The sequence below is a fragment of the Rossellomorea orangium genome (assembly GCF_019334305.1).
GTDB lineage: Bacteria > Bacillota > Bacilli > Bacillales > Bacillaceae_B > Rossellomorea.
In genome coordinates this window covers 284,899-342,569 of record NZ_JAHWGH010000008.1, presented here as the reverse complement: position 1 = coordinate 342,569, position 57,671 = coordinate 284,899, and the positions used below count along the sequence as shown (strand labels likewise).

The 57,671-nt window shown below is 37.1% G+C and carries 56 protein-coding genes, 1 tRNA gene and 2 pseudogenes (1 of these 59 running past the window's edge); 15 read left to right on the top strand and 44 right to left on the bottom strand.

The features are described 5' to 3' along the window. Positions 1-29 precede the first annotated feature (29 nt). Together KYJ26_RS05255 and KYJ26_RS05250 are read right to left on the bottom strand one after the other, a co-directional pair. A complete protein-coding gene (locus tag KYJ26_RS05255) occupies positions 30-851 on the bottom strand; it encodes a Cof-type HAD-IIB family hydrolase (RefSeq protein ID WP_219166278.1) in 822 nt (273 codons plus the stop codon). A 122-nt stretch (positions 852-973) separates the two neighbouring features. Then, positions 974-1,924, bottom strand: coding sequence for a carbohydrate kinase family protein (locus KYJ26_RS05250; RefSeq protein WP_219166277.1), 951 nt, complete (start codon positions 1,922-1,924; stop codon positions 974-976). A 133-nt stretch (positions 1,925-2,057) separates the two neighbouring features. Between KYJ26_RS05250 and KYJ26_RS05245 the strand changes: the two genes are divergently transcribed. After that, on the top strand, positions 2,058-2,801 hold the full coding sequence (locus KYJ26_RS05245; RefSeq protein ID WP_219166276.1) for an SIS domain-containing protein: 744 nt from the start codon (positions 2,058-2,060) through the stop codon (positions 2,799-2,801). Positions 2,802-3,268: 467 nt separating this feature from the next. On the opposite strand, the gene KYJ26_RS05240 is transcribed toward KYJ26_RS05245, so the two are convergent. Together KYJ26_RS05240 and nagE are read right to left on the bottom strand one after the other, a co-directional pair. After that, positions 3,269-3,994 (bottom strand): GntR family transcriptional regulator, encoded by a 726-nt coding sequence (locus KYJ26_RS05240; RefSeq protein WP_219166275.1) that lies wholly within the window; start codon positions 3,992-3,994, stop codon positions 3,269-3,271. 124 nt (positions 3,995-4,118) lie between these two features. Continuing rightward, the gene (nagE, locus tag KYJ26_RS05235) at positions 4,119-5,498 is read right to left on the bottom strand and encodes an N-acetylglucosamine-specific PTS transporter subunit IIBC (RefSeq protein WP_219166274.1); all 1,380 of its coding nucleotides are present in this window, start codon (positions 5,496-5,498) and stop codon (positions 4,119-4,121) included. 220 nt (positions 5,499-5,718) lie between these two features. Between nagE and nagA the strand changes: the two genes are divergently transcribed. Together nagA and nagB are read left to right on the top strand one after the other, a co-directional pair. Further along, positions 5,719-6,927 (top strand): N-acetylglucosamine-6-phosphate deacetylase, encoded by a 1,209-nt coding sequence (gene nagA / locus KYJ26_RS05230; protein ID WP_308807544.1) that lies wholly within the window; start codon positions 5,719-5,721, stop codon positions 6,925-6,927. Then, positions 6,914-7,663 (top strand): glucosamine-6-phosphate deaminase, encoded by a 750-nt coding sequence (gene nagB / locus KYJ26_RS05225; protein WP_219166273.1) that lies wholly within the window; start codon positions 6,914-6,916, stop codon positions 7,661-7,663. Before nagA ends, nagB begins: the two co-directional genes overlap by 14 nt. Positions 7,664-7,733: 70 nt before the next feature. Here nagB and KYJ26_RS05220 read toward each other — a convergent pair whose 3' ends face one another. Next, positions 7,734-9,089 (bottom strand): arsenic transporter, encoded by a 1,356-nt coding sequence (locus KYJ26_RS05220; protein ID WP_219166272.1) that lies wholly within the window; start codon positions 9,087-9,089, stop codon positions 7,734-7,736. Between the two features lie 312 nt (positions 9,090-9,401). Here KYJ26_RS05220 and KYJ26_RS05215 point away from each other — a divergent pair. Next, positions 9,402-9,474, top strand: a tRNA-Ala gene (locus KYJ26_RS05215). A gap of 100 nt (positions 9,475-9,574) precedes the next feature. Here KYJ26_RS05215 and KYJ26_RS05210 read toward each other — a convergent pair. The 3 genes from KYJ26_RS05210 to KYJ26_RS05200 form a co-directional block, all read right to left on the bottom strand. Then, a complete protein-coding gene (locus tag KYJ26_RS05210) occupies positions 9,575-10,759 on the bottom strand; it encodes a tyrosine-type recombinase/integrase (protein ID WP_159362643.1) in 1,185 nt (394 codons plus the stop codon). 412 nt (positions 10,760-11,171) lie between these two features. Further along, positions 11,172-11,861, bottom strand: a complete 690-nt coding sequence (locus KYJ26_RS05205; protein WP_219166271.1) for a tyrosine-type recombinase/integrase — start codon at positions 11,859-11,861, stop codon at positions 11,172-11,174. Between the two features lie 50 nt (positions 11,862-11,911). Beyond that, positions 11,912-12,109 (bottom strand): helix-turn-helix domain-containing protein, encoded by a 198-nt coding sequence (locus KYJ26_RS05200; RefSeq protein WP_198257854.1) that lies wholly within the window; start codon positions 12,107-12,109, stop codon positions 11,912-11,914. Between the two features lie 299 nt (positions 12,110-12,408). Here KYJ26_RS05200 and KYJ26_RS05195 point away from each other — a divergent pair, with 299 nt between their 5' ends. Together KYJ26_RS05195 and KYJ26_RS05190 are read left to right on the top strand one after the other, a co-directional pair. Beyond that, a complete protein-coding gene (locus KYJ26_RS05195) occupies positions 12,409-12,633 on the top strand; it encodes a helix-turn-helix domain-containing protein (protein WP_159362646.1) in 225 nt (74 codons plus the stop codon). Positions 12,634-12,637: 4 nt separating this feature from the next. Beyond that, a complete protein-coding gene (locus KYJ26_RS05190; protein WP_159362647.1) occupies positions 12,638-13,006 on the top strand; it encodes a hypothetical protein in 369 nt (122 codons plus the stop codon). 535 nt (positions 13,007-13,541) lie between these two features. Here KYJ26_RS05190 and KYJ26_RS05185 read toward each other — a convergent pair. The 15 genes and pseudogenes from KYJ26_RS05185 to merR1 form a co-directional block, all read right to left on the bottom strand. Then, the gene (locus tag KYJ26_RS05185; RefSeq protein WP_219166270.1) at positions 13,542-14,510 is read right to left on the bottom strand and encodes a DUF5677 domain-containing protein; all 969 of its coding nucleotides are present in this window, start codon (positions 14,508-14,510) and stop codon (positions 13,542-13,544) included. 133 nt (positions 14,511-14,643) lie between these two features. After that, a complete protein-coding gene (locus KYJ26_RS05180; RefSeq protein ID WP_159362649.1) occupies positions 14,644-14,982 on the bottom strand; it encodes a hypothetical protein in 339 nt (112 codons plus the stop codon). 405 nt (positions 14,983-15,387) lie between these two features. Further along, positions 15,388-15,987 carry an SMI1/KNR4 family protein gene (locus tag KYJ26_RS05175; RefSeq protein WP_159362650.1) on the bottom strand — a complete coding sequence of 200 codons (600 nt, stop codon included), beginning with the start codon at positions 15,985-15,987 and terminating at the stop codon, positions 15,388-15,390. A 107-nt stretch (positions 15,988-16,094) separates the two neighbouring features. Continuing rightward, positions 16,095-16,367: pseudogene (locus KYJ26_RS05170) on the bottom strand (barstar family protein). A 68-nt stretch (positions 16,368-16,435) separates the two neighbouring features. Then, entirely contained in the window at positions 16,436-16,771 is a 336-nt protein-coding gene (locus tag KYJ26_RS05165) for a DUF7668 domain-containing protein (RefSeq protein WP_159362651.1), read from the bottom strand. 286 nt (positions 16,772-17,057) lie between these two features. After that, the gene (locus KYJ26_RS05160) at positions 17,058-17,921 is read right to left on the bottom strand and encodes a hypothetical protein (protein WP_219166269.1); all 864 of its coding nucleotides are present in this window, start codon (positions 17,919-17,921) and stop codon (positions 17,058-17,060) included. A 125-nt stretch (positions 17,922-18,046) separates the two neighbouring features. Continuing rightward, positions 18,047-18,544 carry a hypothetical protein gene (locus KYJ26_RS05155; RefSeq protein WP_159362654.1) on the bottom strand — a complete coding sequence of 166 codons (498 nt, stop codon included), beginning with the start codon at positions 18,542-18,544 and terminating at the stop codon, positions 18,047-18,049. A gap of 9 nt (positions 18,545-18,553) precedes the next feature. Then, positions 18,554-18,811 carry an ECs_2282 family putative zinc-binding protein gene (locus KYJ26_RS05150; RefSeq protein ID WP_201449566.1) on the bottom strand — a complete coding sequence of 86 codons (258 nt, stop codon included), beginning with the start codon at positions 18,809-18,811 and terminating at the stop codon, positions 18,554-18,556. 648 nt (positions 18,812-19,459) lie between these two features. Next, positions 19,460-19,785: pseudogene (locus tag KYJ26_RS05145) on the bottom strand (YnfA family protein). A gap of 328 nt (positions 19,786-20,113) precedes the next feature. Beyond that, positions 20,114-21,460 (bottom strand): dihydrolipoyl dehydrogenase family protein, encoded by a 1,347-nt coding sequence (locus tag KYJ26_RS05140; protein ID WP_201449567.1) that lies wholly within the window; start codon positions 21,458-21,460, stop codon positions 20,114-20,116. 127 nt (positions 21,461-21,587) lie between these two features. After that, positions 21,588-23,228, bottom strand: a complete 1,641-nt coding sequence (gene merA / locus KYJ26_RS05135) for a mercury(II) reductase (RefSeq protein ID WP_159362656.1) — start codon at positions 23,226-23,228, stop codon at positions 21,588-21,590. 15 nt (positions 23,229-23,243) lie between these two features. Then, complete coding sequence (gene merP / locus KYJ26_RS05130; protein ID WP_079533371.1) at positions 23,244-23,582, bottom strand: mercury resistance system substrate-binding protein MerP; 339 nt, start codon at positions 23,580-23,582, stop codon at positions 23,244-23,246. 15 nt (positions 23,583-23,597) lie between these two features. Next, the gene (gene merT / locus KYJ26_RS24335; protein WP_079533369.1) at positions 23,598-23,900 is read right to left on the bottom strand and encodes a mercuric transport protein MerT; all 303 of its coding nucleotides are present in this window, start codon (positions 23,898-23,900) and stop codon (positions 23,598-23,600) included. Next, positions 23,897-24,166 carry a hypothetical protein gene (locus tag KYJ26_RS05120; RefSeq protein WP_079533368.1) on the bottom strand — a complete coding sequence of 90 codons (270 nt, stop codon included), beginning with the start codon at positions 24,164-24,166 and terminating at the stop codon, positions 23,897-23,899. Before KYJ26_RS05120 ends, merT begins: the two co-directional genes overlap by 4 nt. Before the next feature lie 13 nt (positions 24,167-24,179). Then, on the bottom strand, positions 24,180-24,578 hold the full coding sequence (gene merR1, locus KYJ26_RS05115) for a mercury resistance transcriptional regulator MerR1 (RefSeq protein WP_079533366.1): 399 nt from the start codon (positions 24,576-24,578) through the stop codon (positions 24,180-24,182). Positions 24,579-25,191: 613 nt separating this feature from the next. On the opposite strand from merR1, the gene KYJ26_RS05110 reads away from it, so the two are divergent. Next, positions 25,192-26,217, top strand: a complete 1,026-nt coding sequence (locus tag KYJ26_RS05110) for a hypothetical protein (protein WP_219166268.1) — start codon at positions 25,192-25,194, stop codon at positions 26,215-26,217. 274 nt (positions 26,218-26,491) lie between these two features. Here the strand turns inward: KYJ26_RS05110 and KYJ26_RS05105 are convergent, their stop codons facing one another. The 5 genes from KYJ26_RS05105 to KYJ26_RS05085 all read right to left on the bottom strand — a co-directional run bounded on the left by KYJ26_RS05105 (position 26,492) and on the right by KYJ26_RS05085 (position 31,130). Then, positions 26,492-26,683 (bottom strand): hypothetical protein, encoded by a 192-nt coding sequence (locus KYJ26_RS05105; RefSeq protein ID WP_159362658.1) that lies wholly within the window; start codon positions 26,681-26,683, stop codon positions 26,492-26,494. A 384-nt stretch (positions 26,684-27,067) separates the two neighbouring features. Continuing rightward, the gene (locus KYJ26_RS05100) at positions 27,068-28,429 is read right to left on the bottom strand and encodes a UvrD-helicase domain-containing protein (protein ID WP_219166267.1); all 1,362 of its coding nucleotides are present in this window, start codon (positions 28,427-28,429) and stop codon (positions 27,068-27,070) included. Further along, the gene (locus tag KYJ26_RS05095; RefSeq protein WP_159362660.1) at positions 28,417-30,183 is read right to left on the bottom strand and encodes an ATP-dependent nuclease; all 1,767 of its coding nucleotides are present in this window, start codon (positions 30,181-30,183) and stop codon (positions 28,417-28,419) included. Before KYJ26_RS05095 ends, KYJ26_RS05100 begins: the two co-directional genes overlap by 13 nt. A 153-nt stretch (positions 30,184-30,336) precedes the next feature. Next, complete coding sequence (locus tag KYJ26_RS24330; protein WP_374939754.1) at positions 30,337-30,528, bottom strand: sigma factor-like helix-turn-helix DNA-binding protein; 192 nt, start codon at positions 30,526-30,528, stop codon at positions 30,337-30,339. A 272-nt stretch (positions 30,529-30,800) separates the two neighbouring features. Continuing rightward, on the bottom strand, positions 30,801-31,130 hold the full coding sequence (locus KYJ26_RS05085) for a HepT-like ribonuclease domain-containing protein (RefSeq protein ID WP_159362662.1): 330 nt from the start codon (positions 31,128-31,130) through the stop codon (positions 30,801-30,803). A gap of 612 nt (positions 31,131-31,742) precedes the next feature. Between KYJ26_RS05085 and KYJ26_RS05080 the strand changes: the two genes are divergently transcribed. Beyond that, positions 31,743-32,198 (top strand): hypothetical protein, encoded by a 456-nt coding sequence (locus KYJ26_RS05080; protein WP_219166265.1) that lies wholly within the window; start codon positions 31,743-31,745, stop codon positions 32,196-32,198. Between the two features lie 198 nt (positions 32,199-32,396). Here KYJ26_RS05080 and KYJ26_RS05075 read toward each other — a convergent pair whose 3' ends face one another. The 3 genes from KYJ26_RS05075 to KYJ26_RS05065 all read right to left on the bottom strand — a co-directional run bounded on the left by KYJ26_RS05075 (position 32,397) and on the right by KYJ26_RS05065 (position 35,332). Next, positions 32,397-32,585, bottom strand: coding sequence for a hypothetical protein (locus tag KYJ26_RS05075; protein ID WP_219166264.1), 189 nt, complete (start codon positions 32,583-32,585; stop codon positions 32,397-32,399). Positions 32,586-32,904: 319 nt separating this feature from the next. Next, positions 32,905-33,213: a helix-turn-helix domain-containing protein gene (locus tag KYJ26_RS05070; RefSeq protein WP_159362665.1), complete on the bottom strand. Its 309-nt coding sequence runs from the start codon at positions 33,211-33,213 to the stop codon at positions 32,905-32,907. 19 nt (positions 33,214-33,232) lie between these two features. After that, on the bottom strand, positions 33,233-35,332 hold the full coding sequence (locus KYJ26_RS05065) for a site-specific integrase (protein ID WP_219166263.1): 2,100 nt from the start codon (positions 35,330-35,332) through the stop codon (positions 33,233-33,235). Positions 35,333-35,723: 391 nt separating this feature from the next. On the opposite strand from KYJ26_RS05065, the gene KYJ26_RS05060 reads away from it, so the two are divergent. Next, a complete protein-coding gene (locus tag KYJ26_RS05060; RefSeq protein ID WP_198257855.1) occupies positions 35,724-37,010 on the top strand; it encodes a hypothetical protein in 1,287 nt (428 codons plus the stop codon). A gap of 137 nt (positions 37,011-37,147) precedes the next feature. Here KYJ26_RS05060 and KYJ26_RS05055 read toward each other — a convergent pair whose 3' ends face one another. The 5 genes from KYJ26_RS05055 to KYJ26_RS05035 all read right to left on the bottom strand — a co-directional run bounded on the left by KYJ26_RS05055 (position 37,148) and on the right by KYJ26_RS05035 (position 43,195). After that, positions 37,148-37,330: a hypothetical protein gene (locus KYJ26_RS05055; RefSeq protein ID WP_198257856.1), complete on the bottom strand. Its 183-nt coding sequence runs from the start codon at positions 37,328-37,330 to the stop codon at positions 37,148-37,150. Positions 37,331-38,214: 884 nt separating this feature from the next. After that, positions 38,215-39,693 carry a hypothetical protein gene (locus KYJ26_RS05050; RefSeq protein WP_198257857.1) on the bottom strand — a complete coding sequence of 493 codons (1,479 nt, stop codon included), beginning with the start codon at positions 39,691-39,693 and terminating at the stop codon, positions 38,215-38,217. An 856-nt stretch (positions 39,694-40,549) separates the two neighbouring features. Then, positions 40,550-42,079, bottom strand: coding sequence for a multicopper oxidase family protein (locus KYJ26_RS05045; RefSeq protein ID WP_198257858.1), 1,530 nt, complete (start codon positions 42,077-42,079; stop codon positions 40,550-40,552). 139 nt (positions 42,080-42,218) lie between these two features. Continuing rightward, positions 42,219-42,458, bottom strand: coding sequence for an SHOCT domain-containing protein (locus KYJ26_RS05040; RefSeq protein WP_198257859.1), 240 nt, complete (start codon positions 42,456-42,458; stop codon positions 42,219-42,221). A gap of 134 nt (positions 42,459-42,592) precedes the next feature. Continuing rightward, positions 42,593-43,195: a YdhK family protein gene (locus KYJ26_RS05035; protein ID WP_198257860.1), complete on the bottom strand. Its 603-nt coding sequence runs from the start codon at positions 43,193-43,195 to the stop codon at positions 42,593-42,595. A 165-nt stretch (positions 43,196-43,360) separates the two neighbouring features. Between KYJ26_RS05035 and KYJ26_RS05030 the strand changes: the two genes are divergently transcribed. From KYJ26_RS05030 to KYJ26_RS05015, 4 genes are all read left to right on the top strand, one after another. Continuing rightward, positions 43,361-44,734: a sensor histidine kinase gene (locus KYJ26_RS05030; protein ID WP_232353718.1), complete on the top strand. Its 1,374-nt coding sequence runs from the start codon at positions 43,361-43,363 to the stop codon at positions 44,732-44,734. Then, positions 44,734-45,420: a response regulator transcription factor gene (locus tag KYJ26_RS05025; protein WP_198257861.1), complete on the top strand. Its 687-nt coding sequence runs from the start codon at positions 44,734-44,736 to the stop codon at positions 45,418-45,420. The genes KYJ26_RS05030 and KYJ26_RS05025 overlap by 1 nt, the downstream gene beginning before the upstream one ends. Before the next feature lie 27 nt (positions 45,421-45,447). Further along, positions 45,448-46,365: a F510_1955 family glycosylhydrolase gene (locus KYJ26_RS05020; RefSeq protein WP_198257862.1), complete on the top strand. Its 918-nt coding sequence runs from the start codon at positions 45,448-45,450 to the stop codon at positions 46,363-46,365. 94 nt (positions 46,366-46,459) lie between these two features. Then, positions 46,460-47,125: an urease accessory protein UreH domain-containing protein gene (locus tag KYJ26_RS05015; RefSeq protein WP_307513623.1), complete on the top strand. Its 666-nt coding sequence runs from the start codon at positions 46,460-46,462 to the stop codon at positions 47,123-47,125. 180 nt (positions 47,126-47,305) lie between these two features. Here the strand turns inward: KYJ26_RS05015 and KYJ26_RS05010 are convergent, their stop codons facing one another. Both KYJ26_RS05010 and lgt read right to left on the bottom strand, forming a co-directional pair. Continuing rightward, positions 47,306-49,348 carry a heavy metal translocating P-type ATPase gene (locus tag KYJ26_RS05010; RefSeq protein WP_198257864.1) on the bottom strand — a complete coding sequence of 681 codons (2,043 nt, stop codon included), beginning with the start codon at positions 49,346-49,348 and terminating at the stop codon, positions 47,306-47,308. Positions 49,349-49,614: 266 nt separating this feature from the next. Continuing rightward, positions 49,615-50,439: a prolipoprotein diacylglyceryl transferase gene (gene lgt, locus KYJ26_RS05005; RefSeq protein ID WP_198257865.1), complete on the bottom strand. Its 825-nt coding sequence runs from the start codon at positions 50,437-50,439 to the stop codon at positions 49,615-49,617. 171 nt (positions 50,440-50,610) lie between these two features. Between lgt and KYJ26_RS05000 the strand changes: the two genes are divergently transcribed. Both KYJ26_RS05000 and KYJ26_RS04995 read left to right on the top strand, forming a co-directional pair. Then, on the top strand, positions 50,611-52,206 hold the full coding sequence (locus KYJ26_RS05000) for a multicopper oxidase family protein (protein ID WP_198257866.1): 1,596 nt from the start codon (positions 50,611-50,613) through the stop codon (positions 52,204-52,206). 106 nt (positions 52,207-52,312) lie between these two features. Continuing rightward, positions 52,313-52,561 carry a TVP38/TMEM64 family protein gene (locus tag KYJ26_RS04995; RefSeq protein WP_198257867.1) on the top strand — a complete coding sequence of 83 codons (249 nt, stop codon included), beginning with the start codon at positions 52,313-52,315 and terminating at the stop codon, positions 52,559-52,561. A gap of 235 nt (positions 52,562-52,796) precedes the next feature. Here the strand turns inward: KYJ26_RS04995 and KYJ26_RS04990 are convergent, their stop codons facing one another. From KYJ26_RS04990 to KYJ26_RS04965, 6 genes are all read right to left on the bottom strand, one after another. After that, positions 52,797-53,654 carry a hypothetical protein gene (locus tag KYJ26_RS04990; protein WP_198257868.1) on the bottom strand — a complete coding sequence of 286 codons (858 nt, stop codon included), beginning with the start codon at positions 53,652-53,654 and terminating at the stop codon, positions 52,797-52,799. Positions 53,655-53,666: 12 nt separating this feature from the next. After that, positions 53,667-56,090, bottom strand: coding sequence for a heavy metal translocating P-type ATPase (locus KYJ26_RS04985; RefSeq protein ID WP_198257869.1), 2,424 nt, complete (start codon positions 56,088-56,090; stop codon positions 53,667-53,669). 79 nt (positions 56,091-56,169) lie between these two features. After that, positions 56,170-56,379, bottom strand: coding sequence for a copper chaperone CopZ (gene copZ, locus KYJ26_RS04980; RefSeq protein WP_198257870.1), 210 nt, complete (start codon positions 56,377-56,379; stop codon positions 56,170-56,172). A 13-nt stretch (positions 56,380-56,392) separates the two neighbouring features. Beyond that, a complete protein-coding gene (locus KYJ26_RS04975) occupies positions 56,393-56,731 on the bottom strand; it encodes a metal-sensitive transcriptional regulator (RefSeq protein WP_159362683.1) in 339 nt (112 codons plus the stop codon). A 96-nt stretch (positions 56,732-56,827) separates the two neighbouring features. Further along, the gene (locus KYJ26_RS04970) at positions 56,828-57,445 is read right to left on the bottom strand and encodes a nitrite/sulfite reductase domain-containing protein (RefSeq protein ID WP_232353719.1); all 618 of its coding nucleotides are present in this window, start codon (positions 57,443-57,445) and stop codon (positions 56,828-56,830) included. A 21-nt stretch (positions 57,446-57,466) separates the two neighbouring features. Beyond that, a protein-coding gene (locus tag KYJ26_RS04965) for an ABC transporter ATP-binding protein (RefSeq protein ID WP_198257871.1) crosses the window boundary here: on the bottom strand, positions 57,467-57,671 show its 3' portion. The gene runs 800 nt beyond the window's last position; the window shows 205 of its 1,005 coding nt (coding positions 801-1,005); its start codon lies beyond the right edge, outside the window; the stop codon is at positions 57,467-57,469.

The following is a 57,671-nucleotide window of genomic DNA, read 5'->3' as shown; positions in this document are numbered from 1 at the left end:
CCTCAAGGACTCCGGTCAATGGCTAATCATCAAACTTTGGATAATTCATTCAGAACAAATTTTTCAACGACTTCCGCTACGCCATCTTCCATATTCGAAGATGAGACGTAGTCCGCCTTCTCTTTAATATCCTGCGGTGCATTTCCCATTGCGACCCCGAGACCGGCAAATTCAATCATCGACAGGTCGTTATAGCTGTCCCCAATGGCAATCACTTCTTCTGGATGAATCCCCATAGGCTTGATCAGGTAGTCCAGGCTTGCTCCTTTTGTCACACCAAGTTGAGTGAATTCAAGGAAGAACGGCTTCGATCGCATTACACTTAGCTCACCGTCAAGTTCGGTTTGAAGTTTTTTCTCCACATCGACCAAGCGATCCGCTTCTTTTAACATAAGAGCTTTAACGACCGGCCCTGTGATGGCTTCCTTGAAATCAGGAACGACCTTCACCGGCAGTCCTGTAAGTTCACTTTCTATAGAAGCAAATTGATTTGTTTCTTCTACTATAATGGCGTCTTCTGCATAAGTCAGAATACCTACATTTTCTCGTTTACTTAAATCATATAAGCGGTGAACCGTCTCAGTTGAAAGTGTCCGGCTGTATTTCTCTTCGTTTGTCTTGCAATCTATGATTTTCGATCCATTAAAGGAAAGGATATAGCTTCCGTATTGATTCAGTTTTAATTCTTCCGCTACCCACCGCATTCCATAAGTAGGACGGCCAGATGCCAGGACCACCTTCACCCCTGCTTCCTGGGCTTGAAACAAAGCATCCTTTGTTCGCTCTGAAATCGTTTGGTCATCTCTCAATAATGTATCATCTAAATCCAGTACTATCATTTTATAGGTCATGATGAAAAATCCTTTCATGAAATCCGTTTTATATTATCTTACTATAACATCTATTGAATCGTTTGAAAAAAGAAATAGGCTGCCCCATGCGGCAGCCTATTTCTGGTTTGCATATGTATCGTCTATTTTTCTAAATGACTCTTTACTTCCTCCAGAGAAGGTAACGCCGTCATGGCTCCTTTGGTTGAGGCTGCAAGCGCTCCGGATACGGCAGCAAACCGGGCCATGCGTGCGGCTTCTTCTAATGAAATTGATTCAATATTCCCTTTGTAGTCATTGATGGAATAAAGAATACCGGATACAAATGCATCCCCGGCACCCGTCGTATCAACGGCTTGTACTTTCATGGCAGGTACATACTGACGCGCCCCCCCTACGTACACATAGCTTCCTTCTGACCCCATCGTGATGATCATTAAAGGAATATTGTAAGCATTGCTTAGATTCGACACCCCTGCTTCAATCTCTTTTTCACCAGTAATGAATTGGAGTTCATCATCAGAGATTTTCAAAACATCTACTTCATTCAGCATGTTTTTAATCGTTTCCAGAGCATACTTCTCTGAATCCCATAATCCCAATCGGATATTTGGATCATAGGATATGATTAAACCATTCTCTTTCGCTACTTTCACTGCATGTTGTGTCGCTTCCTTTGCGGGTGAGCTGATCAAGGAGATGGAACCGAAGTGCAGGATTTTATGGGTGATGAGATCCCCTTCGTCAATATCATCAACTTCGAGGAAGCGGTCGGCACTCGGATCGATATAAAAGTCAAAGCTTCGTTCTCCCTCTTTTCCATTCGTTACAAATACCACACCGGTACGTACATCTGAAGTCATGAGGAGTTGATTCGGTCTTACTCCATAAACGGTAAGGGTCTCCTTCAGGTATTCTCCTAATAAATCCTTACCTACTTTCCCTAAAAATGTGGATCTTGCACCCAATCGAGCCAGCCCGACAGCCACATTGGCAGGCGCTCCACCTGGACTTTTTTGATAGGTTGCACTCTGTTCATCCAATGGGATAAAGTCTATCAGGGCTTCTCCAAGTGAGATTATTCCTTGTTTCATATTCATTTCCTCCCTGTTACATATTGATTTACTTCTAACTATAGCAAATCCTTACCAGTCAGGCAGGTATAAGGTGTGAAAATGTTCATGATCAGTATGTTATGCTGAAAGAAAACAGGAAAGCGGGAAAATCATGATTTCTACTTACTTTGAAAAAATACAGGAAAAGCTGCAGATTGTACAAACAGAGGAAGCTGATAAATTAGCCATACTCGCCCAAAAAATTTCTTCTTGCATTCAACACGACGGCATTATCCATCTCTTCGGGTGCGGTCACTCACACATCCTATCTGAAGAAGTTTTCTACAGAGCAGGTGGACTCGTTCCAATCAACCCCATTCTGATAGAGCCACTTATGCTTCATGAAGGAGCCGTACGATCTTCTCAGTTAGAAAAATCCAGGGAATACGCGGGTACATTCGTGGAAAGACAGGACATTCAGACCCACGATGTAGTAATCGTCATCTCTACTTCAGGGAAGAATCCGGTTCCCCTCGATGTTGCTCTTCATGCGAAGCAAAAAGGTGCTTATGTTGTATCCATCAGTTCGTTTGACTACGTTGAAAATGAAACATCCAGACATGAGAGCGGAAAATTTTTGAGTCAAGTAACAGATCTGGCCATTAATAACCACTCTGTTGTAGGAGATGCTATTCTGAATGATGAACGGGTGGCAGTTCCATTCTCCCCTTCATCGACCGTCGTCGGAGCTGCGATTTTGAATAGTGTCATGGCCGGCGCCATCGGAAACATGGCGGAAGAAGGATTTGAGCCCCCGATCTTCAAGAGCGGAAATGTAAACGGTGCAGAGGATCATAACGAACGGTTGATTGAAAAGTACCGCAGGAGAATTCCTCTGTTAACCAAAGGACTATAAAGAGGCATTTTGTATTGATTGTTCTAATCTGGTCTGCACTTATCGCTTGGAAGATCAAATCAGGTTAAGCATCAGAGCTATAAATAGCCGGAAAAATTCCGTTTCATTAGTATTTAATAGTTAAAAAAGCTGAAATAGACGGATATTTTCCGCCTATTGATCCCAATGCATACAGTACAGGGTGATTTTTCTTTGCATAAGCGGAAAATCTCCGCTTATAAACCTTTAAACAACTTTCATTTTGAATATAACCGGAAACTCTCCGCTTATTTCACTATTGCTGATACTGCTATTACGGAGATACTCTTTATTAAAAGATTACGATGAAATAAGGGTTTTGTATTCCTACTAAAGAAACTCCCCAATATACTTAGGGGAGTTCTACTTTTTATATATCCAAAATGAACAATCACTTCGACACAATAAAAAGAACAGGAGCCCTTTCATTGAAGGCTCCTGCTCTTTTTTCACAGTCTGTCCAAATTGATTTTAAACTTATATTTATCTGCACGATAAACGGATCGCACTAATTCAAAAGGTGTACCGTCTTCGAGGAATGAGTCCCGTTGAATGAAAAGGACTGGTTCCCCGCTCTTTACCTTCAGATGCTTCGTATCGGCATCCGACACAGTCGCCGCTTCCACTGATTGGGTGGCGTGGCTGATGTGAAGATTCAGTTCGCTTTCGATGTAATGATACAGTGATTTTCCCAGTACTTCCTGATTCAAGCCAGGAAGGAGCCTCACCGGTATATAACTCGTTTCCAGAGCCATCGGTTCCCCATTGGCAAGGCGGATACGCTTCATTGTATACACAAGTTCATCTTCCTCTAATGAAAGAAGTTCCCGGATATCATCTTCGGCGGGAGAAATCTCGAAGTGCAATAATTTATTCCCAGGTTCAAGCCCCCGACTCTTCATATCTTCACTGAAGCTTGTCAATCCTTGCAGGCTTTGTTCAATCTTCCGATGGGAGACGAATGTACCCCTACCTTTTTCTCTATATAAAACATTTTTATTTACAAGATTGGTAATTGCCTGTCTCACGGTCATCCTGCTGATTTTAAACGATTCAGCAAGCTCTCTCTCAGACGGCAGAGCATCACCTGGCTTAAGCTCTTCAGACTGTATTAATTGTTTAAGATGTTCTTCTAACTGATAATACAAAGGAAGAGGAGAATTTTTATTAACCACGAACTGTTCTCCTTTCGATATAACGGATGTATGTTCTATTTTATTATATTCACACTGTTTATAACAGGCAATTATCCGATGTCTATAGAAAAAGTCCGACGGGGTTTCACCCGGCTCTCTTCATTTAGTGTAATTTCCTCATCTCGTCTGCGACAAATTCTACATCCGTTCCGACGATGACCTGAAGGTTTTTGTCATTCACCTTCATCACACCTTTTGCTCCGTGAGCCTTTAATGCCTTTTCATCTACCAGCGTGACATCATTGATCTGCAAGCGTAAACGTGTGGCACAGTTATCGATTGCTGCCAGGTTTTCTTTGCCGCCAAGATCTTGGAGAAAATGGGAAGCCATTGTTTCGTATTTACTATTTCCTCTTGAATGATCTGAGACAACCTCTTCTGCATCATCTTCACGACCAGGAGTCTTCAAATCGAACTTTCTGATTAAGAACGTGAACAATAGGAAGTAGATGATTCCGTATAGAATCCCGACTCCTAATAATAGCCAAGGTTTTTGACCGATACTGAAATTGAGGATGAAGTCAAAGGCACCTGCTGAGAAACCGAAGCCATGATGAATGCCAAGAACGTAGGTAATGACCATGGAACTCGCCGTCAGGACCGCATGAATTCCGTAAAGGACAGGTGATAAGAACATGAAGCTGAATTCAATCGGCTCAGTGATCCCTGTTAAGAAGGAAGTGACGGCGAGTCCGATTAACATACCCGCTACGTTGGCACGCATATGTTTTTTTGCTGTCACGATCATGGCAAGACAAGCTGCAGGAAGACCGAACATCATGATTGGGAAGAATCCCGTCTGAAACGTTCCTGCTGTTGGATCTCCTGCAAAGAATCGAGGAATATCCCCCTTCACAACTTCCCCTGCCGCATCTTTGAATGTCCCGAATTCAAACCAAACAAGTGTATTCAATACATGGTGCAATCCAACCGGAATGAGAAGGCGGTTCAATAGTCCAAACACACCGACTCCCGTCGCCCCGGCCCCGATGATCCATTCACCGATGGAATTGATCCCGCTCTGAATCGGCGGCCAGACAACCCCGAATATACCTGCGAGGATAACCATGGACGCAGCCGTCACGATCGGAACGAAGCGTCTTCCTCCAAAGAAGCCGAGCCAAGACGGAAGTTTAATATCATTGAAGCGGTTATATAGTAACCCCGCAACGACACCTGAAATGATCCCGCCGAATATCGCCATATTGGCATCAGGGTCCAGAGCCTTCAATCCACCCGTTAACACGAGATAACCGATGGCACCAGCTAACCCGGCTGTACCATTTCCATCTTTCGAAAACCCGATGGCCACCCCGATGGCAAAGATTAAAGCTAAATTTTTAAATATGGCATCTCCTGCTTCAGACATGAACGCGATTCCCAGTAGATCATCCTGACCCAGGCGCAGCAATAAGGCAGCTGCCGGAAGGACCGCGATGGGAAGCATGAGTGATTTACCGATTCGTTGTAAAAAACCTAACATACTATTCTCTCCTTTAGTTTCAATTGAAAGCGCTTAGGCAGAATCATATCATTAATAAGGAATAGATGTCTATACCAATTTTATGAATAAAGTCTCTCTTTCATAAGTATATTATCGCAAATCACGTTAAATAATATGTATGCAGAACTCAAACTGGTATAGACATCTATACTTTCTGGTGGTATTGTAGAAGTGTAATGTACTCGAAGGAGTGATATCAGTGACCTTAAATATAGAAAACCTGCTTATTCTAGGCGGAATCATCTATGCAGAAGATGACGTATATGAAAACGGATTTATCAAAATAGAAAATGGACTGATCACCGAAATCGGTGACCTCTCCCAATTAACACATTCAGATAAGTATAGAGAGATAAATCTGCCCCATGGTTATAGTGTTATCCCTGGAATGATAGATATACACATTCACGGAGTAAATGGCGCGGACACAATGGATGCATCACAGGAAGCCCTTGATACCATGACAAAGACCCTCCCGAAAGAAGGAACCACGAGCTTTCTCGCTACGACCATGACCGAAGAATCCGGTGCAATCGAAAAAGCATTGAAGGCTACTTCGGACTATATGTCTTCGAGGCAAACAGAAGGTCAGGCAGAAATCCTCGGTATCCATTTAGAGGGTCCTTTCATCAATCCTGACAAAGCGGGGGCACAGCCTCTCAACCGTATCCAAAAGCCTAGTATCGATACATTTAAACATTGGCAGGCCATATCTCAAGACCAAATTAAGTTAGTCACTCTGGCTCCTGAGCTGGATGATGAATATGAATTGATCCATTACTTAAAGGAACATGGGATTATTTCTTCAGTCGGCCACTCCAGCGCTACCTTTGATGAAGTAGGGGAAGCCATCAATGCCGGGTTGTCCCATGTGACCCACTTGTTTAATCAAATGTCCGGTTTACACCATCGTGAGCCCGGCATTGTCGGAGCCTCCTTCTTACGAAAGGAATTAATGGTGGAATTGATTTCAGACGGCATCCACGTCCGACCGGAAGTGATCCAGCTCGCATTCAATGTAATTTCAGAGGAACGCTTAATCCTGATCACCGATTCTATGAGAGCAAAATGCTTGAAGAACGGCCAGTATGATCTCGGTGGCCAGATGGTGACGGTCAAGGACGGAAAGGCATTATTGGATGAAGACACATTGGCAGGAAGCGTCCTGAAAATGAAAGATGCCTTTACAAACATTCAAGAATTCACAACGGGCGATATGAGGAGTGCCATTAAAATGACCTCAGAAAATCCAGCCAGGCAATTACAGGTCTATGACCGTAAAGGAAGCCTTGCTCCCCTTAAAGATGCAGACATCGTGATACTGGACGAAAACAAAGATGTGTATTCAACGCTCTGCAAAGGGAAAACAGCCTATCTTCGAGAGGATGACATTCATGAAACTAATTGAAGTAAAAGACTACCAGGAAATGAGTCGTGTCGCGGCAGACTATCTGTTATCCAAAGTTAAAAAAAGCAATAAAATCACACTGGGATTAGCCACAGGTGGCACACCACAAGGTCTTTATCAAGATTTGATCAATGACCATCAGGAAAATAAGACGTCCTATCAGCATGTGTCTTCCTTTAATCTGGACGAATACATCGGATTGTCCGGCAACCACCCCAACAGCTATTGTCACTATATGAAGGAGAACCTGTTTAATCATATTGACATCCCATTAGAAAACACGCATATTCCTTCAGGTAAAGCCGCCGACCTTGACCGGGAATGCCAAGCATATGATGAAAAGATTCATTCCGAGGGAGGAATAGACCTTCAGGTGCTCGGAATCGGAAGCAATGGACATATCGGATTTAATGAGCCCGGCACTTCTTTTGATTCCCCCACTCATATTGTTGAACTTACACCATCCACGCGTGAGGCCAATGCCCGGTATTTCGATTCCATCGAAGAGGTGCCGACACATGCCATTACGATGGGTATCGCATCCATTTTGAAAAGCAAAGAAATCCTTCTTCTCGCCTCTGGTCATTCTAAGCAGGATGCTATGAAAAAGTTAGTGGAAGGGACCATTTCAGAGGACTTTCCCGCTTCTGTCTTGAACCGGCATTCGAATGTGACAGTCATTGCCGATGAAGAAGCGTTGGCTTTGGTGAAGAATCATAAATTACTGACTAGATGAAAGGGTTAGAATGTGGAATATAGTAAAATGCAAAAGCGGAGAACAATCTAATGTTCTCCGCTTTTTTTCATCATGCGAACACCATTTGTACCCAATAGAATAACAGGAATAGAGAAACGACCGTTGCAGCAGGGATGACAATCAAGGATACACTCAAGTAATCCTTCCAGCTGACTTTAATATGGTTTTGTCTGAGGATATGCATCCAAATAAGTGATGCCAGGGTGCCGATCGGTAATAGCAGGGAACCGATATCACTGCCGATGACATTAGCAAGATAAATCGTCTTGAGCGTAATGGGATCCAGACCCATTTCCGTCAAGGTAATCGTCCCGACCATAAGTGCAGGGTGGTTATTAAAGATATTCGAAAGAATCGAAACCAATCCCCCCATAGTGAAGCTCGCCTGCATAAGTCCCTGGTTGACGATCGGTTCGCAAAGCGTAACCAGCAAATCCGTCAGCCCCGCATTATGCAATCCATAAATGATGACGTACATGGAAAACGCAAAGATCAGAATATGCCAAGGTGTTTTTTTCAATATATCCAACGGGTTCGTCCCTAAATGGTACCATCTCCATATCAGGAGTACGATTGATCCAAGTACCGCTACCAATTCAATCGGGATCGCAAAGAAGGAAGCGACGAAAAGGAGACAGCGCATGATGAAGACAAACAGTAACACTTTCAGCATGAAGGCTGTCCGCTTTTTCTTCGTTTCGACAGAAATCGTTCCTTTCAACGGATGGAAATTCTTCGTAAAAAAGTGCTCTTCCACATCATAAGTGGACCTTGGTAATGTCTTCGGTAACTTATTCTTTAATACGATGAACATTAGCAATGACATGAATACCAATCCCAAGGTTGCAGGTACAAACATCATGGCAGTATGCATGTAGAGACTCATATGAACAATCTCCAATGCAATCAAGTTCACAATATTACTTACTCCGATCGGAGCACTCGAAGCGGTGGCAATCAGTGCGCCACTCAATAGATACGGAATCATTTCATGGGGTTTTAATCGAAGATTTTTAAGAAGTAAAATCAAGATAGGGGTTGTAATGAGAATACTGCCATCGTTGTTGAATAACAGGGTCATGGTGAAACATAGCAATTGAATGTACCAATACAAACGATATCCTGAGTATTTAGACAACTTCACCATCCTGGCAGCCACCCAATGAAAAAAACCGAAGCTTTCTAAAATGACTGCCATGACAATGGTGGCTATGATGGTAATGGACGCGCCCCCTATTTTATCAATGATATCTGCAACATCAGATAGGGATACAGTCCCCATAAATAAGATGATCAAAGCCCCTATGGATGCCGGCCAGGCTTCATTCATCCCACCGGGTCTCAGAAAAATCACTACCATCGTCATCACGAATACAAAAATCGTCATTCCTATCGTGAAAGACATATATTTTCTCCTTTCTAAGTAATTACACAGTTTAATCTGCATGTCCCATTCCTTATATGTATATTCACCCCTATAAAAGTGGACTGGTTTTTCACCTAAATCTAGCAAAATGTATGTTTGTCACTCTAGTATATTTGCCGGTCCGTGACAGGTGCGGAAGAAGCAGATCTCTTCAATCTATTAATGAAACGTTCAGGGGCGGTAAGGATCCACACCTGTCAAAGAAGTTTTTTAAACTAAACAACGAATATTTCAAAAAAAGGATTGACGGATGGCATGAACATTTCATATAATAAATCTTGACCGATTCACGGGGCATTAGCTCAGCTGGGAGAGCGTTTGGCTGGCAGCCAAAAGGTCAGCGGTTCGATCCCGCTATGCTCCATACACCTGAAACCCTTGATATTCAAGGGTTTTTTTATATTCCCTCAATTTTCTCTTTTTCCCTTGTATATCCCTTCACCTTCACAAGTCCACATTTGTTTTCAGACATTCCTTTGATTTTTATGTTTCTCCATTTCTTTCTCCAAGCCCCGAACAGCCTCATGGTCCGCATTCGGCCAAAGATGGCCATAATATCGGAATGTGGTTTCTATATCTTCATGACCTAATCTTTCCTGCACCAACTTGGGTTGTGCTCCGCTTCGAATGAGCAAGCTAGAGTGCGTGTGTCTTAGTTCGTGAAACGTAATCCTCCTCACGTTCGCCTTTTTCATCAGATTATATAGTTGCCTGCGCACATTAGATGGATTTTGGAATCCGCCATCCATTTTTGGAAATACCAGGGCAAGTTCATGGTGATAATCTTTACCGATTCGCTGTTTCATCATATCTTGCTTTTCTTTGTGCACCTTCAGTTTTTCTACCAGGTACGTGGGTAAGGACAACGTTCGGTAACTCTTTGGAGCTTTCGGTAGAAGCTCCGGCTCTCCATTTTCATCATAGGAAACACTTCTTGTTACAGTGACTCTTTTCCCATCCAAATCTACATTGAACCAAGGAAGGGCAAAGACCTCCCCCTGCCTTAACCCAGTCGCAAGGGTAAAGTCATACATTACATCTTTCCCCTCTTTTTCAGCTACTGCTAAGAATTGATCGACCTCTGCATAACTCCAAGGGTGGGCTATGCGGATGGGATCTTTTGGCTTATTCTTAATGGCTTTGATCGGGTGTTCCGTTAAGACCCCATTTTCGATTGTAGCTTGAAAGAAACTCGATAGGAATTTGTGAATGCTGCTGATCGTTTTTTGAGCATATCCATCTCGTTTCAGTTTGGCATAAAACTCCTTGATGTCTTGAGTTGTAACGTCTGAAAGGTATTTACCCCCGAAGAATGGACAGATGTGCTTCTCCATAAAGTAACGGCCTGCTTTGAATGTTGTGGGTCTGACTTTTTGGAAGTACTCGACTTCTAACCATTTAGTCGCATATTCGAAGAATAAGATTTCCTCCACCTCTACATCATTTTTGCTGGAAGTCCCGTTTTGATTCATTTCACCTTGATAACTTCTATTTAACGTTACTTGTGATCTAAACTCTTCTGCTTCTTTACTTGACTTGAAAGTCTTTTGAAGTTGTTTCCTATTTCCTGTCACAGGATCAGGCGCACCGTCATACCTTACCACCCAACGTTTTTTATTTCCTTTTCCTTTCGTCTTTACACTAGCCATAAGCTTAACTTACCTCCTATTTTAGGTAAGCACGTGGTCATCAACAGTATGAACACATGCCACCAAATATATAATGCAATGCCCTTTATCAAACCAGAGGTGAAAATTCTAATTACCTGCAATATTTAAAAATAAAAAAGGCAAATAGATTGATAAAACAATCCATTTGCCAGTTCTTCTGTGCAAATTATTCCTATTAATATTTACAGTAGTCACTTACCCGACCTAGAATGGTTATTTCATTTATTGATGATATTCATTCTTCTGAACCTGCGATTTACCTATACGTCTCAATAGCTTGTTTGAATTATGACATACAGCTGGAATTACTCTTTTACTCAAAACTCTATCTTTAGCTATATACAATATCACTGCCTAGGTTATGTATAGAGTAAGAAGTGTTTCAAAGTTTTTAACGCCCTAATCTTTCTTGTATGAACTGAGGATGTGCTCCACTTTGAACCAGCCTGCTCTCGTGTATATTACGCAATTCATGGAAATTGATTTGCCATAAGTTTGCCTTCTCTATCAGCCTATATAATTGAAATCGAATACTTGAAGGGTTACGTAATCCCCCATCCATTCTGGGAAATACAAGGTCAAGCCCATGTCGATAATCTTCCCTCAGTCGTTGCTTAATTTCATTTTGTTCCTCTTTATGCTTCTTCATTTTCTCGACCAGGGATGGAGGTAGGGATATCGTACGATGGTGACTCCTGGATGTACTAAGATCAGCCCCTCCATTTAAAAAGAAGGAAACGCTTCTTGATACTGTAACGGTCCCCTGTTTTAAATCCACATTGAACCAAGGTAGGGCTAAAACCTCCTCCAGTCTTAATCCTGTGGAAAGCGTAAAGTCATATAATAGACCTTTTCCTTCTTTATCAGCTACTGCTAGGAATTGACTTACTTCTTTTAAACTCCAAGGTCGTTTATTACTTAACTGTTGGTTTTGCATCCGCTGCTTGGGTTTACTTTGAATAATTAAGTATTCTCTTTTACCTTCCTTTCCCCTCTTATCCGATACTGGAGTATGTTTTCTGACATACCTAGCTTTCAAACATTTCTTGTTTATATTTCCTTCATGATTATTATTTTTCATAGCTCAACTTCCCCCCTGTTTTAAATAAAATTCAAACGCACAATTGTTGGTTAAGAATTGTTTGATTTTTCTTCTAACCAATTGAAAAATTCATTGCGAAGAGCTCTCATATTTCGTCCTAAGATGTTAATCAAAGGAAAATCTTTCTCTCGCATTAGTTTATACGCAGTAGGTTCTGAAACACCAAGTATTTCAGCAATATGACTTGCTTTAAGAACAATTGGATAACTCTCAATCGACTTTCCCAATGTCTCCCCTCCTTATATTGAAATTGATTATTACTATATGTCGTGATTAAAGTAATTCTATTCCCTCATAACTATCTTTCCTCCTAACAAAAAAAGGACAAACGTATTGTGTAAAATCCACAATACATTCGTCCAGTCCTTCTGTACAAAATGCATTAATTCTTATCTCATTAATATTTATTTCTTATTTTAATTATAAGTTTTTTGATAGAGTGAAGGCAAACAGAGGGGATAATTTTTTTTCAGTTTGAATAGTTGTTGTTCAATATGTGTAATATGTGTGATAAGGAGTTGATTGTATGGAAATTGAATTATCACAATTATTTGAAGTTCCTGATGATGTCGTTCTCCATATTGAAGATATATCTGACCTAACTGGTATGCACCCAGAATCAGTTCGCCGCTGGTGCCGAGATGGAAAGATGGCTTCATATTGTTTTGGAAACAAGTATATTGTAACCGGGCATGACTTTAAAGTATTTATGAAAGCTGCTCGTGTAAAACCTAAGTGGGCGCGGGAGTGACTATATGGGCAAACATTATGTTGTATTATCATTCTTTAAAACACGAAAAATTGATTATGTCTTTAATGCAGACGAGATGACAATTGTTTTTCCATGTCCCCATTGCTGGGAAAACACAACCATGGATGCAGTGACGAGTGAATGGAACTGTCTTCAATGTAAAAAAGATGGAAACATCTTTGACTTAATACATATCACAAAACTTGAACCCATCTCCACAAAGGTAGATACCTTTGACCCGGTAAAAGAACGAGCTCAAATTAATAAAAAATTTGAGCTAATTTTAGGAAACCCACCTAAAGAAAAATTACATACATTGCTTATTGAGATCCAACATAAAGTAAATGCAGTTCTTGATTTTTATATAAAATAATATTAATACATTACTAGATGTTCTAATTATTGTGAAGTGCAAAATTTAAATTTTGTACAGAATGTGGTCATAAAAATAGAATCTCACCAGAATAAACGCGGTAGCCCTCCTTTTTAAAAATTTGTTGCTTAGTATATGTCTACTTCGCAATATAAATGTTACTTCGCAATTTGGCCTAATTACTGGAGATAATTTAGTACTTATAATCAATGTTATAAAACCTTTGCAATAATCTTCCCATAACGCCCCCGTTTAGCTTAATAAGGTTTTATTTATTCTCTCTTCCTTTTATCAACCTAAGAAGTTATCTACAAATAAGGGAGGAGTTTAAAATACGAGATCCGTTAATCCCGAGGCAAGTAATACCAAGGCAGTCAAGAGGTGCTTTTGTACTATAAATAAGTGGAAAAGAGCAAAGGATTTCTCCCTCGCTCAAAGCTAGGTGTAGGTGTTACTGTGTGATGATATTTTATAAATAAGTTAATAACAAAGTAAATTGTATTTTAACCAATAATTTACTAAAGAAAGTAATTTTTTATTTTGGCTTTATTTCACTTCTTATTTGATCTGATGTTTTATTACACATGTCATTAAACTTCATTATTACCTTCATAGCGATGATATCGTCTATATTAGGATTAATTGATAATAATGCGGTTGATATCTGGGCTAACGAAATACCTGTTAATTGAATCGGTAAAGCATTCCCGTAAAAAGAGCTTCCAAAAAGATAAAACGACTTCTGATCTACTTTTTCTTGCAAAGAAAGGCTCTCATACATTCCCATAGGGCTAGTGTGAACTTGAGTGTTAGCCTGACTATAGTAAATATTTAAGTTATTTAATTCTGCTTCTGTTTCCAAATCAGAGAAGAATATTTTCTTTTTTCTAGGAAATAATGGGTGAGCCCACATATTAGCCTCTTTAAAATTATCTCCGTATTTCTTTAATATTTTTTCTCTAGTGTCAGTTAAATCTTTAAAATAACCCTTTTCTACTTTTTCAGCAGAAAGTTTTCTTGCAAACTTCCATTCTTCTATTAGTGAATAATCCATAAATCTTCCTATTAACTCCAAAGTGAAAGTGGTGTCTTTAATATTTTTCTTTAAGAGTGAAAAAATCACTACATTTTCATGCAAACTTCTCCATCTTGCCAACGCACCGTCCGGATAACCATTTTCAACTAGTGAAAATATTTCTTTGCTGATTAAAACAGCTCTAGATTGCAATTTTAGCAATACCGAATATATTTCCAGTTCTTTTAGATCAAATTCATCTTCATTGAATCTATCCAGTAAATCAGTAGATATTTCAGTAGATATGACAATGATTCCATGTAAGAGAGACAGTGCTTGATACCATTTAGATTCTAAAAGCTCACAATACTCTCGCTGCTCTTTCTTATTTTCTGAATATAAATTATCTAAATTAGATATCATCGATTTAAAAATTGACCCGGATGACTTTTCTGTAGATTCTTCAATAATTGAAGGTAATTCATCCATGAGTTTATTAATCTTCTCTGTGGGATTATCCATTTCAGGAAATTCTTTTAGTTTATTTGAAATGAGTTGATTAAAGGAATCTTGAATAATTTTAATAGTTACATCCTCCTATCCAGGTAAATCCATTCTTATATCACCTGTTTATGTTTCTCTGAACAGGTTCTCCTCTTTCAACTTGTTTAAATGCTGTTCTAATTTGTGACATCAACTCAAAATAAAAACCTGTTCCCATTAACTGACTTTGTTTTTCTTCTTGTTCCCTCTCACTAAGAAAGACGTATAATCTATCTAACCTCTCTTTGTAAGATGAAGCCCCATCTAACTTGGCTATAAAATCCAATGTCCTTTGGGCTGGTTCTTTCATTCCACCTGCTCCTGAATATTTTCTTCTTGCACTCGGAGTCATCCAATGCTTAGACCATTTGAGAATTAGCTTTAAAGTAGATTTATATTCTTCCTCTTTATTTATCATGGAGATACCTCCCAACTTCAAATTGTCAAAATACAATTATATTTTACCATATTCATCCAAAAAAAGAGGACATAGAGTTTACTTCTAAGTATTTCACTTCAGAGGTACACAACGTATAAATTCAATAGTCTCAAGCATACGAATTCGCACCATTATTCGTATGCTGTTTTTTATTGATATTACAGCATACCTTTTGCTTTTGAGTGCCTTTACGTATCTAACCCTTCGCGCACGTTTCCGCAACACTGAAATATATATTGTAGTTTATAAAAATGGCACAAAAAACATAACGAATTTTGTCCATTATGGTTATAATTCTTACAAAAGGGTTTCAAATTTGTAGCAAATTTACTGATTGAAAAACGGATTTTCTTCAATTAACGCCCCCTTTTGTTTAAGAATGATTTATTCTTCATCTTTTAATAATTTTAAAAGATCCTCACTTATTTCTATACTTTCTATTTCATAATCATCAAATTCTTGTTCATAAACCTCTTCATTTATTAGCCCTTTAATAAAACTTTCAAAATTGTTCGCTAGGAAAGTAATCTTATAATCGTTTTCCTGATCTATAAAAACAACCGATGGCTCTCCATTAGGACCACACTCTCTATAATCAAGAAAAACCATATGATGACCAGCAGATGGACAGTCACAAATTGCAACTCCTATATCTGGATACTCCCACTCTTCAATCCAAAATCTACTACCGAAATTGCCTCCAAGTGAAGAACTTTTTTCGTATCCAACCCCATAAATCCCTGTTATAGCAATATGATCATTTGCCCAACTTGTAGGAGTATTTGTAGGAAAGCAATTATTTATTGGGGTTCCTCCATTGTGCTTTTTCATTAGCCAAATATAAGATTCAGGGAGTTTATACCCTAGATCATTTTCTATTTTATTAATGACTTCATTTGTAGGCGGTTTTGAAATATACTCTTTCTTTGCATATTCACTATCATCCCAGAATATATCAACATTAAAATTTTCAAAATAACTCACTTTTAAATCCCCCTATTCTATAAAACGCTTATTAAAAATTATTGCTCATATTTTTCAAAGAATTCAGCACTTGCTGCCTGTAATTCCTTGCTCAACTTTCGCACCCGTTAGCGAAACAAGAATTCCCTTTTCTCGTCAGTATATTCTCCATTAAAATCAGTAAGACATTCTAATAAAGCATTGGCATCAGAAGGTAATTTTTCTTCTAGATTAGACCAGCCAATAAATTGTATTCTCATTGGTAGCTCAATAAGACCTGTTATTGCATCCCAAAAAGCATTCCAGTTCTCACCATAGAAATCAGGAAATTCAAGGGATTCTTTTAATAATAAATGTCATCCTTTTGATGTTTTAATACTAGATACATCAATTGTTAACATCGTTTGTTCGCCACTCAAATTAAACACCTCAATTAAAGTAATGCCCCCATTAGCGCAATAAGCAGGAACTATAAAACGTGTAGATTTTCGATTTTAAAAGACAATACATTATTATATGAGTCTATAACGGCTTCACAAGATAGTGTTAAATCGCTTTGTTGATTATCAACCCAGAGGTCAAATTCGATAGCATATCCTGAACCCTCATCGTACTTATAATAATATACGGTCTCATAAGCAAATTCAGGTGGAACCGTTAATGAACCCCAGTAATTCAACTCTTCTTTAATGTCCTCGATTGTAAGTTCATCTATTAATTTTGGGTGAATTTTCTTGAAATCACCATTTACAAAATCTAAAACAGTCTCCCTTAGCAATAACTTTAATTTGTCTTTTATGTCCATAGTTTCACCACATTCTTACAGGCTTTCAATTAAAGTTCTTTGTTTCTGCATTAACTTTCTTCTTCAAGTATTCTGCTCAGTTAATCCAATAATTGAAAAAGATCAATAGCCAGATCAATTAGTTATTCTTCGGTTCTTGCCCTCTTTAACAGGAGATTGATTTTCCCAAAATATATTCCTAGAAAAAACAAATCCGTTGGAACATTGTATTTAATTGTAAGTTTCTGTATTAGTCGCGGGCTGAGAACAACTTTAACTAAGTCTGAAAAACAATTCGTAACTGTTTTCAAAGATCAAATGACATTTGTTCCTCTGGATTTTTATTTAGTCTTCCTCTTTTCAATAAATCGTCCCCTCTAATACCCTTTTCATATCTTCTTTTAATTGTTGAGTAAGGTAATTCTGCTTCTTTTGCCCAAACACTCAATGGCTTTTTTTCACCATTAATTTCAATATGTTTGTACTGTGATCCTATTGGAGACAACAAGTGTTCTTCCTTGCAGCCGGTATAAATTCTTCTTTGCAGAGTTTTATATGGGAGTCCACTTATCTCAGCCCATTCTGCGATAGTCTTCGTTTCGCCTTTAATAGTTATAAAATGATTATTTCTTTTGTTTCTTTGTTGCTGCACGTCTGTACTCCATTTGCAGTTTTTAGGTTCATAGTTTCCATCTACATTTATACGATCAATAGACAAATCATCTTTATAACCGTTTTCCATCGCCCACATTGCAAAAGCCTCAAATTCCATCCATTCGTCACATACCGAAACTCCTCTCCCACCATATCTATCATAATAATTTAAATCCTGATTTACACACCTTTGCTTCATTAGCGTCCAAATCCTATATAATCTCGACCATCTCATGCCATGAGTTTTACTTGTTTCTTTCTTTTCAAGAAATACACAGTTTTCTGGGTAAAAACCGTCATCCTTGTCTTTCCTAACTAATTCCAAACCTTCTTTATAACCATTTTGTTTAGCCCATTTCACAAAGGTTACAGGATCTTCTTTCCATTCACTGCATATCCATAAATCCTTCCCTTTATATCGGGTATCTACATTACTCCCATAGCACTTTAACCTCATTGTTTTCCAAAGTTTATATATTTTCGTTCTACTTAATCCATGTTTTTTTAAAAATAACATTTTACCCCTCATTTATGTCTTAAATTTAAAAATGAGTCAAAAATAAACTTGATGACTTCTACAAGTCGTTGGGTTACTTTTAACCTTGTTTTATTTGGTTTAAGTCCCATGCATTTTTACTAATACTAGATTGTTACAATTTGATCTTTTGAATAGTTATTCCCTTGCTTATCGGTCCAAATTGTAGTTACTTTAAATTTTCTGAAAGTCCCGCTATGAACAATAACGTGTTCTTCAAAGCTTTTTCCAGGTTCTAGAAACTCATAAGGTACCTTTTCTTTTAATACTATAGCTTTCGAGTCTTCCTGAGTTTCAAAGTCAACATTGTAGGCGGTAACTTTGCCAGAATTCCACAACTTCATTCTGTACTTACCTCTAGAGATGTTCATAATCCTTGCTTCAATCATTGCTTTTGTTGACTCTTCACGCTCTTTTTCTTTGTCTTCCAATTCAAATCTCTTAAGCTTTTCCTCTAACTCGTTTAGCCTAACTTGAACCTTTTTTGTTTTTCTTGAATCCCAGTAAGAGAGTAAAGATAAAAAGAGTGCAATTGTTGGGAATCCATATTTAACTAGATCAATGAACACCTCTTTAAATTCCAACCATAATTTTACGTAATCCATAATTTCCTCCTATTTAAACACCTTCTTAAAATCTTTCATAAGTTGCTTAATAACGTCGTCTTGTAAGTCCATTAAGTTTGCATCAATTATGTAATTATTTTCTTCAATAATTTGCATTTTAGATTTAACAACCTCACAGTCAGTACATTTAAAGAAAATGTTATCAGTATCCTCCTTTTTATCATCACTGTTATTGTCAATTAAGGAGAATTGATCATTTCCACAAACACTACATTTCAAACTTATATTCATTTCTATATCCTTCACAATTTTAGCCCCTTAAAAATTAGTTTACTTCTACCAATTATTTCAAATTACTCCACTTTAGGCAATGTCGATGTTCAATTAAATGGCCCTTTAACGGAAGAATAAGAATCTTAGCTTACTGACCTTTAGAATATCTTCTGTTTTGTCGTTAATGGGGATTTTATGAGTAACTTATAACATAATGAAAAATGCCAAGATCCCTTTTATAACAAGGATCCTTGTCATTTTTCAGACGGAATAACATATATGACATTATATTTGTATTACATAGCAACTGTTTACTCACCTACTAGTCCATCACCATCTCGATCATCCATATACTTATAAAGCCAATGTTATATTTAGGTTATAGGACTTTAACGCTTGTTATTAAAAGAACTACACATATTAGACATATCTAAAATGTCAGGTCTTATTTTGATCTCATCTTCCACTAACGCCCTTTAACGGAAGAACATTTTATTTTCCCTCGATGTAATTGCACTTAAAGCTATTTTTTGTAGATTATCATATATGGGGTACCGCCAACATTTCGGAAATTTCGTACGCTAAGCGAATCTCAATCTAAAATAGTCAATTTCCTGTACGCTAAGGAACCGACTTTATTAGGTTGACTCTTCAAATAAAGCGCCACTTGAAGAAGTTTTTTTATTGACGTGGTGCAAACAACATTACTGATACCCCAGCCAAGCAAATACCAGCACCAACCCTACCATATAAATCAGGTGTTTTTTATCAATGCCCCATCTCCACAGTACAGAAAGAACAATAAATACTCCTCCATAGGCAGCATAAACTCTACCGAACGATGGGAATGATTGAAAAGTAGCAATGACTCCGTATAAAACTAAGGCTACTCCCCCAAAGATCCACAAATAAAGTGGCTTACCTTCTCTGAGACATAACCAAATTAGATAACCACCACCAATTTCAGCTAATCCTGCAACAATGAATAATACAATTGTATAAATCATAAAGCACTCCTTGAACAATCTAATCAATATAGCAATTATTAACGTATCCTTTTTGAACTATGATAATTATTTCAAGCATAGAGTGGTTAACAACAGTTTGGAGGGATAGTATTGAGCGAGGATTTTATATATACAAATCAAATACTTGAAAGTCGAGGTACCGTCGGGTAAATACAGACGTTAAGGATTTTGAAAGATAAAAAAGCTTAATTCCTCATTATTTTTAGTGAGAAATTAAGCTTTTGATTTTCACCAATCGCGCCCTTTTCTGAATAAGCGTGTGCAAGAGATAATGGAAAAATCGTGCTGAAAAAACATCTAATAAAAGTTACAACATATGTGCGATGTCCGAAGCTACTGTTGGATAGGCAAATATCATTTGTTTCATTTCTTTGGTTGAAATTCCAAAACGAATGGCTGTTGCAAAATGATTAATAAGTTCATCGGCTTCATTACTAATCAAATGAGCACCGACAATTTGATCATGATCTTCGTCAATCAGCACTTTAAACGCAGCAAAGTCCTCATTTGTCCGTTTATATGTAAACCAGTCGGAGATGTTTTTCTGCTTTACTTTAATATTCCGACCAGAGTTTTGGGCTTCCTCCTCGCTCATACCTACCGATGCTATTTTAGGTACGGTGAATACAGCAGATGGAATCACGGGATATTCAATTTTTTTGCTGTTCCCTTTCAATAAATTAGATGCTACGACATGAGAATCTGCACTGGCTACAGGTGTGAGGGGCAAGCCATCCGTTGCTGCAGCATCCCCGGCTGCATAGACTTTCGGGTTACTTACACTTTGCAAATACTCATTAACATGGACACCATGTTTTTTCCTTTTTATATTCCCTTTTTCAAGATCCATATCTAAGGCAGGGACCCTTCCTGCACCATGAATAACAATGTCTGCTTCAAACCGAGTTATATCCTCTTTTTTTCGAGCGTACACATGAAACTTTCCTTGTTCTTTTTCAATGGATTCAACGGAATGTTGAAGATGTACCTGTATGCCAATCTCTTTCGACTTTTCTAAAAGGATATCTACAAGATCTATATCAAAATTCTCCAAAGGTCTTTGACCTCTATGGATAATATGAACTTCTGATCCAGCACGTGCCGCGATATGAGCAAATTCAAACGAAATATACCCCCCACCAACAAAGACGATTCTTTGTGGTAATTCATCCAACTCTAAAAATTCATCACTATAAGTAAGATGTTCTTCTCCTTCTATAGGCAAAGGAGTAGGTTTCGCACCACTTGCGATTAAGAAATAACTCCCCTCGAGCACTTCTTTATTCACTTCAAGTTTGTCCTCACTCACGAAAGATGCATTGCCATGATACGTATCGATTCCCTGTTTATTCAATGCTTGCTCTTTTTTTTCCGGGATATGATCTGTAAAGGTTCTTTTAAAGCTCATAAGATCTTTCCAGTTTATGGAGAATCCAGACGGTACCCCATTATTAACCATCCGTTTGTTCCAATCAATTAGTTCGGCAGCACCGTGCAAAACTTTCTTTGGGTCACATCCACGTAGTGCACACGTGCCCCCAAACGGCCTGTCATCGACCATAGCTACGCTCCAACCGGCTTTATTACATTTTGCTGCTGCAATTGAACCCGCAGAACCTGTACCAATAACAATAAGATCGTATTTCTTAATCATTATTATCCTCCTCACAGAATATTGATTCTATAATACGTTTGCCTTATTTCTATCAAATGAAACCCCGTACCTTATCCAGGGTTAGAAAAATCCACCGTCTTGCCTAAACGGTGGATTAATTGTGTTGTTATCCCGCACAACAAGATAATTTTGAAACATCTTTATCAAACGTCAGGGAAGCTAATTTCAATCCCTCTGCCATGGTTAAATATGGAGCTAGGGTTTCACGGAGATCTTCCACAGTTAACCCAAATTTAACAGCCAATGTTGCCCCATAAATCACATCTCCTGCATTTTCTGCCACCACATGAGCTCCTAGTATTTTCAACGTTTTTGAATCTGCAACCAATTTAAACACACCAGTCGTCTCTCTATTTACGAGTGCACGGGGCACTGCATCTAACGGCAATACGGAGGTTTTCACTTCATACCCTTTTTCTTTTGCCTGCTTTTCAGTCAAACCAACCGTCGCAATTGATGGAGTCGTAAACGTAACCCCTGGAACCAATTCTAAATTAAGCCTTTTGTTCAGTCCACCAATCGCATTTCCAGCTGCAACTCCGCCTTGATAGGCTGCCACATATACAAATTGAGGTCCAAGCGTGACATCTCCTGCAGCATAGATGCAAGCATTTGTAGTTTTCGAATAGTCATCAATTATGATTTCACCACGCGAACCTGTTTCAACGCCTGCAGCAGGTAAATTTAAACTTACCGTATTAGGTGTTCTTCCTGTGGCAATCAGCAATTGTTCTGATTCAATGATTCTCTTCTTGCCATTGACTTCAATATGAACTTTTTTTATGTCTCCATCTTGTTCGATTCGTTTATAGGTTGCTCCTTTCACAAGATTTATTCCTTGTTCAACTAGAGCTTTTTCCACTACTTCTGAAATCTCCGAATCATAATCTTTTAAAAGACGTTCACTTCTTTGCATTAACGTAACTTCTGAACCTAAATTATGAAAAAGTTGCCCTAGTTCCATACCGACATAACCAGAGCCAATGACTGTAAGACGTTTTGGCACTTTCTTTAATTCAAGTAATGTGGTGCTTGTTAAATAATCTACTGTATCTATTCCAGGAATGGCAGGTAAAGACGGTGAAGCACCTGTTGCTATTAAAAATCGTTTCGCTGATAGCTCCGTTCCATTCACTTCAACCGTTTTTTCATTTACAAATTTTGCTTCCCCTTTGATTAATTCAAAACCGTAGTCATCAATTAAATCTACATATTTCCTGTTTCTAAGATCCGTTACCAATTCATTTTTTTGCTTGATCAATGGTGCCAAATCCACCTCACCAGCTGACGTATGCAATCCTACAAACGGATTGTTTTTGGCTAAATGATTGATTTCACCAGCTCTCAACAAGGTTTTTGAGGGAACGCAACCAATGTTCACGCAGGTCCCACCAACTGTTTCACGTTCAATAATAGCCACCTTTGCCCCATATTTTACAGCTTCAATGGCTGATGAAAAGGCAGCCCCACCGGAACCGATGATAATGTAGTCATAATCGCCTTCTTCGCCTAGCTTTACAGGCTCATGCAGTTGTACTTCTTTTGCTTCACCTGGCTCGTATTTGGCTTCGGCAATCGCATTTTTCGCTGTTTCCACCTTAACGTCACTTGGAAGTTCAAATATAGCTTCTCCGCGACGAAAATCGACCTCAATCTCTTTTGCCCCCATTTTTTGAAGGGCGACAGCTACATGTTCTTCACAACCCGTACATGTCATTCCTTGAACGTTTACTTGAAACTTTTTCATGTAAAATTCCTCCTTCTACTCGACTCCAAGGCCAAATTCCGATACAGACATCTTTATTGTCTGTAAATCCGTTTTCTTATCATCAAAGGCAACCGTTACTTCGCCTTTACTTCCACTGACTTTAATGGTTGTTTTGCCAACACCATCTACTTGTTTCAAAACATCTTTAACAACTGAAGGCGGACAACAATTCATACCCAAAACCGTGAATGTCCCTGTTTTAGTTGTTTCAATGGTAGCTTTTACATGCTCCTTAGCATCTATAGTATTTTGTGTTTCTTTTTCGTTATTACACGCACTAACCACGAACAAAAGCGATAATAGCATCATAATCTTGATTAAGTGTACTCTCATATAAGCACCTCATTTTTATAATCCACCTTCAACTAGAAATAAAAAAAGAAACATACAAAAAACGAAAAATGTCGTGAGCCATAAGCCGATGATAGAATTTTTTCTTTTTCTCTTTCCTCCATAAACCATGTAAAAGGAGTAAGCAAGAAGGATAATCGTAACGATGCTAAACAATAATCGATATTTAAATGAGTAGAAGGCTAATGCTCCGGCAAAACCGGTTAAACCCAGGGGTATAAAAATCAACGGACCCAGGCAGCATCCAGCCATAACAAAAGCAGAAAATATAGTAGTTAACTGAGACACTTTTTCCTTCATGATTTAAACCTTTCCATGCTGCAGCAATCATGAGTTGTTGTTTCTTTCTTTGTTTCTCTTTTTGTTTCTGGATCAAGTTTTCTCCAGCCCTTGAAAAGGGCGAATAAAAATAAAAGACCCATCACGATGAAAATAACATCTTTAAATTCCGTAAAGTATGAGCCTAGTGCTGTACCTGCAACCAAAGGAAGCAGTAAAAACAAATGGCACGGACATGTGATTAGTGCGAAAAGAAACCAACCTGAACTTTTTAGTGTGTTTTTCATCCTGTTGCACCTCTTATTTCCTCATCAGTGTTTCAATAATGGGGCATTCATAAATATCTTTATTTTCGGGACATCTTTCTTTTAGATCCACTAGCATTTGTTCAATTCTTTGAAGATCTTCAATTTTACGCTGGATGTCCTCTATCTTAAGAACAGTGAAATCATACATATCACGACACTTCGCTTCATCGCGATCGACAACCCCTAGCAATTTATCAATTTCATTTAAGGTAAATCCCAGTTCCTGCATCCGTTTTATAAAATTCAATCGATCAACTGTTTTCTTCGAATACATTCGGTATCCGTTTTCGGTACGATTAGGCTCTGGAATTAAGCCTAAACGCTCGTAATATCGAATGGTCTCCTTGTTAACGCCGCACTTTTCAGCCAGTTCTCCAATTCGAAATTGCATTTATCTCACCTCATACAAAGTATAAACCCTGTACTATAGTACAGGGTCAAGGGAAGTATTATATACTATATTATCGATTTACTATTTTAAACTGCCATTTTCAAAAAGCTTTATTCAACAATATGGCCCTTTAATTGAACATCCGTTTAGAATTCAACAATAATAGAACGGAAGCCATAAAAACTTCCACTAGACACTATATTTTTCCAACTACCGAATGTACCCGATTAATAATCCTGTATTATCAACTCGCTTGATATAAAAGACTTTGATAACACTATTTTTGTAATAATACGAAGAATAATCTGTATTCTGATCAAAGAGAGGTCTTATTCCATAAGTAGAATAATCGTGTATCCTAATTTATTACTATTAACTTTGCTATGAGAGCTTGCTGCTATAGTTCAACTTCACCACAAATGAGTGTTTTTGCTCCTACTTTACAGCCATAGCATAGCAATCCCAAGGAATTTAATAAAAGGTCTCGTTGGCTTTAAATTTCTTTCAAAAAGGAATTGTTTATTAATATTTAGGAAAAAATATAAAAAGCCTCTTTGAAAATCTTTTTACGTGTAAAAATACTAATCAATCATATAGGGAAGGGGGAGGGGAAATGTTAAGTTTGCATGATAAAAAGACAATAGAACCCAGAAAGTTCTTTAGTAATGAAACAAAAGATTTCACTCCGTGGCTAGTTCAATATGACAAAATAAGAGAATTAAGTGACGTGATAAAGTTAGATATAGAAGTAATAGGAAAAGAGGTGAACGCCAAAAACCGAAAAAGAGTAGATGTCCTAGGCAGAACAAAAGTTTCAAGGGAAAATGTAGTTATTGAAAATCAATTAACTGTAAGTGACAACGATCACTTCTCAAGGTTATTACAATACGGGGTAAGTTTCAATGCAAAGTATCATATATGGATAGCTCCGGAGTTCAAAGAGGAACACCAGGATACTATAAGAGACTTAAATGAAAAATGTGCAGGTAGAAGCTACTATTACTTAGTGCAATTTATACCGCAACTATTAAAAACAGGAGAATGTGTGTACGAATTTAGGTTAGTGGTTGGTCCTGAAAAAGTAGAGGTGGGTTTAAAAGAAAATAACGTTATTAGCACTGCCAGCAGTAAGCCCTCCTTAAGTGAAAGCTTTAGAAAAGAGCAAGTAGCTAAAAGTTCAAATCTTTATCTGCCAGTAAAAGATACGTTTGATAAAAACCTAATACACTTCGCAAACATAAGGCTTTCAGACATTATAGAGCTTTCGGATTCTAAATTATGGAAGGAGTGGGAGCCCAAACCAGATTTTAATTACAATGGATACATGCATGATTTCATAGTGCGACATCAAATTAACCATCTAGATAATGGTAAAATCCTAACACTTAGAGAAGTTCAATATATCTTTAGATTCGATGATTTTTTTGAGTTGAGAAAACATGTGAACTACAGAGTCTTAAAGCCTCATATATTAGATGGAAAATTAAAGGCGACAAAAGGCAATGATCGTAAATGGCTAGTGAAAAGAGAAGATCTAATCGAATATATTTATGAAAATTATATAGCTTTTGTGCCAAAAACATCAAAACTTGTTGTTAAGTACACAGATACGTCTCAATGTGATATGCCGCCTTCTTAAACAGTCGGGCAAAAGTATGCTAGTTTGAACACTCAGATCACACATAAAGGAACTTAGATCGGCTTATAGATATGACAACTGCCTCAACTTTAAATGCCATTTACTTGATGCTACTAAATTAAACAGCTTCTATTAGTATCAACTTTATAGTCTGCACAGGTAAAGAGCTCCAAGTGTTTTCATTTTGTAATAGTTCTACCTAAGACATTACAGCTATCAAATTGGTTAAACCTACCCAATGTACTATAACTCCATAGTAAGCAGTGGATGTTTTTTATTTAGCATGCTCTATTTTCTTTTGATTAAGAAAGAAAACTTTGGCTAACTCATTGGTGTCAAGGTAATATTTTTTCATAATACATAATGCATTTATCTCCCCATCAACCCCTTTTCTGCTATTTTCATTTATTTCTGGTCCTCTACCACTTTTACCTATTTGGTTTCTAATTATATTTCTGTAGTTCATTTTAATGTCACCCCTATTTAAGTAATTAACAAGACTATTTATAGTTAATTGTACTTACTTTTAAAACTATTAAAGTCCTTTCTTTCTACATTATAAATTCTTATTATCGTGTTACCATCTAGCTAAAGTAAATATTTTCACAAAGTAATTTTAACGGGACTTTTGCACAATATGAGTCAAATACGAAAAAACAATCACTTTCAAAGTGATCGCGTTTAAATATAATTCATAACAAGTATATTTATACTGTTTAGCAATTCTCCTGTTGTCTTTTTCTTGTATAACCAACTTAATACCCAATTGAAAGCGAGATAACCATTGTACCAATTTCACTTTAGCAACGATCTCAACAACCTCAGTTTCTTAACAGTTAAAGTACCAAATTTAGGTCTTTAACTCTGCTATACCTAACTTATTAAGTTGTTCATGAATGTATTTATGGCCATACTTTTTTTCCACCTCGGTTGTAAGCAACATAGTTAAGTCACGTTTAGAACGAGTAAGTGCTACATATAAATAGTTCCTCATTTTATTGTAATCATCTACTTCTTTAAATAAATAAGGAGCAAGTTGAGTGGAAATTATAAACAAACAATTATAGCCTTCTAATCCTTTAATAGCATCAATGGAACCTACTAATATACCTGGTTCACTTGATAATGCACTATGATATGCATTTACAGCAGAACCAATCTTACCTTTGTCATATTTATCTAGACTTAATGTAAGTTCTTTTTCAAGTCCAGAAAAGATTTTATAAGTAGGAATTCCTCGTTTGATAGAGTTAACAGTCTTTTTTTTAAGCACATAAACAACTTGATTTAAATTATTCTGTTTTACAGAAGATGCCTTACGAGCTATTACAGTTAATTCGTATGATAATTGCTTCTCTGTTTTTGTTACATCTTCTCTATGAGTCTTAAAGCGGGCATTCCTCTGGTAAATATATGCTAAATCGTACTTTGCACATTTAATATCTTCTTGAATTGTGGAGTTTGATTCCAATAAGTATCGTAATGTTCCCTCTTCTTTTGTTGAAGTCTGATGCTCTGCCTTTGATATGAAGCTATTTGAAAAATCTACGTGTAAACTAGGGCAGCGGTGGTTCTCTGACTTATAGTCAACCGATAAATCACCTGCAATAATATCTCGAAAAGCTCCTCTATTTCTAAGGTCTTGTTTAGGGTCACCTATCAAATTAACGTTGATATTATAATTCGCAAGCATTGTTAATACCTCTAAAAAATCTTTATCCATATCTTGTGCTTCGTCCACATATATGGAATCTAAGTATCTAGACAACATTTTCAAGGCATTATTACGCCTGTGTTTTATCTTCGCAGTATCCTTGTTTTTACCACAAAGAAGATGTTTGGCTGTCTTCGTTACATCTTCTACGTGTAATATATGTTCCCTTCTTAACTCCTTTTTCTTAATTGCTTTAAAGGCCGGTTTAGGATGAAGGGGTATCTGCGAAGCAGATTTATAAAGATCCCCATAAACTAAGTGATTAAAAGGATAAATTACTTCTTTTAACAAAAAAGAATGTATAGTTTCAATTTTTAATTGTTTAGGAATGCGTCCTTCGTTTTCTATAACTTTTTCTTTTATTCTATCTCTTGCAGCGTTTGTATAAGTGATAACGTATATTATTTTATTATCAGTAATCTCTTTAAGTCTTGATATTACGAGTTCAGCCATTGAGGTTGTTTTACCGGCTCCAGCTCCAGCCACTACAATATACATGTTTTTTCTCCCGTAATTAAAAAGTGAATGACCTCTCTAATGTGGTTGGGCATTACCACATCTTTTAATTCTTCAGTTCCTATGTCTCGACAAAAGTGTAACATTGTATCCGTCTTAGCTCCCCTCCACTTATCTGAAAGGTTTTCTTTAGTATCAATACCTTCCCAGCCATGCTTGGTAGAAAAGTATGTTTTCAGCTTTTCAAAATTAGTACTAGTGTTAACAAATTCAGGTTCCAGGGTATACTCTTGTGTAGTTGTTACATAAATATTCGGATAATGATTATAAGCCTCATGATCTTCTTGAGCCTTCCTTTGATTGTCAAAATCTCTAATTATGCCTATTTTATGGCTTGTATTTTGATTCACTTTAAGCCATATATCAAGCATATCTCTAAAGCCCTTATGTAAAGAGATTACTTCAATATCATTCAATTGTTCATTTTGTGTACTTAGGTAAGATTTGATAAGCATTTCCTCGGTTGGACCTTCTACTAAGATGCAATTCCTTGAGTATAGAAACTTTAGAAAGTCTAAGTTAGGTTTTTTGGCTAAGTAATCCAATTGGTCACCTTCAAGTTCTTTCTTTAGAGCATAAGTGCTTCCTTCAGCTAATATTGCTACATTCTTTAAATCGAGCTTATCAAGAAACTCCGCGCTATGTGTTGAAATAAAAAGTTGTAGTTGGTTGTTCCTATTCATCGTCGAATTTATAAAACTAGCTAAAAGGTGTTCATTGCTTACACTTAAATGAGCTTCAGGTTCTTCTATTGTTAATATGTTTAAAGCTACATCACTTTCTATGCTTAACGAATTCAACATGACGAATAAGTAGATTAGGTTTCTATATCCTAAACCTTGTGAATTTAAGGATTCATCACCATAGCCTAAACGCACATTGTTTAGTAAAGAGTTCATTGTAGGAACATTAGGTAGCAAAGTAATCTTTCCAAAAAAATCTTTAGCATTTTCTAAGTCCGATGATTCCTGCCAATTAAATACCTCTTCTAAGCTACTAATGTTTTTTAAGTCATTGAAGAATGTTTCATATGATTGTTCCACTTTCTTTTTATCATCTGTATTCATCTTATTATGCAAGAGAGATACTAGTGATTTAGAGCCTAACTGAGAAGATTTATTTGAAAAATCATCTCTTTCAGCAGCTAGTGCATTATATTTGAAGTAAGCCAGGTCTGTATAGGAAACCTTTTCATTGGTCGAGGGTATGATTGTTTGGTACTTATAAAACTCGATTGGAAGTAAATTCATCTTTAAATCATCTATCGAATCAACATCTTGTAATATGTCTGAGATGTGGCGAAGTAAATCTTGAGGGTCCTCAACCTTATATTCATACCTTATAGTGAATAAGGGTGTGTCATTATCTAAATTAGTAGTCCAATTTCTAACATAATATTCTTCTGCCACTTTTTGGGGAGTAAGTGTTACTTCAACATTTACAAAAGGTATATGGTCAATAAATTGATCTATGTCGCATGTACTATTTTTAATTTTTTCTAAGTTTCCTTCTATGAAAGAATAATATTCTTGCTTAGCGGCACTATTAATGTCTTGCCATCCGAGATTTTTATTAACCGCTCCTATTTCTTGATTCATAAAAGGAAGTGTTATTGCTCTAAGTAGATTACTCTTACCGCAATTATTATCTCCAATAAAAACTACAATTTTATTTGTATCTAGGTCAACTGCTCTTAAGTTTCGGTAATTATTGACCTTAATATTTGATATCTTCAAATTAAAGCTCCTTTACCTTGTTAATAGTTAAATGCTATCTTTAATTTCAATTAAAGAATAGCAGTCTATTGGTTGCTCCTCTCCTCTGGAACCGCAAATCATGCCACACACCTAAAATAATCAGTACTTATAATCGATGTTATAAGAACTACCTCAATTCACGAAGAAATTAACCTTGTATAATTGACGTAGGAAATCCACCAATTTCCTTTCACTCTTGTAAACTAATTGTCTTACCCTTTCAGGAGTAACCTCAATGATCTCCGCGACTTCCCTTAGTTTTAAGGGTTTTCCTTTTACACCATAAACAGAATCTAATACTATCTGTTCTCTCTCGGTTAACATACTTTTATGATTTAGATAAACACTTATAAACCTCTTATACTCTTCTGATTCTTTGTTATGTAGGATATTATAGTATCTTTTCCTTAATCCGATTTTTCTGATTTTTTCATATATATAAAATGAAGAATTTCTTCTTTGGTTACTTCTAACACAGCAATACTCCCCCAAAAAAACCTGATAATACATACTTCGACATTATGTTTAAAAATACCTACTCGACATGTAAAAAAGTGGATAATTAGTTCCCTAATCACCCACTTTTTTAGATTAGCCTATTTACTTTTTATTTCAGCACATTTGGCTCTTAGTGTAATTGTATCTACTGTTGCTATTTCCCATATTTCTGATAAATCTAGATTGTCGTATTCATTTATTAGAGTATAACGAAAGCCGATTATCTTTTCCCAAGGAATATGGGGATTATCTTCCTTCTCTTTAATAGGAATGTTTTTTGCTGTTTCTCCAATTAGTTCTAGATTCCAAATTACTGCATCAATAATTAACCTCGACTTTTTGAACTCTTCAATCGACAGTCCTTGTATATATGTCTCTATGCTGTCTGCAGCATTAATAATCTTGTCAATAAAATGAAATTGGCGCATTAGGATAAATTCACTTCCTTTAGTTTTTTTGACTAGAAATAAAACTAGATATAAAACGATTCCTCAGTCACTATCTTGGTAGATTAAAGCCTCGACATACTTATTTTGATAGGTGCTTTATTAGTTGCGATTTACTTATTATAATAAAACAAATAAGACTAGATGTAATTAGATGGATGAAGTTAGTACTGCTGTAAATGGTTCGTAGTTATTTATAAAGGGCAAGATTATGATGAATAAAACAAGCGTTATCAGAACCGAATAAGAAAAAATGCTTCTAAAATAAAGAAATACTTTCATATTGCGTTACAAAGATAAGAAACACGGAAGAGTACTTAAAAACGAATAATAAAATATTAGTGAGGAGATTTTCTAGAAGTATGTTCCCCTTTAATCTCAAAAATAATGGCTGTAGCAAGGTTATGCTATTTGTACCACAAAGCAAATTAAAATGTGCGTTCTCAGGAGCTTAGGGATTAATACTCATCCAACATTAATACTCAATTAAGTGTGCATGGAAGGGTATGAAAAAGCCTTGCTTATAGGTATTGAGAAATTTTTTGAAATGCTGTTACGAAGAAACCGGGAATGTCTGCAACGGAGAATTTCTATTTGTTTGAGGTTCATATTGAAGTGTTAAAAAAATTATTTCCAATAGCAGGAGGTGATAAAATGTGTAGCGATGAATTCAAGAAAAAAGTGGAAGAATTAGTAGTCAAATTAGAAGATGGTGTTGAAAATCCAGCCCTTTTTCAAATTGTGGAACAGATTGTGCTTAGTGATTCAGAATTAGCAAATTTCTTTAAATCAAAGGAGATTATTATGGAAAAGTTAACATTGAAATTAGAACCTCAAGCAATTACATATGATGACATGGAGTCGTATTTGCCACCAAAATGGGAAATGCCGCGAGAGGGTAAGATGCTATACACAGATGAAGAATTACAACGAGCTTTAATATTGATCATGTATAACCTGGGAATCCATAAAAGTTTAGAAGTCATCCCTGACGATTTGATAAAAGTCTATCTACGTAAAAAAACAAAATTCACCGAAAGTAAGGACTGATTTAGCTTTGACAGTTGGGGAAATTAATCAAAAGATACTGGAATAAATACTATTGATTATAAAGACACTTTAAAAATATGGAAATCATCTGGGATGGATAAAAAATAGAGTCCAATTGAAATATCTTTATAAATCTTTTACTTTGGTATCTTTGTTTATAAACTTCCAGTAGAACGTCTCAATTGAGTTTTTATGCCACTACTCAGTAAGGAGAGCATTTACATTAAGTTTCCCAAGTTGTTCTCTCTTTGATTTCATTTCAAAGTAGTCGTCTATATGACTTTTAATTTCCATTAATAATTCATCCCTATCTAAATCTAACAGACGGTCATATTCCTCTTTAAATGGATGCGATTCACTAATTGATGGCCTATTTTCCCACTTCATTACAAGCACTCCGTTCTGAATAGTATACTGGAGGAACTTTAAAATAATCCCATAAAACTCTTCCCTTCCAGGATTGGAAATATACTTAGTTTTTTAAAGCTATCTACTTTATCTTTATTAAAAAGATATTTTTATGAACGGCATATTCACACGTTCCTTAACGTAATTTAATTAACGCCCCCTTAGCTTAATAAAGAAAAAGAAAGATTTAACAACTAGTTTACATATATGTCTTGACAATAAAAAACGTACTGTTAGGTTCGTTGGGAAACCCAGTACGTTTTCCATTCTGCACCTCTATAGTAGACATCTTATTACATTATTTATAGTTTTGTATCAACTCTTTCCTTGTCCAATAATACAAGAAATTCTTTAAGTCACTTCCTACCACATGATAAGGTGCACGACCAGTTGTAGTTTTCAGTTTCCAAGAACGGCACCATCTTCGAACCGTTTCCTCTGAATATCCTGTTATATAAGATATATCAGAAGGCGTAAGCAGGTCGTTATCCCGGATTTTTTCAAAAACATGAGGGATGCTCCCTTCAAAGCCATATTCATGGATATAACCTTCAAACTCCTCCCAAGAAGAGTACTTTGAAAATATTTCTAGATTTTGATCTTTCATTAGCTTCCCCCTTATTGAGCTAATTAATGTACATTTTTTCTTTTTCCAAGCTCTCTTTCATCTCAAACCATTCTTCTATGGTTAACCCCTTGGGCCGCTTCCTTAGTTTATTTAATTGCAGATTAATTTCATCTAGACGTTTTGAATTAATCTCATTTAACTCATATTCCTTTCTTTCCTGACTGATCTTTTTACTTTCCTTCTCTTCACTTTTTATTTCAAAATCCTTTGAAGAATGCAGGTTCAATTCCTTTTCCCACATAATCAATTCTTTTCGGTTCCATGGAAAGTTAATCGTGTGATTTAAAACAGTATAAAAATCATCATCTGATATGGGTGCAGTATAATGCATTTCTCCAATATCTCCAGAAATTTTATGCCGCATTTGTATATCCGCAGCCACTTTTTGAATCCTACCGTTTAATCTTTCAATAGGTAACCTTACGCCAAAGCCCTCAATTAGATTATTCATGCTCCGCCTTGATGCTTTTAACTCAAAATCTCTTCTCTGCTCATACGATAGAAAATCCAATTGCGTTTTCAACCTCGTCATCACATCTGTCATAATTGCCGACTTGTATCCCTTTTCTGGAAATAGATCTTCAGGTCTGAATAAAAATCCCTTCCCCCTGGGCTCATTCTTTTGTTTTTTATACAATCGTTTCAAGTATTCATTTACCCGTTTTACAGTACCTGCTGGAATTACCGTACCTAGTACGGGGTGAGATGGAGAATTTTCATGTTTTGAAGCTTCACGAGGGATGTGAAGTTCTCCCCACCCCCGACTATTTAATTTTATATATCCTTCCTTGTCTAATAAGAAATATTCAATTTTGAGTTTTCTTACTTCGTACGGTCTAGTCCCTGTAACACAGCATAACTCCCAGATAGTTGCATTTCTATAAGGGTCATGAGAGCCAGGATCATTAAGTAGTTTTTCCCTCACAATAATCATCTCTTCTCTATTTAAGAAAGACTTATTAACTTTATTAATGGTCTCTCCAGACGCTAGTTCACTATAGTTTGTTGGAAACTGATTTAAGAAGGACTCTATTCTTAGCTCCAGTTGCCCATACTCAAACCATTTATCAGGAGTCAATGCATCGTTTTTTAGACGTTGTAGTATCCAAGCATAAAAAGGCTTAATAGTTTGGAATACGTGGACGGCTGATGTAGTCTTAGATTCTGTCATAAATGCAAATGCATCATCCTCACTAATTTGTGTGGGATGGAACTTATTTGAGTCGTATTTCTCCTTTTCATCTTGTGTAAGAAAGGCATACCTCATCTTAGGTTTTTGATCAATATTGCACCGAGCACAAATAATTCTAAAGAAGAATGTGGCCAAGGCACTTCTTAGTTTGGCAAGTGTTTCTTCTTTATTTGCAATGTGTTTTTTTGCCCGATAGTTGTTGTGTGATATTCTTCCCCCCTTTTTTCTAAAAGATAGATACTCTTCTATTATCTTCTGCTGTTGACTGTTGAGCACAGAAAAATTCGAGTTCTCATTTGCTGTATTTTTTGAATGCATATATTTTTCCTTCTTTTTAGCAAGAACAAGGCTTTCAACTTCATTTAAAGACATCGTATCTATCCCATATTGATTTTCTTTAACTGATAATAATCCTTCTTTTTTATAACTTAATATAGTCACATCAGAAACTACTATCCCTCTCTTTTTTAGTAATTTAGCAAGAAAACCAGTTGTTAAGTTCTCACAATGCTCTAGGAAGTCGTATTTAAAAAAATATATATAGGCACCAAAGATCGGGTCGATTTTTTTTCTGCGTAATACTTTAACAAATAGATGATCGTATTGCTTCGAATCAATCATGTTCTTTATCTCTGAGTTGGTTTGAGTCACCCCTTTAATGAGCCCACCGATGTTCAGGTAATTCGGGTCTTTGGTGTAATTATTAAATTCCTCGCAAGTTTTTTCATATAAAGCCTTAATATTTGGAATTGCTGTCTTTAGAACAAGATCCTGCCCATATTGTGTTGCATCTCCAGTAAACCATGCCTCGTGCTTGGGAAGGCTTTTTAAGACACTGAAGAATCCTTCAGAGATTCCCCATTCATTACATGCAGCATAAATAGTCATAAAATCATTGGATTTCATTTTAATCACCTCTAAGTATTAGTTTATCCAGCTTAAAAATTGACATACACACACTGCACCCATCACCTAGCTTTTAAGGCTTATTAGTCACCAACCAAAAAGAGTAATTTGTTGCCTAATGTGTGCTCTGAGTGGATGTATATTTTTTCTTCAAAAAAATAAAAGCACCTGAAAACATGCCTGTATAATAAAGTAGGCATGTTTCTGGTGCTCCCAGTGTAAATAATAATAATTTGTGGAATTAATTTAATTTAATTTAATCACATCAATGTAGAATTAACAAGGACAGGGGAAATGGATTTTTTATAACTACACCTTTTAATTCCTTAATAATTTTTAGAGAATTCAATTTTATGTATTATTCAGTTGAATATTGGAAATGCTTCACAATATGGAAAATCATTTAATTTTAGAATGCATAGAAAAATATGGAAAAACGCCAAATGAATTATCAAGATATTTACAAGAAAATAAACTTACTATTACTGAATTCGCAAGGAGATCAGGGAAAAATAACAGCACTGTCGGAAAACATTTTAAAAAGTACGGTGTTCACCCTTATAAATTACCTCTAGCAGAAAAAGCGGAGTTTATTTGTAAGAATTGTAATACTACCTTTGTTAAAGTGGTACGGAATTCACCTATTTATAATCAATTCTGTAGTCAAAGCTGTTTTGCAGATTCTCAAGTAAAAGAGTTCGATGAGTCAAATTTTAGGTTCAATACCAAAGAATATGAATTCTTTGCGCCTGATGAAACACTTGGAACATATGACATTGTAGGTAAACAAAAGTATTTTCGAAACAAAGAAATTTGCAACCACTTCTTTTTTAAATACGGGATTATTAATAAAATAATCGCTTATCCTTTTGGTGTTATGTTAGGAGACGGTAATACCTTTTCATCAAAAAAAAGTGCAACAAAGACAGTATCAATATCGCAAAAAGACCATGATATTGCAGAAAAAATTTCCGAATTATTAAACTACACAAATGAACTAAAAATAGTAAGAGATAAATATAAAGAATTAAGAATACATAGTCCATATCTATATAATGACCTAGTAGCTTTGGGATGTGTTCCAAATAAGTCATTAGTAGTGAATTATCCATTAATCCCAGATTCATTAGATAGTACTGTAATTCTCGGATTAATAGATGCTGATGGATCTTGGTTTCATAGGAATAGTCAGTTGTTTCTTGCAATTTGTGGTAACGAAAAACTTATGTATGGAGTATATTTAAAAATTAAAAAACACCTAAATATAACCCCCTCTCATGTTTGGTACCCTATTGATCATAATGACTGTAAATCTGAGTCATTTATGAAGATGTTATTTTGCAGCCGTGATTCAATAAAGATTCGTGATTGGTTGTATGATGGCGCGGAAATATATGGAGAAAGAAAGCATAGTATTGCTTATGAAGAAATTTTCAATTATAAAAAACAATTCACAACAACTCACATGGCTGCCTACTTGGGAGTATCTGTAGATTTTATAAAGAGTAATTTGAAAAAGCATCCACACCTTCCAGTACATAAAACTTCTGGTGGTTTACGTTATTTTCTAAAGGAAGAAAAAAAGCAGTGGGTAGACTTTCTGCGAATCCAACTTGAAGATCCAAAATCAAGACTACCCAATAAAAACGAATTAATTAACAAGTGGCAGGTAGTGTAATGGATCGTAAAACTTAACCTGCCCGGTCTTTATATACCTTACCCCCTAGAACATCATTTTTCTATAGCAGCTTTTGACGCTTATGGACACCTTTATCACTCTCTGAAAGGAAGAAAGAGAAGTATATGTTTAGCTTTCTAAATCAATTCATTATTATCAAATTCTACTGAATAGGCATATTGATGGTTGATATAACCCCACATTTCCCTCCCCTTTCCGAAACTGCTCATATCTTTTTGGGTAAACAAATTATCTATATTGTCTGATTGGTCAGATTCAACAAAGGATAATGAATGCTGAATTGGATCTTGGTTTTGCATATTTTGTTTCTCCTTGCTTAACGACAATTTAAAATAATAATTAATCTACTAATTTTTAAGTATAGAACGGTGATTCCACTCTAAAATCTCATTAAGAAAAATATTATTTTGACTCAATAAGTAACTTAAGTACCTATGAGTTAACCATAAATCAATATTAATATTTTTGTAAGAATAAATGATTGTTTACACTAATCCCGTTTTGCCCTTTTCTAGACTTTTTTAAAATGATCTACCTGCACTTTCAGGTAATCTCTTTCCTCTTCTATTGAGTTAAAACTTTTACATGGTCTTCCCCTTAAGAGTGGATCTTCCAAGCAACAGGTTCAGCTTTGTCGATGTAAAATTGTTTAAACCTGTATTCTCATGTATCCGGTCTTATCAAATATGTTTGAACTAACGATAAATCGGGATACGGTTTAAAGAAAACAGATAATAGCTTCAATAACAATACTTATAACAATCCTAATTACATACCCTATTACAAAATATATTAGGAGAAGGGAATTGTAGGTAATAGAAGGGGTGGATACCTTGATATATATACGATTCATGTTTTTTTGGATTTTTCAGATTACAACAACTTTTTACCGGTATCGGATTTGTGTTTTTTATAATTTGGAGAAGTATAAGAAAATCTTTTAAATACATAGGAGATTGAAAGGTGTTATAGATAATGACTTTTAATCTAACTATAAATGTTTTCATCTGATAAAATATGGAATTTATAGACACAAAAAATGCAGTTCTTCCTCAATTGGGAGGCTGAACTGCATTTTTTTGTTGTGAAAAAATTTTTTTTGGCATGACTGAGCTATGGTTCGTTCTATAGACAAACACGAATAAGCTGTTAGCTTCTTATTTAAAAAAGAAGGGCAACAGCTTTACGAATTTATCCATCTTTCAAAGTCCACAAAATAATTCTTTCGTTTTGGTTTTGCTTTCGGCTCCTCACTGCTCTCCTGTATGTGTTGACCATGAGGAGCATGTTTCTTTTTGAAGAAAAGTACCACTTGTTTAAGTTTGTTAGCTTCCTCTTCTAGATATTTGTGCTTTGAGAGTTGAGAGTTAGCTGCAAAAGATACGATAAGCTCTTTTGTGTTCACCTCTGATAACAATTCGTAAAGATGATGGATGCCGACTTTCATGGATTCGACTCTTAACATTTCGAACAATTTAGCTTCGTGAACTGCATAAGTGGCTTCGATGGATTCTGCTAAGTATGTCCATGGCTCCTCTGCAGCTAAACCTGAGAGTAAATCGTAAGCATTATCGATTTTCTCGATGTCTTGATCTATTAGAATCTTATGTTCATCAGACGAGTTGGCAATAAAGTATTTAATAAGTGTAGGGATGTGAGCGCTTTTTATTGGGATTGACAAAGAAGTGCTCACAAAGCCGCTTAACTGATTTTCAAGAGTACTCAAAATAACCTTCTTGATCTCTTCTAATAAGTAGAAGTCTGTGAAGGTGTTTGCGGCTTTGCCAACAAGGTCGTAATAAATGATACTTTCATTTTTTTCTTTGAAGTATTTTTGGAGGGCTGTACGGTATATCTCAAGTCCGGCAATGCCGAATTGTTCTATCAATGATTTCTTTCTACCTATGATGAAATTAAATGTTTCTGCTTTCATATCTTCATGGCACATATGGTAACGTTCAGCCAATAAGCGAAGTTCCGCCTTACCAGCTTTATTCTTAATAGCTTCTTCATTGAACAAAGTAGGATTAATTTTCAGGTCGAGATTGTGTTTTGGTTTGAAATATTTGCTAGTGCGTGATTTTTTATTATTTTTAAATCCGAAAGTTCTATGGAAATCGGACTTGTAGTGGGTTGCATTATTGTCGATTGGTTCTTTATGTCCTTTGAAGCGCACTGAAATATAGCCATTATCGATAAGGAAGAATAGGTCATCTGCCATATCTTTATAGCTATCGAAAATATTTAGTCCGTATTCGCGGTCATGCAGTTTATTTTTGTACAGGTTTTCAACGGCTACACGTGTAAATTGATTCCTTATATTATTTGTAGCGATGTATAGGAATAGACGAGTCTGATTTTTAGATAGGTTTTGGAAATCAGCTGAATTGTAAAAAGGGATATGCTTAAGGTAAGAGTCATCCCCATTTGTAGGCAGGTGGAAATGAGAAACATAATAACCATTTTCGTAGGTTATAAGTTTCTTACCTTGATATGTAGTTTCACGTAACTCATTTAAAGCTTTATGTAATTCGCGTCTGTCGCAATACATCTTTCTCCTTACAGCTTCTTTGTCCAGGTGAATACGTCCGTCGCGATCCACGAAAGGAGTTAGGTGAAAGATTAAATTTAAAGCGGTTTGAGAAATGTTTAACTGTTTCATTGGAAAGTCTCTAAGCAATGTTCTATCTAGCTTTGCGGTATGTATGCTAAAACTCATGATTATCACCCAAATTTTTGTATATATGATGTAAACAAATAAAAAAGGACCACAAATGAACCGATGCAGGTACGAAACCCATCGTTTAATTTGTGGTCCTTCCACTTTTTTGTATATTAAATTACTTTATTATTCGATAAAATGATTGTACTTTTATTAACTCATATTATTAAAAAAAATGCAATCCATAACCTAAAAGAGATTATGTATTTCCTCGTCTAGTAACTTCTGTATATAACGTACCATCCAACCCAATTCTTGTAAAGGATATTTTTAATTTTTTTTGATGAATGAATCAATTCTTTTATCAATGTAGTTTTTAACTCTGTTGATGCGGGAGGATTTCTAAGACTTTAGTAATCTGTATTCAAAAGAATATAGGAATTAATCATTTATTTTCTTAATAAAAGCGAACTCTTACTAGAATAAATTCTAAAAGTCATAAGAACAATTGAGCATTTTGAAATTAAAAATTGACCCCGCACGTTACCAAAAAAATTCACAAAGCACACATTTGATTTTTTAATGGGGTTTTTTCGATTTTTTTTCTTAAAACGACTTAAATTGACTTATTTTAACGTATTTAATAACTTCGCTCGCATCCAAAAGGTCAGCGGTTCGATCCTGCTATGCTCCATATACCTAAAACCCTTGATATTCAAGGGTTTTTTTATTCCCTAACGTTTCTCCTTTTTCCTTGTTTATCCCTACACTCTCATTGTGAATTTTTACAGTTGGAGAAATTCCATAGCGTCGAAACACTAAAATTCAACTCTGAGCCCAGTTCTAAATAGATATATTAGTTTGGCTGGTTATCTTTTTCACCGCCTAACTCAAACGGTGAATATACCTCTTCATAATCCACAATTGTCACCATCCCCATATCAGCATGGTTGTTATCGTGGCAGTGGAACAGCCATTCTCCTGCGTTATCCGCCTTGAAGTAGATAACATATTCTTCCCCGGGTTTCACGTGAATTAAGTCTTTCACAATTGGATTTTCAAATTCTTCCCCGTTTTTAGAATTCACCTGGAACCGGTGACCATGCAGGTGCATAGGATGATTCATTCTTCCTGTATTTCTCAGTGTCACCTTTACAATGTCGCCTTCCTTTACCTGAATAGGCGGAGTCTCGGGGAATGTTTTATCATTTATTTGGAAAGACATCCCTTCCCCCATGTTCATTCCCATGCTTAAATCCATGTCGTAATTGACATCTGGATCAGGGGTATCTTCGAATAGGAGTTTTTCACTTCCATATGAAATACCTTTTGCTGTATCCTTTCCGGATGCAAGCACAACTTCTTGATCCGTCGCTTGGTTATTATTCTCTGAAACCACCGGGATCACCATGTCTTCCGCATTTTCTATGTTCTGTTCCTGACCGATGAAAGCAGTCTCCTGGGTTTGTTTCGTAAACTCCACATCGATTCGTTCGCCAGGTGCAATTTCAAGTACATTGGAGGTGTTTGTTTCTGAAACAACCTTTTCTGCATCATTGGCAATCACACGCATAGAACCTTCCGGGAAGACTAACTTATGAACCTGATAACCCGCATTAACGAACCTCAACCTTGCTTTTTCACCTGATTCCATCTTAAGGGGCTCGATGGCGTCCCCTGATTTACCGTTCACGGTAAACGTGTCGTACATTTGTTTCGTATCTGCCTCACCGTCACCGGACATTGCTCCCTGCATCATGCCCCCCATATTGGACATATCTCTTTTATCCTGATCTACCGCCCACTCATCAAGAATGAAAAACTCATCCTTTTCATATTCTTTTTCCTTTTCTTCAATAACAAGTGAGCCATAGAGGCCTTTATCCACCTGTTCTGAGCTTTGTTGATGAGAGTGATACCAATAGGTGCCTGCGTCGTTTGCTACAAATTCATATGTAAAGCTTTCCCCAGGCTGCACCGCATCCTGAGTAAGTCCAGGAATTCCGTCCATTTTATTCGGTAATAGGACCCCATGCCAATGAATCGTGACCGGAACGTTGAGTTCGTTCTTTAGATTTACTTTTACAAAGTCCCCTTCTTTAACCCGAATCGGTTCTCCTGGAACTGTACCGTTATAGGTCCACGCGTTTACAATCTTTCCTTCACTGATTTCCCACTCTTTTTCCTGAGCGGTTAAATTGAATGACACTACATTTCGTTCACCCTGTTCTTGTGCCCCTACCTCTAAAATACTCTTTTCTCCGTTTTTCACTCCTTCTGGTAAAGTCATGTCTCTACTTTTATTCCATGGAGAATTGAGATATAGCAGCACACCCATGACTACAAGTATTGTTATAAGTATCGATCCTATTATTTTCCTGTTCATCGTTGCGTCTCCTTAAACCATTTTTTGAATCACTACCACGGTACCCATCTCTAATCCAGAATCTTTGCAAGTAAAACCGAAACGAAGACTGCGCCATTTACGGCGCAGTTGGTGAACACGAAATAGAAACCTCTCAAATCTATTGTTCCAGTTTTCTCTTAAGCCGATCGTATTCCTCTTCAGTAATTTCACCTTTTGCCAGCCTCTCCTTTAATCGATCCAATGCTTGGTTGTTCATGTTTTGAGTTGGAGGACTGGCTTCTCCTTTTGGATTTGACCTCATCATCCAAATGAATACGCCAACAATGGCAATGATGAGAAGAATAAATAGAAGTCCGCTTCCAAAAAATCCGCCGCCCATACCTCCACCGTTCATCATAAAATCATCTCCTTATTACTTTTATACCCACTACCGTATTCTGCAAACTAGAAATTATCCATGTTTAATTGAATTTCGTAATAGTTTACAAAAAAGAGCTTATTCTCAATGTACGGATAAGCTCTTTTCTTTTATCATTGTTCTTTGGATGACAGCTCACTTTCCGTAACCCATTTATGATTTTTCACTTCTTCTCCACCATCGGTTGGGGTGTAATCGACCATATAGACGGTTGATTCTTCAGCTGAATCAATCGTGGCTTTAGCTCCATCCATTCCTTCCATATGGTCGGCATTTAATACGACCTCATCTCCCTGCTTATATGGTTCTTCCCTTGGATTCTCCAGTTCTTCATGGATGACCCACTTGTGGTTATTAACTTTTTCACCGCCGTTTGCAGGCGTATAAGTAACAGTGTATACCACAGTGTCATAAGCACCTTGGATAGTCGCTTCTGCACCTTTCATCCCAGGCATATGATCCGTCTCGAGAATAGCCTTGCTTCCTACTGCATATTTAGGGTTTTCTGCTTCTTTCAAGCCTTCTGGAACTTCACCCGTACCAGAATGATTCATTTCACCATGGTCCATATCATCCATTTCTTCTTTTTCTTCCATTTTCTCTTGATCACTTTGGTTTTCGTTGTTTTCTGTATTTTCCCCGTTGTTGCTGGAACAAGCTCCCAACATAAGAATAGATAATGTTACTAGAAGTAACGCAAATCTTTTGATTTTCATGGTGACTCCTCCTTAATTACGTTTCATTAAAATTCTACCCTGGAGATATGCAAAATATATGTAGAAACAAAAACTATTTATAAAATTGAGTTACCTGTACTAACTGCACACTTTCTTCAAAATTAAAATGTAAACTTATTAATAGTTCAGAATTGAGGGTTGATAATGAAGATATCTACCAAGTTAACGGTATATTTCACGATTGCAGTATTTATTTTGGTTGTTTTCATCTTGATTTTTCTCCACGAAAGTATCGTGAACAGTAGGATAGATGAAGAAATAAATTCCATTCAATCCAGAGGTGAAAGTCATCGCGACATATTAGAGGATAACTACACTCAGCAAACCCTGCAGCATATAGCCCTGATGGAATCAAGAACAAGTGCAATCGTTGTTGTTACTGACAAACAAAAAAACATGATTATTGCTTCGGACAAGGTTTCAGCTGAAATGGAAGGGGTTATAGAGAAAGCTGTTGTAGCTTCCTATCCCAATAGCAACATGCTAAAAAAAGACTACCGTAATGACGATTACATCGTATCTGTGTCTTCTTTTCGTGCAAGTTCTCAGGAAGGCTATATCTTTATGTTCAAACCTACTGGCCCTTTAAGAAAGCTAATCAAGGAACTAAATTCTCACTTTCTAATTGCAGGCTGGCTGAGTTTAGCACTAATGATTATTATTCACTTTATTCTTTCCAAGATTTTAACCCGGCCACTAATTAAAATGAAGGCTGCAACCGAGAGTATCAATAGAGGAGATTATGATGTCATGCTTCCTCAAGCAGGAAATGATGAAATTGGCCAATTGTCACAAGCCATACAAAAGTTGTCTGATGATTTAAAGACAATAAAAGCAGAGAGAGCTGAATTTCTAGCAAGTATCTCTCATGAACTTAGAACTCCTCTAACGTACGTACAAGGCTACACTACTATTGCAAAGAGAATAGAAATCGGGGAGCAGGAGCGAAAAGAATATCTTCATATTATCGAGGAGGAGACCGGTACCATTGTCCAGCTAGTGGAAAATCTATTTGAACTTGCAAAGCTTGATGAAAATACCTTTACTATTTACAAGGAAGCATTAGAAATTGGCCCTTTTTTAAATAGATTATATACAAAGGTAAAGCCGGCCTTTATTAATCAAAGTATTCAATTACATTTTTATTGTACAGTCGATATGGTCATCCACGCAGACCCGATAAGGTTGGAACAAATTTTCTTGAATCTGCTGGATAACGCTAAGAAGTATTCAAAAAAAGGTACGACGGTTACTCTTACTGTCACCTCTGACTCGACGAATGCTATCTTCACGCTTGAAGATGAAGGAATCGGTATCCCTGAAGATGAAATTCCTAAAATTTTCACCCGCTTATATCGCGTTGAAAAGTCTCGTTCAAGAGAACATGGGGGATCAGGGCTTGGACTATCAATTGTAAAAGAGCTGGTCGAAGCACACAGGGGTGATATTCAACTGAAGAGTACAATCGGAAAAGGAACGATTATACAGCTGATTATTCCTATCAAGGAGGGCTCTTAATGAAAAACATTCTTATTGTAGATGATGAGGCGAGAATGCTGAATCTCATTGAACTTTTTCTCAAACCGCATGGGTACTCATGTCTTAAAACTAACAACGGTCATGAAGCCATCCAGCACTTAAAGAAGGGAGAATTTGATTTACTGCTGCTTGATATCATGATGCCCGAGATGTCCGGGTGGGAAGTATGTGAAAAGATCAGGACATTTTCGTCAATCCCCATTATCATGCTTACTGCAAGGGACACAAAAGCCGATCTTATCAGGGGCCTAGAACTCGGAGCTGACGATTATCTCACAAAACCATTTGACGAAGAAGTGCTCCTGGCCAAAATTAAAGCAGCATTGAGAAGGCACAAAAATGAATTTCCAACATCTAATTCACACCTCTTAACCAGAGGGGGATTTAGTTTAAATTATCAGTCATTCACGCTGAATTATAATGAAAAACAAATATCACTTACTTTAAAGGAATTTAAATTACTGGAAGCTTTAATGAAAAAGCCGGAACAAGTGTATACAAGGCAGCAGCTTCTATTGATGGTATGGGATAATCATGCGGCAACTGAAATCCGCACGGTAGATTCTCATATCCGGAATCTTCGTGACAAGTTAAAATCCGCTCACTTTCCAATTGAAAATCACTTGACCACCATTTGGGGATTTGGTTATCAGTGGAAAGTATAAATAAACAAGAAGGCAGGAGAAAATTATATGAAACTTAATAAAGCAATTGGTATATTAATTGGATCTGGATTACTAATAACCGGATGTTCCTCCACAGCACAAGAATATAAGTTCGTAAGTCCAGAATCAGAAAATGTCGAACACCTACATGGTGCAGGATATCCAAATAATGACGATGTTTTTTTTATAGCCACTCACAACGGACTCTATAAATATGATGAGAACAAATGGACAGAGGCTAATCGCAATAAACATGATTACATGGGATTCTCTCCATATAAAGGCGGGTTTTATTCCAGCGGGCATCCTGAGAATGGTTCTGACTTGAAGAACCCATTGGGAATCATTAAGAGTACTGATCAAGGGAAATCTATAGACAAGCTGGCATTCTATGGGGAAACTGACTTTCATTATCTTTCTGCAGGATATGAATCCGGTCAGTTGTTTGTCATAAACCAAGAACCTAATTCTACATTGGAAACAGGCCTTTATTCTTCAAGCGATGAAGGGAAAAACTGGAACAAGAGAAAAATGTCAGGAATCGATCCTGCTAAGTTAATTGGACTTGCCGCCCACCCTGATAAAAAAAATCTGTTGGCTATAAATAGTCAGGAAGGGATCTTTTTCTCTGAAGACGGGGGTGATACCTTTTCACCAATAAGGCAAGGAACACCGGTTACTAGTGTATTATTAAACGATAAAACCGGGGTATATTCGAGTTTAGGAGAAGATAGTATCAGATTGATTCAATTTAACTTGGAATCACTTGAAGAAGTAGAATTACCGTTACCTTCAATAAATAACGATAATCCTATCATGTTCATAGCACAAAATCCAAAGAATCAGTCAGAAATGACGATAGTAACATACAAAAATGATATCTACCGTACGTCTGACGACGGCAAGAACTGGACTGAAATTATGGACAGTGGAAAACCTGAGTGAAAATAATGAGTAAGGTTGTGTAAGTATGTATGAAATATTAACTAGAATCAGTAATACATTAAGTCTCCCGTTTTATAATATGGTGGACAGTTTAATGGATTTTCCTATTTTAGTTGCATTAATCTTAGGTTTAATCGGTTCACTCGCGCCCTGTCAGCTCACTACAAATATCAGCGCTATTACGATTTATGGAACCAGCAGTATCCAGTCTAAAATGAAGTGGACAGAAGTACTTTTTTTCATAGCCGGAAAAGTCATTGCATTCTCTTTGCTTGGTCTATTATTTTGGTGGATTGGAAATGATTTCAGATCTAATAGCACTATTTTTTTCTCTGCATTCCGGAAGGTTATAGGTCCCATGATTATTTTTATTGGTTTATTTTTATTAGGCTTCTTCAAGTTGCGTTTCATTAATAAACTATCAAGTTGGATTCCAATTACATTTAAAGAGGGGAAATGGGGATCGCTTTGGATGGGAATCAGTTTTTCAGTTGCTTTTTGTCCAACTATGTTTATTTTATTCTTTGTAACCCTAATGCCAGTTGCCATTTCTTCTCCTTCAGGCTTTATACTACCGTCATTGTTTGGAATCGCTACATCTATTCCACTTTTAATTATTCTATTCATGATTAGCTTTTTGGAACTTGATGGATCGTTGATTAAGAAAAGCAGAAAGGTAGGTTCCTTGGTTCAGAAGTTTTCTGGGGTAGCCTTAGTTATCCTTGGAGTTTTTGATACGCTCACGTATTGGAGTTTGTAAACCAACAATTAAAAAGAAATTCTCATGAGAAAGTATATGATATATGTAAATTTCATTTTCAAATGCATATATAGTAAAAGAGCATCGAAAGAGATGCTCTTTTACTATATTGTGATCTATGCTGTTAAATTTCTTAGAGTGTTCCTCAAGTGAGTCACCTGCGCGTTACTCAAAAAAACCTTAAACTTTCAATAAACGTGCATTAATAGCTACTATCACGGTACTGAGTGACATTAGTACCGCTCCAATTGCCGGACTCAGTACAATTCCTGCATTGTACAGTACTCCAGCTGCCAGCGGAATGGCTACAATGTTATAGCCGGCAGCCCACCATAAGTTTTGAATCATCTTCCGATACGTTGCTTTCGATAATGAAATAATGGACACAACATCATTCGGATTACTCTTTACCAAAATAACATCCGCTGTTTCCATTGCCACATCAGTACCTGCTCCCACCGCTATACCAAGGTCGGCGTTTGCAAGAGCCGGTGCATCATTTACACCGTCACCTGTCATTGCTACTCTCAGACCTTCTTTTTTCACCTCCTTGATCTTATCAGCTTTTTGGTGAGGCAACACTTCTGCATAAACCTCATCAAGATCTAAGCTATTCGCCACCCAGTTGGCCACCTGCTTGTTGTCTCCTGTCAGCATCATTGCACGGATGTTAAGTTCTTTTAACCGTTTCATGGCTTCCTTCGAGCTGTCCCTCACCTTATCCGCCAGAGCAATCATGGCAGTTAATTCTCCCTCAACAAGTACAAACACTACAGTTTTCCCTTCACCGGATAGTTTTTCATAAATATCTTTATCATAGGAAATCTTCTCTTCAGCCATATAACCAGGACTGACCACCATTACGCTCTTGCCATTAATGGTCCCTTTAAGGCCCTTACCTGTAATGGATTGGAAGTTTTCCGGTTCTGATAACTTAATTGAACGTTTTTCAGCTTCCTCGAAAATTCCTCTTGCAATTGGGTGCTCTGACTGGGCTTCCAATGAGGCAGCGAGCCTTATAACTTCTTCTTCCGAACTTTCAACCAATTGTATATCAGTGATACCAAACTTACCTTCTGTCAACGTTCCAGTTTTGTCGAATACAATTGCATCAAGGATTCTTGCCCCTTCAAAGCTAGCACGATCTCGAATTAACAGCCCCCTCTTCGCAGCAATAGCCGTCGATCTTGCGACTACGAGTGGAGCAGCCAGCCCCAATGCGTGCGGACAGGCAATAACCATGACTGTTACCATTCTTTCCAATGCGTAAACAAAACTTTCCCCTATTAACAGCCACACTGCCATTGTAATGATGCCCGCTAAAAGAGCTATATAAAACAACCATTTAGCTGCACGGTTTGATAAGTCTTGTGTTCTTGACTTTGATTCCTGTGCTTCTTTCACCATCGTCACGACCTGTGAGAGATAACTGTCTTCCCCTGTTTTCTCCACTGAAACTGTCAAAGAGCCTTCACCATTGATTGAACCGCCAATGACTTGATCTTCCTTGAATTTTTCAACAGGCACTGATTCCCCTGTTAACATTGACTCATCAAGTGTGGATTCTCCTTTAATGATCGTTCCATCGACCGGTACTTTTTCCCCTGGCTTAATCAGAACCTTGTTCCCCTGTTTCAATTCTGAAGTCGGAACATCTTTTACATTTCCTTCTTCATCGACGAGGTGAGCCTCTGACGGCATTAACTTCACTAACTCCTCCAATGCACGTGAAGCACCCATGACCGATTTCATTTCAATCCAGTGGCCAAGGAGCATGATGTCAATCAACGTTGCCAACTCCCAGAAGAAGTTTTTTCCGGAAAGACCAAATACCGTAAGCGAACTATAGACATAGGCTACGGTTATGGCCAAAGCAATCAGTGTCATCATTCCCGGTTCTTTTCGCTTTAACTCTTTCCAGGACCCTTCAAGAAATGGCCATCCACCATAAAAGAATATAAACGTAGCAAGACCGAATAAAATATACATATCGCCAGTAAATCTTAAATCTATCCCTAAGAATTCCTGAATCATAGGTGAGAAAATCAGTATAGGAATAGTGATGATGAGCGAAATATAGAACCTTCGTTTAAAGTCATCAACCATATGGGCATGATGAGAAGCATGATCTTCCTGCTCCCCGTGTACATGTTCACTTTTCATCCCTGGTTCTCCGTGAGACTCTCGGTGCTGATGATGATCATGTGAATTTTGATGATTCATCCAAATATTCCTCCTTCATAAACAATCTTTCAATTAGTAATGCCCCAAAAATATGCAGAATTCATGAAAATCCATACCTTTACTATTAACAAAAAAGCATAACAGTCAAATTGCATGACTGTTATGCTTCATAATAAGTTTAATAATTGTAATTATGCTGCCATTGGTATGCACCTGATACTGACTGCATACTTTAGCATTTTCACTTTCAGAAGCACGTGCATCACAAAATTTCAATGCTGCACATCCGTTGAACATGCAAATCATTAGTGCCTCCGGTAGTTGTGAAGATAGGATTCAAGTCTATACTTCTTTCTACGGTAATTCATCAGAAAAATAGCTATGCCAATAATGAGCAACGAAATCAATTGAGCGACTCGAATACTGTCTGTAAGCATTAGACTGTCTGTCCTCATTCCTTCAACAAAAAATCTGCCCGTGGAATACCAAATCAGGTAAGTGAGGAACACATCTCCCTGCTTTAATTTTGTGAACTTTCTTCTAATAGTGATCAATACAACAAAACCCAACAAATTCCACATTGATTCATAAAGAAATGTCGGATGATAATAATTACCCTCGATGAACATCTGATCGACTATAAAGTCAGGCAGGAACATTGATTCTAGAAACTCCCTGCTCACTTGAGTTCCATGAGCCTCCTGATTGATGAAATTACCCCACCGTCCAATAGATTGAGCCAAGATCAAACTCGGTGCAGCAATATCGGCGACTTTCCAAAAAGATATGCCTTTTTTATAACAGTAAATAATTGTGGTTAATACCGCCCCAATCAACGCACCATGAATGGCTATTCCGCCTTCCCAGACAGCAATAATATTCAATGGATTTTCTTTATAGTATTCCCATTCAAAACTAACATAATAGATTCTTGCAAAAAGAATGGAAGTAGGAATAGCCCAAATCAAAAGATCCGGAAATACGTCTTGGTCCAGACCTGTCTTTCTGGACTCTTTAGTAACCAGCAAGAACCCTATCAGTATACCTAACCCTATAATTACTCCGTACCAGTAAACAGTAAAGGGTCCAACTTCTATTGCTATACGGTCTATCGTGTTTATGTCCTCCACTGTAAAACATACCTCCTTTTAATAGGATAGTTTATCTGATAAATAAGGAGAAAATATGAAATGAGACACTTTTTTATATAATTGTGAACTTTTTTTAACATACATCTAATTTCATAAGTTTTGCATTTATTTTCATTAACCTAAAGTTATAACTTTTATGGAGGTAACGAGATGAAAAGGTTAATTTTATTTAGTTTTTTCCTATTTTTCACAATCGTGTTAGCTGCCTGCTCTTCACAAGAAAACGACTTGGGCAGTATGGACCATAGTGGTTCCAATGATAACGCCAAACAAAGTTCAACAAATTCTGACGATCAATCAGATGGAGTAAAAACAGTCGATACAGAAACATTGACAGGTAACGAATTTACAATCACTGCAAAAGAAGGAATCCATCAACTAACTCCTACAACCAGCGTTAACGCATTAACCTTTAACGGATCAGTTCCAGGTTCACAACTTCGAGTCAAACAAGGGGAAAAAGTAAAAATTAATTTAAAGAATGAATTAAATGTCCCAGTTACTATTCACTGGCATGGAATTACTGTTCCTAATGACATGGATGGTATCCCAGGGGTTACTCAGAATGCCGTTCAACCCGGAGAAACTTTCCAATATGAATTCACTCCTGAAGATGCAGGTACCTATATGTACCATACTCATCAAAATGCAGTCGAACAAATGGATAAAGGGCTATATGGATCTTTAATTGTCGAGCCAAAGGAAGTCAGCTATGACAGAGATTATACGCTCATGCTCGATGAATGGATAAGCGAAGAAAAGAACTCGGGTATGGATGAGATGGAAGGCATGGACCATGAAAAAATGAATTCAGAAGGGAGTCAGAACGAAGACTCTGAAAAAATGGAGAACGATGAGGGAAATTCTATGGGTCATGATATGAGTGAGTACGATGTATTCTCCATAAACGGTAAAAGTGGGGAAGCAATAGAACCATTCAAAGTCAAGGAAGGAGAAAAGGTTCGACTTCGCCTTGTGAACGTTGGCTTTATGTCCCACAAGATACATTTACATGGACATGATTATAAAGTAGTCGCAATTGACGGTCAGGAAATAACGAATCCACAGAAACTTAAAGACGAAGTTGTCTCCATCGCTCCAGGTGAACGCTATGATATCGAATTCACTGCAGACAATCCTGGTGAGTGGTTCCTCGAATGTCATGGTGAAATGGAAGGCACAAAAGGAATGAAGACTCTAATAAAATATGAAGGTGCAGAGACCAGCGTAGATAAGTCAAATCAAGCTCAAAAATTGCCGGAATTTAACTTTACATCGTACGGGGAACCTGAGGAGACTAAGTTCAGCCTTGATCAACAATATGATGTCGAATATACAATGGATTTGAATACCGCAATGAACCACGAAGGAATGGCCTATACAATCAATGATAAAACATTTCCTAATACAGAAAATATCAAGGTAAATGAAAACGACCTTGTAAAAGTTACATTGACGAACAATTCGAAAAGTGATGACCACCCCATGCATCTACACGGACACTTTTTTCAAGTATTGAGTAAAAACGGTAAACCAATAGAAGGTTCACCCATTTGGAAAGATACAATAAATTTAAAGCCCGGAGATGAATACGTAGTGGCATTTAAGGCAGATAACCCCGGAAACTGGCTATTCCATTGTCACGATCTTCATCATGCAAGTGCTGGAATGGTCAATATGGTGAAATACAAAGGTTTCACACCAAATTTTACTCCAGACCCTGAAGCAAATAACCAGCCGGAATGATAAGTGTGCTTACTGATAAATATATAAAGCCCTGTAGTATTCTTTAATAACCTACAGGGCTTTATATCATATTTGCCAGTACAATACTAATGAATGGATATTCCTGTTGTTTGCATTTAGAATTGTACCATTTATTCCTTCGAGTGTGGTAACCGTGGCTGCAGCTTTCAGCAACACTCACATTGTGGCGTTTTCGATAATCAGCACCATTGGGAAAATTCCAGCTCTTTTAATGGAAGCAATGATTGTTGTGAATGTAATTAAAGCATCGCAGGGAAGTTTGATTTTAATGGTGGCTACTACAGTAATGGTCCTGGGCTATTTGAATTTCAAGATGAAAAGAATAAAAAAATAAGATTCACACAGGATTGATACTACGATTCCTGTTTCCAGTCCAATCAGAGTTATATTCATTTTGGTGTTTTAAAAAAGTTGGTAAAACACCTATAATACTGATAAAAACATTGATTGCAATACTGAATACAGCAGTAAAGAGTTTATTGTCCTTAATATTTTGTCTATGATGTCATTACAAAGATACGTAAACCAATCCATCTTAACTTCATTCCTTCTTAATTTTTGGAGGTTCCTCAGTTCACATTCACTACATACGGAAACACGAATACTTCCCCGTCAAATTTAAATTCTGCCCAAACTTTATAAAGTCCTGGTTCAGCAAAACTTGTTGCAAAGATAGGATCTTCGCCTTCTAATGGATGAACATGAAGATATTCCTCGGCATGTGCATCCAAGATAACCACATGGCCAAGGGCTCCCAAGTATTGCTCGGGTACTTCCCCGTTCAAATCAAAGTGCAACTCCACTTCCTCACCGCTTTTCAGGGTACTGGGGTTTATTGTTACTTGATGAGAACCGCTTTCCACAGAAAGCTTTTCACTTTCAATCAATTTAGCGTGATGGCTATCTGCATCTTGCTCACCTATGTTAAAAGAAATGGCTTCAACATGATAACTCTTGTTGGTTGGCTTGATATCGACAAATGCTTTATAGCTTCCATCTACTAAATCGTGGTTTACCTTGAATGTTCCTTCTGAAGTTTTTTCTGGATGCAAGTGTTTGTATTTTTCCATATCAGATCCTACAATAATTAGATGAAGTAATTTTTCGTGATTGATATCTAATTCGTCTACAGGATTGCCATCTGTATCTTTCACCATGATGGAGATTGAATTATTTTCTGCAACTACATCGACATTGACTTCGCTTCCCTCCACACCTTCACCGTGTTCGTCATGGCTGTCTGATTCAGTTGATGTTTCTTCATGTTCACCGTGAGTATCGGCAGGTTCAGCGGTTTCATGGCTATTATGGCTTTCAGATTTTTCGTTTGAAGCCTTTTCATCCGACTGAAACACTTGTGAATACACAGTATAACCTCCAACTATTAGCAATAGATATACAAGTGCAGATACAGCCCACTTTTTCATCTTCTATCCCTCCTATAATTTCACTCTTTGTAAACGTAAAGCATTAAGTACAACTGAAACTGAACTGAAGGCCATCGCCGCTCCAGCAAGCCAGGGAGCGAGAAAGCCGAGGGCTGCAATAGGTATTCCCAATGTGTTATAAGCGAACGCCCAGAAAAGGTTTTGTTTAATATTTATAATTGTTTTTTGGCTCATTCTAATGGCATCTGTGATACTATTTAAATCACCACGTATTAGTGTGATATCAGCTGCTTCCATCGCTACATCTGTACCTGTTCCGATTGCCATTCCGATATCAGCTACAGCAAGGGCCGGGGCATCATTGATCCCATCTCCTACCATAGCTACCTTCTTCCCTTTCTTTTGTAGCTTTATGACCTCTTCTGCCTTCCCTTCAGGCAATACTTCCGCAATGACTTGACTGATACCCGCTTCCTTGGCAATAGCATTCGCAGTTTGCCGGTTGTCTCCAGTCATCATAATGACTTCTAACCCCATATCTTTTAATCGTTCAATAGCTTCTTTAGATGTATTCTTAATGGTATCTGCCACTGCAACTAATCCAGCATATTGACCATTGATGGCAACGAGCATAGCAGTTTTTCCTGCTTGCTCAAGCTGATTTTTGATCTGCAACACCTTTCCTCCAATTGACACTCCTTCTTTGTTCATTAATTTAATCGTGCCAATGAGAACATTGTTAGAATCAACCTTGGCTATCACACCAAACCCAGGAACCGCTTCAAACTCAACGTTTGCATCAAGATTAATCCCTTTTCCCCTTATTCCTTCGACAATGGATATAGCCAAAGGATGTTCAGATAGTTTCTCTGCCGCTCCTACTAAGGTTAGGAATTCAGTTTCGTCAATATCTTGATGAGTGATCACATCTGTCAGAACAGGGTTTCCGTTGGTAACCGTTCCCGTTTTATCTAAAACTACTGTTGAAATTCTATAAGTCGTCTCAAGATGCTCTCCGCCCTTAAATAAGATGCCGTGCTCTGCTGCACGTCCAGACCCAGCCATGATTGATGTAGGAGTAGCTAATCCCAATGCACATGGACAAGCAATAACAAGAACAGCAATCATTTTTTCTAAAGATTCAGCAAAGTTACCAGGTGTAGCCCATATATACCAGGTGAAAAACGTAATAATCGCTATCACCACTACCACAGGTACGAAAACCCCGGATATTTTATCGGCAAGACGTTGTATAGGAGCTTTAGATCCTTGTGCTTGCTCCACAACTTTAATAATTTGAGCCAGGGCAGTATCCTTTCCTACTTTTGTAGCCCTCACTTTCAAAAAACCATTCTTATTTAACGTGGAGCCAATAACCTCGTCGCCTTCTGATTTATCTATCGGAACACTTTCCCCAGTCAGCATGGACTCATCAATAGCTGATTTCCCTTCGATGACCACCCCATCGACCGGGATCTTTTCTCCTGGTTTTATGTAGACGATATCTTCTACAAGAACCTCTTCTAACGGCAACTCGAGCTCTTCTCCTTTACGAAGTACAGTGGCGGTTTTCGCTTGTAAACCCATTAGTTTTTTTATTGCTTCTGAAGATCTGCCTTTGGCCTTCACTTCAAAGAGCTTTCCGAGAATGATCAACGTAATTAATACTGCACTTGTTTCAAAGTATAAACTGACCATATGTTCAGTACTTCCTATCGATTGAATGGATAAGTATATACTATAGAAATAAGCAGCTGAAGTTCCTAGCGCTACCAATACGTCCATGTTTGCACTCTTATTTTTCAATGCTTTATAGGCACCTACATAAAACTGTTTCCCTATTATGAATTGAACAGGCGTCGCTAAAGCAAATTGAACCCAAGGATTCATAAACATTTCCGGTAAATAGATAAAAGAAGTGAACTCAAAATGACTCACCATCGCCCATAATAATGGCATAGAAAGAATGGTAGAGAAAACAAATTTTCCTTTTTGGTTCTCTATTTCTTTCAGTCGATGATCTACTGCAGCTTGTTGATTTGTATCGATGTTCTCTCTAGCTCCATATCCTAGCTTTTCTATTTTTTTCATGAGATCGTTTACTGTGAGAGTGGATGGATTATATTCAACAGTAGCCGTTTCCAAAGCCAAATTAACTGTTGCTTTAAAAACCCCGTCTAATTTATTCAATCCTTTTTCAATTCTTGTTGAACAGGCCGCACAAGTCATACCGGATATACTTATTTCAACTTTCTCTGTTACCAGATCAAACCCCAGATCCTTTATCTTTTCTTGTATTATACTTTCATTCACATTCTTAGAATCAAATGCAACTGTAGCTTTTTCCAATGCCAAATTGACCGTGGCATTCTTAACACCTTCCAGTTTGGTCAGTCCTTTTTCTATTCTTCTAGCACATGCCGCACAAGTCATTCCCGTTATTTGCATATTGAATTCTTTAGAATTATCAGTCATTAGCAGACCTCCTTATACCTATATGGGGTATATTTATTTCCAAAAGAAATCGTGCACATAATGGCACGTTTTCTTTTGTTTATTCCTGAATATCGTATCCTTGATCATCAATAGTTTCTTTGATCGTATCAATAGAAACATTAGAGAATTGATATTCAACGTCGACTGTACCTGAATCAAGATATACTTTCACATGTTGAACTCCATTTAATTTCCCTACACTTTCTTCTATGGCTTTCACACAGTGACCACATGACATACCTTCTACTTGCAGCGTTACTTTTTCCATCTCGACCCTCTCCTTATTTCTTCATTAATTTTTGAATGGTTACCAATACTTCATCAAGTACTTCGTTGTCTCCAGCTTGAATGCGTTCTAAGACACAGGATTTCATGTGACCCTCAAGTAATATTTTCGCTACACTATTTAGTGCAGATTGCGTGGCCGATATTTGTGTTATAACATCATCACAATACGTATCACGTTCTATGAGTCCTTTGATTCCTCTAATTTGACCTTCTATCCTATTCAGTCTTGTTACAAGGTTATTTTTTACTTTATCTGAATGATGGCTCTTTCGATCACCATCCGTTGCACAACAAGAATCCATCTCAATAATATTTTCTGGATTAGATGACATTTCGCAACCCCTTTCAAACGATTTGGTTAAAACAATGAAAGTGCTTTCCATCATATTCAAATTACATGATTTCAAGCTGTATGACAAATATTTAGACTATTTAATCGATTGCTTTATTTCATCAAATCCAATCCTCTTTATGAACTTTGCAACGCCTTCACGTTTTCTTCCCAATTCCTGATACTTGGCAAGAAAACGATCGATATAAAGATAGAGTGCTTCTGGTTCCAAATTCTCGAAAAGCAGAGTACCTGCCTCAGCGTCCTTACCTTTGGATTTCCCTCCTATATATAGATTATATTTATCCCTTATTTTCATAATACCGATATCATTTACTAGAGGCTCTCCACATCCTACGGGACAACCAGTATAAGCCATCTTTACAGTAAAGGGCACTTCTTTTCCCGCAGTTCGCTCATTGATTTCCTTCGCAACAGGCATTCCTTCTTCGAGTTCACCCTTACAAAAATTACAAGTGCGCAGGCTTTTAACCACATTGCCTACCGGGTAACATTTTAACCCAGCTGCTTGAAATTCCTGGATGGTTTCATCCACTTCATCTTCTGATACTTCCAAGTAAATTTGTTGGAACGTGGTTAATTCCAACTCGACATCCCCTATGCGATTCGCAATGACCATTAACTGTTTGGAAGTCAGCTTGGCACCGAATCCAATTCCTCCGTTTACTGCAATTTTAGTTTTCTTCCCTTCCAAAGCTGATTACTCCCTTCTCCACTAAGATGTTTTCTCTAATAACTCCTCATGACAATGACAAGAAACTTCATGATTCTTACCAAGGGTTTCTAGTTGAGGCTCCATATCATGACATTTAGTTTCTTGGTGAGGACATCGGTGAACAAAAGGACAACCTTTCAACTCTTGAGTAGCATCGACTTCTCCGTCCAGGATGATCTGGTCACGATGTTCAATAAAATAATTC

Bases quoted from the DNA above. Each gene is read 5' to 3' on its own strand.
- KYJ26_RS05255 (WP_219166278.1), bottom strand. From the start codon at position 851: ATGACCTATAAAATGATAGTACTGGATTTAGATGATACATTATTGAGA.
- KYJ26_RS05250 (WP_219166277.1), bottom strand. From the start codon at position 1,924: ATGAAACAAGGAATAATCTCACTTGGAGAAGCCCTGATAGACTTTATC.
- KYJ26_RS05245 (WP_219166276.1), top strand. From the start codon at position 2,058: ATGATTTCTACTTACTTTGAAAAAATACAGGAAAAGCTGCAGATTGTA.
- nagE (WP_219166274.1), bottom strand. From the start codon at position 5,498: ATGTTAGGTTTTTTACAACGAATCGGTAAATCACTCATGCTTCCCATC.
- nagB (WP_219166273.1), top strand. From the start codon at position 6,914: ATGAAACTAATTGAAGTAAAAGACTACCAGGAAATGAGTCGTGTCGCG.
- KYJ26_RS05220 (WP_219166272.1), bottom strand. From the start codon at position 9,089: ATGTCTTTCACGATAGGAATGACGATTTTTGTATTCGTGATGACGATG.
- KYJ26_RS05210 (WP_159362643.1), bottom strand. From the start codon at position 10,759: ATGGCTAGTGTAAAGACGAAAGGAAAAGGAAATAAAAAACGTTGGGTG.
- KYJ26_RS05205 (WP_219166271.1), bottom strand. From the start codon at position 11,861: ATGAAAAATAATAATCATGAAGGAAATATAAACAAGAAATGTTTGAAA.
- KYJ26_RS05195 (WP_159362646.1), top strand. From the start codon at position 12,409: ATGGAAATTGAATTATCACAATTATTTGAAGTTCCTGATGATGTCGTT.
- KYJ26_RS05190 (WP_159362647.1), top strand. From the start codon at position 12,638: ATGGGCAAACATTATGTTGTATTATCATTCTTTAAAACACGAAAAATT.
- KYJ26_RS05185 (WP_219166270.1), bottom strand. From the start codon at position 14,510: ATGGATGAATTACCTTCAATTATTGAAGAATCTACAGAAAAGTCATCC.
- KYJ26_RS05180 (WP_159362649.1), bottom strand. From the start codon at position 14,982: ATGATAAATAAAGAGGAAGAATATAAATCTACTTTAAAGCTAATTCTC.
- KYJ26_RS05165 (WP_159362651.1), bottom strand. From the start codon at position 16,771: ATGGACATAAAAGACAAATTAAAGTTATTGCTAAGGGAGACTGTTTTA.
- KYJ26_RS05160 (WP_219166269.1), bottom strand. From the start codon at position 17,921: ATGTTATTTTTAAAAAAACATGGATTAAGTAGAACGAAAATATATAAA.
- KYJ26_RS05155 (WP_159362654.1), bottom strand. From the start codon at position 18,544: ATGGATTACGTAAAATTATGGTTGGAATTTAAAGAGGTGTTCATTGAT.
- KYJ26_RS05140 (WP_201449567.1), bottom strand. From the start codon at position 21,460: ATGATTAAGAAATACGATCTTATTGTTATTGGTACAGGTTCTGCGGGT.
- merA (WP_159362656.1), bottom strand. From the start codon at position 23,228: ATGAAAAAGTTTCAAGTAAACGTTCAAGGAATGACATGTACGGGTTGT.
- merP (WP_079533371.1), bottom strand. From the start codon at position 23,582: ATGAGAGTACACTTAATCAAGATTATGATGCTATTATCGCTTTTGTTC.
- merT (WP_079533369.1), bottom strand. From the start codon at position 23,900: ATGAAGGAAAAAGTGTCTCAGTTAACTACTATATTTTCTGCTTTTGTT.
- KYJ26_RS05120 (WP_079533368.1), bottom strand. From the start codon at position 24,166: ATGAAAAACACACTAAAAAGTTCAGGTTGGTTTCTTTTCGCACTAATC.
- merR1 (WP_079533366.1), bottom strand. From the start codon at position 24,578: ATGCAATTTCGAATTGGAGAACTGGCTGAAAAGTGCGGCGTTAACAAG.
- KYJ26_RS05110 (WP_219166268.1), top strand. From the start codon at position 25,192: ATGTTAAGTTTGCATGATAAAAAGACAATAGAACCCAGAAAGTTCTTT.
- KYJ26_RS05105 (WP_159362658.1), bottom strand. From the start codon at position 26,683: ATGAACTACAGAAATATAATTAGAAACCAAATAGGTAAAAGTGGTAGA.
- KYJ26_RS05100 (WP_219166267.1), bottom strand. From the start codon at position 28,429: ATGTATATTGTAGTGGCTGGAGCTGGAGCCGGTAAAACAACCTCAATG.
- KYJ26_RS24330 (WP_374939754.1), bottom strand. From the start codon at position 30,528: ATGTTAACCGAGAGAGAACAGATAGTATTAGATTCTGTTTATGGTGTA.
- KYJ26_RS05085 (WP_159362662.1), bottom strand. From the start codon at position 31,130: ATGCGCCAATTTCATTTTATTGACAAGATTATTAATGCTGCAGACAGC.
- KYJ26_RS05075 (WP_219166264.1), bottom strand. From the start codon at position 32,585: ATGAAGTGGGAAAATAGGCCATCAATTAGTGAATCGCATCCATTTAAA.
- KYJ26_RS05070 (WP_159362665.1), bottom strand. From the start codon at position 33,213: ATGAAAGATCAAAATCTAGAAATATTTTCAAAGTACTCTTCTTGGGAG.
- KYJ26_RS05065 (WP_219166263.1), bottom strand. From the start codon at position 35,332: ATGAAATCCAATGATTTTATGACTATTTATGCTGCATGTAATGAATGG.
- KYJ26_RS05060 (WP_198257855.1), top strand. From the start codon at position 35,724: ATGGAAAATCATTTAATTTTAGAATGCATAGAAAAATATGGAAAAACG.
- KYJ26_RS05055 (WP_198257856.1), bottom strand. From the start codon at position 37,330: ATGCAAAACCAAGATCCAATTCAGCATTCATTATCCTTTGTTGAATCT.
- KYJ26_RS05050 (WP_198257857.1), bottom strand. From the start codon at position 39,693: ATGAAACAGTTAAACATTTCTCAAACCGCTTTAAATTTAATCTTTCAC.
- KYJ26_RS05045 (WP_198257858.1), bottom strand. From the start codon at position 42,079: ATGAACAGGAAAATAATAGGATCGATACTTATAACAATACTTGTAGTC.
- KYJ26_RS05040 (WP_198257859.1), bottom strand. From the start codon at position 42,458: ATGATGAACGGTGGAGGTATGGGCGGCGGATTTTTTGGAAGCGGACTT.
- KYJ26_RS05035 (WP_198257860.1), bottom strand. From the start codon at position 43,195: ATGAAAATCAAAAGATTTGCGTTACTTCTAGTAACATTATCTATTCTT.
- KYJ26_RS05030 (WP_232353718.1), top strand. From the start codon at position 43,361: ATGAAGATATCTACCAAGTTAACGGTATATTTCACGATTGCAGTATTT.
- KYJ26_RS05025 (WP_198257861.1), top strand. From the start codon at position 44,734: ATGAAAAACATTCTTATTGTAGATGATGAGGCGAGAATGCTGAATCTC.
- KYJ26_RS05020 (WP_198257862.1), top strand. From the start codon at position 45,448: ATGAAACTTAATAAAGCAATTGGTATATTAATTGGATCTGGATTACTA.
- KYJ26_RS05015 (WP_307513623.1), top strand. From the start codon at position 46,460: ATGGATTTTCCTATTTTAGTTGCATTAATCTTAGGTTTAATCGGTTCA.
- KYJ26_RS05010 (WP_198257864.1), bottom strand. From the start codon at position 49,348: ATGAATCATCAAAATTCACATGATCATCATCAGCACCGAGAGTCTCAC.
- KYJ26_RS05000 (WP_198257866.1), top strand. From the start codon at position 50,611: ATGAAAAGGTTAATTTTATTTAGTTTTTTCCTATTTTTCACAATCGTG.
- KYJ26_RS04990 (WP_198257868.1), bottom strand. From the start codon at position 53,654: ATGAAAAAGTGGGCTGTATCTGCACTTGTATATCTATTGCTAATAGTT.
- KYJ26_RS04985 (WP_198257869.1), bottom strand. From the start codon at position 56,090: ATGACTGATAATTCTAAAGAATTCAATATGCAAATAACGGGAATGACT.
- copZ (WP_198257870.1), bottom strand. From the start codon at position 56,379: ATGGAAAAAGTAACGCTGCAAGTAGAAGGTATGTCATGTGGTCACTGT.
- KYJ26_RS04975 (WP_159362683.1), bottom strand. From the start codon at position 56,731: ATGTCATCTAATCCAGAAAATATTATTGAGATGGATTCTTGTTGTGCA.